The organism is Mycolicibacterium sp. Y3 (assembly GCF_051188035.1).
Lineage (GTDB): Bacteria > Actinomycetota > Actinomycetes > Mycobacteriales > Mycobacteriaceae > Mycobacterium > Mycobacterium fluoranthenivorans.
This window is the reverse complement of record NZ_JAVQLT010000001.1, coordinates 686053-743548: the sequence shown is the minus strand read 5'-3', so window position 1 is coordinate 743548 and position 57496 is coordinate 686053. Positions and strand designations below refer to the sequence as shown.

The window sequence follows — 57496 nt, the reverse complement described above, 5'->3', positions numbered from 1 at the left end:
GGCCGGGATGGAATCCAGCGCGAACAGCAGGTCGGTGGTGCCCAGCGCGACGATCACCAGGAACATCGGCGTCATGAGGCGCTTGCCGTTCACACCACCTTCCTGGACCCATAGCTTTAAGCCGTCCCACTTGTCGGTGAACTTCAGGTGCCGCTGCGCGAACCGGACCACGCCGTTGTCGGCATCGTCATCGTGTTCGGTATCGCGGACCAGTTTGATCGCGGTGTACACCAGGAACGCACCGAACAGGTAGAAAACCCAGGAGAACTGCTCGATGGCCACCGCGCCGAGCGCGATGAAGATGCCGCGGAAGATCAGCGCCAGGATGATGCCGACCAGCAGCGCCTGCTGCTGGTAGATCCTGGGCACCTTGAAGCTGGCCATGATGATCAAGAAGATGAACAGGTTGTCCACCGACAGGCTGTACTCGGTGAGCCAGCCCGCGAAGAACTCCACGCCGTACTGCTGACCGTGGAAGAACCAGGTCCACAGCCCGAACGCCACCGCCAGGCTGACGTAGATGGTCAGGTAGGTGGCGGTCTCGCGTTTGGACGGTTCGTGCGGGCGCCGCCCGATCACGATCACATCGAAGAGCAGGATCGCGATCGTCACGCTGAGCGTGATGCCCCACTCGAGTGCAGAAACATTCATGGAATACGAGCCTCCGGTCGTCGTTCAACGGCCGAGGTCTCTTCCGCCGCGCCGGATAGGCGCAGCCCGCGGCACCGGTAACCCGACGTTGGATCACGTGATGACGACACCGCAGCGGTAGGAGTACTCCCCTCGCCGTCGATTGTGTCAGACGGGTCGGGCCAGGTCTAATCCCCGGGCCTCGGCACGATCGACGAAGACCGAAATAGCCGACCCCAAGCCATATCTCGACCATGCCTGCGATCAGACGCGCGCGCCCTCTACTATGAGAGCTTCTGTCCGGCCAGTGCAGTGACGCACTCCGGTCAAGCCCACCCCCTCTGCCGCGGAGTGCCCTTGCGTCTTGATCGTTACCGCGTGCGCGTCGCCGGTCTGGCAGCGTTGCTCATCGTTGCCACCGGCTTGGGCGTGACGCAGAGCTCCCGCATCGTGGCCTGCCAGGACGGCTGCCGCACCCTGGCCGCAGGTCCCGACCTGGCCGCCGCCGAGGCGGCCCCATCGGCGCCGGTGCCCGCGACGGTCCGGGTGCTGCCGCAGCCCGGGGCCCAGGGTGTCCTGCCGGTCGGCCCGGTCCGGGTCACCGCGTTCACCGGGACCCTCACCGACGTGACGATGGTCAACGAGGACGGTACGACCGTGCCGGGTGTGCTGACCCCTGATCGCACAGTGTGGAAGCCGGCCGTCCAACTCGGCTACGGCCGGACGTACACCATGACCGTGCGGTCGCAGGGGCCCGGCGGGATGCCGGCCGCGGAGACCTCCAGCTTCACGACGGTGTCGCCGAGCTACCAGACCTCGGTCTACCTGAACACCACCGGATACGCGTCCCTGAAAGAGGGCGGCACGTACGGTGTCGGCACCGTCGTCGTGGCGCGGTTCGACGAACCGATCACCGACCGGGCCCGTGCGGAACGGCAGCTGGTGGTGACGACATCGCCACCGGTGAAGGGTTCGTGGAACTGGGTGGACGATCAGACCGCGCACTGGCGACCCGAGCATTACTACGCGCCGGGTACCACCGTCACGGTGGCCGCGAACATCTACGGTGTCCCGCTGGGCGGCGGGGTGTACGGGCAGGACGACGAGAAGGTGTCGTTCAAGATCGGCGACTCCCATGTGTCGATCGCCGATGACAACACCAAGCAGGTCAGCGTGTTCGACAACGGGAAACTGGTACGCACCATGCCGACCTCCATGGGCCGGGGCGGCACCGAGACCATCGGCGGGACGACGCTGAGCTTCTGGACGCCACCAGGGGTGTACACCGTGCTGGACAAGGCCAATCCGGTGATCATGGACTCCTCGTCCTACGGCCTGCCGGTCAACTCCCGCCTGGGCTACCGCGAAACCATCCCCTGGGCCACCCGCATCAGCGGTGACGGTATCTACCTGCACCAGCTCAATGCCACCGTCTGGGCGCAGGGCAACACCAACACCTCACACGGCTGCCTGAACCTCAACTCCGAGAACGCCGAATGGTTCTTCAACTTCTCGATGCCGGGCGACGTGGTCGAGGTCCGGCACACCGGCGGTCCGCCACAGCAGCTGCTCGCGCAGAACGGCGACTGGAGCGTGCCCTGGGATCAGTGGCGCAAGGGCAGCGCGCTGCCCTGAGGCGTCTCGCCTAGATGGCCCCGGCCCTGGGGGCCGACGTGCTCGTCGCGTAGGGGTCCGTCGTCGTCGTGGGCGTGGTGCCGGTCAACTCGGGGAAATCGGGAACCCAGCCGTCGTCGGTGGTCGTCGTGGTCGTCCCGGTGCTGGACTCCCCCGGATTGATGTCCGAGGTCGACGGTCTGGTGCTGCGGGTGGTCGTCGTGGTCGTCGTGGTGGTGTACGACGTCGACGGGGCGTCGGCGGTGGTGGGTGTGGGCCCGCGGGGCGGTTCCACCGAATCGTGCGCCGTCTGCAGCACCGCGAACACCAGGACGAGGATCACGACGACCGCGCCGGCCCCGGCCGCGTACACCGCCCACGATTCCTCGTACCACGGCGCCTGCGCCGGTTCCCCCGTCGCGGTGTCCTCGTCGTCTCCCACAGCCGGTGATCGTAGCCAGCGGCTGTGCCGGCCAGGTGTGTGACTAGCCCTTGACGATGTCCTGCCCCTGCGCGGTCACGGCGACCGTCGCCAACGGCTTGGTCGCCGGGCCTTTGAGCACCGCCCCGTCCAGGTCGAAGGTGCTGCCGTGGCACGGGCAGGTGATCTTCCCGTCGGCGACGGACGACACCGCGCACCTGGCATGGGTGCACACCGTCGAGAGCCCTTTGAAGACCCCGGCGGTGGGTTGGGTGAGCACCACGTCGTCGACGATGACACCCGACCCGACCGGCACCTGGGACGTCTTGGCCAGCGTGCCCGCAGCCTGCCCCGGCGCCGACGTACCCGCCGACGATTCCGTTGCGGGCGGGGCCGCCTTCTGGCTCGGAGATGTCCCGTCGCTTCGCTCGCCCCCGCCGCCTGAGCATGCCGCGATTGCGGTGGCCCCCAGACCTATTCCGGCACCGGCCAGCACCTGGCGGCGCCCGACGGCGTTGTCCTGAGTGGTCATGAGCAATCTCCTCGCATCAGTCGGCAAGTCCGTTGGTCTGGAGGAACCGAAGGGCTGCGGTCAACCAGATGTCGACGAGCGTAAAGAACACGGGGCGACCTATCACCGGAATCATCCCCGGCTACGGAAAACCACCCACCGCATGGCGCTGTACATGAAGACGGCCTCACCGCCACCGGCGATGAGGCGCGCCAGGTGGTACTCCAGCCCGAACGAGGCCAGCGCGGTGGGAAACGCGACGATGAAGGCCGCGTAGTTGATGGCGACGACCACCACATAGCTGGCCAGTTGCGGTCCGACCACCGCGTGCGAGCGGAAGTTCAGCGTCCGGTTCAGCACATAGCTCAGCGCGAAGGCCACCACATAGCCCAGGGTCAGTGCCACTGGCAGCGGCACACCAAAACCACTGTGCAGCAAGGTCAGAATCGCCAGATCCACCCCGAAGGTGAAGCTGTTGATCAGTGCGAAGCCGAGGAAGGTCGGCGCGACGACGCGGTCGAACCCGTACGGCAGGCGGGCGACGACGCGTTCACAGAATCGGTGAAACCGCTCGGCAAGTCGGGCCGGTGCCGACGCCGGCGCCGGTTCGGCGGTCACCGCCCCACCATGGCACCCGGATATGACCGACCCGTTATGCGCCGGCAAACATTCAGCGCTTGCCGGCGCGAGCGGCCAAAAGCTCTGTCCCGGTTTCTTGTTCGGCGAACTGCACGACCCGCCCCGCGACGGCGTAGTCACAGGCCAGCGCCGACCGGCCGATCAGCACGGGTCCACCACGCAGACCGAACCGGCCGTCCACACCGACGTAACTGCCGGGCGGGATCGGCTCGCTGATGCAGTACAGGGTGGTGGCCGCGCCGGCGTCCGTGTCGTTGGCCAGCGCTCCGGCGACCACCTTGACCCCGCGCTGCACGATCCCCATCAGCGGGCCGCCGGACAGCTGCGGCAGATTCGAGTCCACCCATCCGGGGTGGGTCAGCTGGGTGACGACGGGTGACCCCGCGGCCCGCAGCCGTCGATCCAGTTCCAGTCCCCACAGCATGACGGTGAGCTTGGACGCCGCATACGCGCCCATCACGGTCCACTTGTGGGTGCGCAGGTGCAGATCGTCGAGGTGCAGGGTCGCCGACTTGTGCGCTTCGGACCCCACATTGATGATCTGGTCACGCACACGGTCCAGCAGCAGGTTGGTGAGCGCGAACGGTCCGAGCAGATTGGTCGCGATCGTCGCTTCGAATCCGTCGACGGTGTCGCAGCGCTGCCGGGTGAGCGTGCCCGCGTTGTTGATCAGGATGTCGATCTCGTCGACACCGAGGGTGTCGAGCCGGCCGGGGAAGGCACGCACCGACGCCAGATCGGCCAGGTCGAGTTCGGCGACGACGGTGTCCCCACCCATCTCCGCTGCCCGCTGTGCACCCAGCGCGGTGTTGCGGACGGCCAGGATCACCCGCGCGCCGGCACGGGCCAACGCGGTCGCAGTCGCCAATCCCACCCCATTGGTCGCACCCGTCACGATGATGCGCTTTCCGCTCAGATCGCCGAGCCGTCCCGGTGTCCACTGCGATGTCATAGTGCGAGGCTAACCGCGGATTTTGCACTCGCAAGCACGGTGCCGACGGCCACCTGTGCTGGTACCGTTCGCTGAATGTCACGGTGTTCGTGCCCGACGCGGTCAGGTGCCTGATGCGCACTCCTGGGCGGTGGCGGCATCGCGGTGATCACTACCGGTGGCTGACCTCATTCCTGGCCGCCCGCGATCTGCAGACACTGACGTGTCGCGTGGTGGCGTGGAGCATCCTTGCGCTCGGCGCGATCGCCGTACCCGCCATCATCTCCACGCCGCGGCACTCCGTGGCGTACGGGCCGCTGGCGGTGACCGTCGTCATCCTGTCCATCGGCGCGATGGCCGCCATCTGGCTGCGCGCGGAATGGCCGACCTGGCGTCAGTCGGTGTTCTGCGTGACGCTCGGGACACTACTGATCGCCGCCGGGTGCCTGATGCTGCCGAATGCGGTGCTCGCCCTTGTGGGTTCGACCGCGTTCGTGGTGACGACCGCGTACACGGTGTTCTTCCATTCTCGCCGGCTCCTGCTGATCATCTGGACTCTCCAGGCGGCGACGCTCGCCACCCTCGCCTGGCGGTTGTTCGTCGAGGATCCCGTCATGGCGGTCTCGTCGGTCGCCTTGGTGCTGACCATCAACGTGTCCGTCGCCTCTGCCTGCGAACTGGCGCTCAAGATCGCCGGTTCCGAGACGAACACCGGGGGCATCGAGCCGCTGACCGGTCTGCTGAATCGGCAGACGTTCTACGACCAGGTGGCCACCCTCATCGGTTCGCGCAGCCGGCGCGACGACCGCTACTTGGTGCTCATCGTGGCCAACCTGGACAGCTTCTCGCTGCTGACCGCGATGTCCGGAAAAGCCGGCGGGAACCGCGCTCGCGTGGCGATCGGACAGCGCCTGCGTGAAACCGTCCGGGGTGACGCCGTCATCGGTCACCTCGGTGATTGTGAGTATCTGGTCGCCGATGTCTTCACCCACGCCGACCCCACCCCACTGGCCGACCGCATCCTGAGCACCATCAAATCGGCGCCCTTCCAGCTGACCGCGAGCCTCGGGGTGGTCAGCACACCGCTCCAGCCGCTGGCCCGGCAAACGTCGCACGACGTGCTCGACGAGCTGGTCACCATCGCGACCAACGCCATGTATGAAGCACGCAAGGCCGGGGGAAATCAGAGCTGCCTGCTCGAATCGCCGAAGCTGGCCACGGTGCGCGACGATCCGGATGAGGACCACCGGGACATCGGCCGCTCGGCCTAGAAGCCGATCAGCCACCCCAGCCGCGGGTGCCGTCCCAGCCACCGCAGAGGCCGTTGATGCACCCGCTGCCGAAGCCACCTTGCTGCGGGTTCCAACCACCACAGCCGTGCCAGCCGGGCCCGCTGCTGCAGCCTCCGCCACCGCCGTGGCCGTCCGGACCGCCGTAACCGTTAGGTTCTGCCACCACTGAGGTCGGTGACCCCACCTCGGGTGCAGCCGCGCTCAAGACCGCCGCCGGCGCGGCGAATGCCACGGCGGCGCATGCCACTGTCGCCAGACGTCTCATCGCACTCATGTCGCACGCTCCCTCGACTCAGCGAGCGTCGGTGGACAGCGGTTGATTGACGACGATCTGCACCGGCATGTGCGGTCCGTCTTGCAGCAGCATGACGGTGGGTGTCGCAATCGCCACCAGCGCGACCACGGACAGCAGGGCCGCCTCGGCGTAACGCTTTATAGTTAGCATGGCTAGATAGTCCCCCTAAGCAAGGCGCCTGACAAGGGATTTGTGAGTGAACACACGCCCCAGCCGGATTCCCAGCCACTCGTCACACCGGCGCACTGATTCATACCTGTGCCAACAGCAGGAGGCGCCTCGCTCATTCCGTCAGGGACGGCGAGACTTCACACCGTCAGTAGACGGGTGCGGAAAAGGTCGAGCACCTGGTCCAGCGCCGCTCTGGTGCGCTGGCCCGGTTCGTCGATGAGATGCTCGGTGAGTACCGAGTGCGGAGTCATCAGCGCGTCGGGGTTGGCGTCCGCGTCATCGAGTTCCACGGCGACGAAGGCCTCCCCGAGCTGTTCACGCAGGAAGTCGAACCGCTCAGCCGGCACCAGCCGATCCGAGGTGAACCGCAGGCCCAGCACCGTCAACCCGGCCGCACACCGCTGCTTCACCACGGCCAGATCCTGGGGTGAGATGTCGATGGAGTGCTTCTGTCGTGCCGTCAGTGCCACCGGCATCGACGGCTGCGACAGCACCGGGGCGAGCAGCACGTCATCGGTCGCCATCGCCAGCGCATAGCCGCCGGTGAAGCACATTCCGACGGCACCGACGCCGGGCCCGCCGCAGCGCTCGTGCTCGGCGCGGGCCAGTGCACGCAGCCAGCTGATGACCGGCGAGGTCCGGCCGGTCGCCAGGGTCACGAATTCCTTACTGATACACGCGGGCACCATCGTCCTGGCGAAACTGCTGAGCGCGGTGAAGGTGCTCCGGTTGGGATCGAAGCCGGGTTCGCCGAACAGGTGTGGAAGCACCGCCGTACACCCGATATCGGCGACCTTCCTGGCGAAATCGAGCACCTTCGGCGTGATCCCGGGGATCTCGGCGATCACGATGACGGCGGGCCCGCTGCCCTTGCGGAAGATCGACCGCGTGGTGCCGTCGTGGGTGAACTCGGTGTGCTCGAAATCGGCGAGATCATCGTTGGGCACCGCAGTGGTCCTCTCCCGTACCAGACACGAGCAACAGCGGCCACCATACCGTCGTCATACCGTCGTCTCGCCGGACGTACCCGTTCACACGTAGGGATCGATGATCTCCGCGCGCATCGGTTCGCTCGCCGAACCCACCGGGCGACTGAGCTTCTGCGCGTCGAGCACCATCAGTGCGACATGAAGGGAGGTGCGCGAGTCCCCGTCGTCGAGCTCCACGCCCAGCGTCTCGCTGATCGAGGCGAGGCGCTTGTAGAGCGCGGGCCGGCTCATGTGCAGCCGCTGGGCCACCGCCACCTTGTTGCCGGCCAGCCGCAGGTATTCGCGCAGGACCGCGATGTTCGACGGGTCATCGGACAGCAGTGCCCTGAGTTCGGTCTCGGCGAAGGCCTGCACCCGATGATCGCTGCGCAGCAGGGAGATCAATCCGCGCAGCCGGACATCGGCAGCCCGGTAGAACGGCCGCGGCTTCTCCTCCCCATCCCCCATGCCCAGGGCGACCTCGGCGATGTGGGCGGCTTCGGCCAAGCCCTGGATCGCGTCGATGACCCGCTCCACCGGTTCGCCGACCGCCAGCGCCGAGTCGGAAACCCCTTCGACACGCCGTATTTCGCGGCGCAGATCATTGCCCAGCGCGCCCAGCGCCGCGTCCGCGGAACGAGTGACGCCGAGCGACAGCACGAGTCCGATCTCACCGTCGCGCCGGACCGAGAACAGGCCGGTGTGTCCGGAGGCGTTGACGGTGTGCATGACGGTGTCCAGCAGGGAGACGTTGCGCCGTTGCCCGGCAACGGGATCGGCCTGGGCTCTGATGTTGTCGGGCCGCCGCACCCGGACGGTCGCCGGGACGTAGCGGGCCGCCGAACGCAACCCCAGCGCGTGCGCACGAGCCGCGGCTTCGCGCTCGTCGGTGACCCGGCTGCGCAGCACATCGTCGATCAGGCCCGTCTGGGCCTGATGCTGTAGCCCGGATCGGTCCCGCTCGATCATCCGGTGCAGGGCCAGCGCCACCCCGGCACGTTCCAGCACCATCTGGGTGCGGGCCGCATCGGCGGGCCGCCGGGGCACGATGAGCCGACCCCACTCTTCGGCGCGCGGCCCCACCGAGGTCAACGCCCAGCGCTCGGTTCCGGCATTGCGCCGGGATCGGCGCTCCCAGTCGTGCAGCAGGTCGGCGGCGTGCCCGCGTGCGGACACCGCCAGCACCCGGTGCGCCAGATCCTCGAGCACCACCGGTTCGTCGAGGATCGCCGCCGCGGCGTCGACGATGCCGCCGACCGAGGCGCGCTTCATGCTGAGGTCGGTGAAGGTCTCGTGCACGCGCCGGTCGAAGTCCACCCGGTCGAACTGATCGGTGACGATCATCCGGTGCACCGCCTCGGTCACCTCCACGAAGCGCACCTGGCGGTGCAGCGCCACCAGCGCCACATCGCACTCTTCGGCGATCGTGCCCGCCCCAGGCGGCAGGCTCGCCCCGCCGAGTTCGACGACCACCGCGAGCACCCCGGCCTCGGCCATACCCGCCAGGTAGCGGCGCGGGTCCGCGCGCAACGCGGCACCGGTGGTCAGCACCAGCTCACCGCCCTGCACCAGCGTGGACAGGTCGGCCATATCGCTGACGTGCACCCAGCGGACGGGCTCGTCGAACCGTCGGGAGCTCAGGACCTCGGGCTCGCCGTCTTGCAGCACCGGCAGTCCCAGGACATCGGCCACCGTGATGATCATTTACAAAGTGTATCGACGAAGCACAATCCGTAGACACTTCGTCACGCTCGAGGAGGACCACCCCGTCGCAGACTGGATGCAACCTCAACAGAAAGTGAGCACATCGCGATGCAAGCCACGGTTCAGCACTGGCTCAACGGCACGTTCTTCGAAGGCACCTCGGGTGCGACCGCGCCGGTGACGAACCCGGCGACCGGCCAGGTCACCGGCCACGTCGCGCTCGCCTCGGTGTCCGACGCCCAGGCCGTCATCGACGCCGCCGCCGCGGCGTTCCCGGCCTGGCGGGACGCCTCGCTGGCCAAGCGCACCCAGGTGCTCTTCAACTTCCGCGAACTGCTCAACGCCCGCAAGGGCGAACTCGCCGAGATCATCACCAGCGAGCACGGCAAGGTCGTCTCCGACGCCCTCGGTGAAGTGTCCCGCGGCCAGGAAGTCGTCGAATTCGCCTGCGGTATACCGCATCTGCTCAAGGGTGGCTTCACCGAGAACGCCTCGACCAAGGTCGACGTCTACTCGATCCGCCAGGCACTGGGACCCGTGGCCATCATCTCCCCGTTCAACTTCCCGGCCATGGTCCCGATGTGGTTCTTCCCCCTGGCCATCGCCACCGGTAACACCGTCGTGTTGAAGCCGTCGGAGAAAGACCCCTCGGCGTCCCTGTGGCTGGCCCAGCTGTGGGCCGAGGCCGGGCTGCCGGACGGCGTGTTCAACGTTCTGCAAGGCGACAAGACCGCCGTCGACGAACTGCTCACCAACCCCAAGATCAAATCGGTGTCCTTCGTGGGCTCCACCCCGATCGCCCAGTACGTCTACGCCACCGGCACCGCCGCCGGCAAACGCGTCCAGGCCCTCGGCGGAGCCAAGAACCACGCCGTCATCCTGCCCGATGCCGACCTCGACCTGGCCGCCGACGCCATGGTCAACGCCGGCTTCGGCTCCGCAGGTGAGCGCTGCATGGCCATCTCGGCTGCCGTCGCCGTCGGACCGATCGCCGACGACCTGGTCGCCAAGATCGCCGAACGCACCGTCGGCCTCAAGATCGGCGACGGCACCAAGGATTCCGATATGGGTCCGCTGGTCACCAAGGCCCACCGCGACAAGGTGGCCGCCTACATCGACGCTGGTGAAGCCGACGGCGCCAAGGTCGTCGTCGACGGCCGCACCGTCACCGCTGACGGCGCCGCGGACGGTTTCTGGCTGGGTCCCACCCTGCTCGACAACGTCACCCCCGACATGAGCGTCTACACCGACGAGATCTTCGGCCCCGTGCTGTCGGTGCTGCGCGTCGAGAGCTACGACCAGGCCCTCGAACTCATCAACAGCAACCCCTACGGCAACGGCACCGCCATCTTCACCAACGACGGCGGCGCCGCCCGGCGCTTCCAGAACGAGGTCGAGGTGGGCATGGTCGGCATCAACGTCCCCATCCCGGTGCCCATGGCCTACTACAGCTTCGGCGGCTGGAAGGCCTCGCTGTTCGGCGACAGCCACGCCCACGGCACCGAGGGCGTCAACTTCTTCACCCGCGCCAAGGCCATCACCAGCCGCTGGCTCGATCCGTCGCACGGGGGCATCAACCTCGGCTTCCCCACCAACTAATCGACCGGGCAAGTGAGAAAATCGAAACCATGACTGTCACCGAAGAGACCGCCGCGCTGCCCAATGGGCTCACCGTCGAGGACGCCCGCGCCGAAGCCGCCCGTGCTTACGAGCTGGACCGCAAGCATGTGTTCCACTCCTGGTCGGCCCAGGCCGAGATCGCCCCGATGACGATCACCGCGTCGCAGGGGTCCTACGTCTGGGACGGCGAGGGCAACCGGCTGCTGGACTTCTCCAGCCAGCTGGTGAACACCAACATCGGCCATCAGCATCCGAAAGTGGTTGCCGCCATTGCCGAACAGGCCGCCAAGCTCTGTACGGTCGCACCGCAGCACGCCAACGCGGCCCGCTCGGAGGCGGCCCGGCTGATCGCCGAGCGCACCCCCGGTGAGCTCGACAAGATCTTCTTCACCAACGGTGGAGCCGACGCCGTCGAGCATGCGGTGCGGATGGCCCGGTTGCACACCGGCCGCTACAAGGTGCTCTCCCGGTACCGCGCCTATCACGGCGGCACGGAGACGGCGATCAACCTCACCGGCGATCCGCGCCGCTGGCCCAATGACCACGGCAACGCCGGGGTGGTGCACTTCTTCGGCCCGTTCCTGTACCGCTCGCAGTTCCATGCCACCACCGAGGCCGAGGAGTCACAGCGGGCGCTGGCCTATCTGGAACAGCTGATCGCACTGGAGGGCCCGTCCACCATCGCCGCGATCATCCTGGAGTCGATCCCGGGTACCGCGGGCATCATGGTGCCCCCGCCGGGATACATCGCCGGGGTGCGCAAGCTCTGCGACCGCCACGGCATCGTGTTCATCGCCGACGAGGTGATGGCCGGCTTCGGGCGCAGCGGAAAGTGGTTCTCCATCAACCACTTCGACGTGGTGCCGGACTTGCTGACCTTCGCCAAGGGGGTCAACTCCGGTTACGTCCCGCTCGGTGGTGTGGCGATCAGCCCAGCCATCTACGAGACGTTCGCACATCGGCCCTACCCGGGTGGGTTGACCTACTCGGGTCATCCGCTGGCCACCGCGGCGGCCGTGGCGACCATCAACGCGATGGCCGACGAGGGCATGGTCGAGAACGCGGCCCGAATCGGCGCCGAGGTCATCGGCCCCGGCCTGGCCGAGCTCGCCGCCAAGCACCGCAGCGTCGGTGAGGTGCGGGGCGCCGGGGTGTTCTGGGCCGTCGAATTGGTCGCCGACCAGCAGACCCGCGAGCCGCTGGCGCCCTACGGGGGTTCCAGCCCGGCGATGAATGCCGTGATCGCGGCCTGCAAGGCCGGTGGCCTGCTGCCGTTCGCGAACTTCAACCGCATCCACGTCGTGCCGCCGTGCAACGTCTCCGAGGACGAGGTGCGCGAGGGTCTGGCGATCCTGGACAACGCTCTGGACGTGGCCGACGCCGCACTGTAGTCGGGTCAGCGAAACAGGTACGTCCCCAATTGCTCTCGAGTCTGTTCGGGGATCGGGGTCGGGCCGTCGTCGCCTAGCAGCACCAACACGGTGTCGCACAGGCCGACACAGTTCTCACCGACGAACAACGCGGTGGACGATACGAACGACGTCCTGCCGATACGCCCGATGCCGAGGCCGGTGTCGATGGTCACCGGCCAGTGCACCTCCGACAGGAAGTGCACCACGTTGGTGGCCGTCACCAGCCGGACAGTGCGCGCCTCGGGCTGATAGATGCCAGGAAAGATGCGCGCGTTGAACTCGGCTCGTGCGCTTTCGTGCAGCGCCTCGAGCGCCAGGTTGTTCAGGTGTCCGTTCGCGTCCATGTCTCCGTATCTCGCGATCGCCAGACCGGTCACGGGGTAGAGCGCCTTGGACAGGCGAGCGGGGTGAGGGCGTGCCACGTCGCCCACCAGGGCTGCGTTGTCGGTGTTCACCCAGGCATTAGAACACCACGCCGTAGGCTGGCAAGCGTGCCCGACCTTCACCCCGATATCGCTGTTCTGGCTCCGCTGCTCGGCACCTGGGTCGGCCCCGGGGCGGGTGAATACCCCACCATCGCGCCGTTCACGTATCTGGAGACCGTGACGTTCGGCCATATCGGCAAACCGTTCCTGTCCTACTCGCAGCGCACCAAGGCCGCCGATGACGGCCGGCCCCTGCACGTCGAATCCGGCTATGTCCGCGTACCCGAGCCGGGCCGGGTGGAGTTTCTGCTGGCGCATCCGACCGGCATCGTGGAGGTCCTGGAAGGCACGCTCGCCACGCACCCGCTGCGAATCGACGTCACCGCGACGACCATCGGCCGCTCCGCATCGGCCAAAGAGGTGACCGCGCTGGCCCGTTCGTTCCGGTGCCACGGTGACGAATTGACCTACACGGTGCAGATGGGTGCGGTGGGCCAACCACTGCAGCACCATCTGTCGGCAACTCTGCGGAGGCAGTCATGAGCACGACGATGAAACCCGAAGGCCGGATCCGGGTGTCCAGTGACCTGGAAGAGATCACCGATCGCGCGCCCGAGGACCACAGCGATATCGATTCCCAAGCGGTGGAACGCATCTGGGACAACGCCAGGTACTGGTATCAGGCCGGGATGCAGCCGGCCATCCAGGTGTGCGTGCGGCACCGGGGCAAGGTGGTGCTCAACCGCGCCATCGGCCACGCCTGGGGTAACGGCCCGGCCGATCCCGTTGACGCCGAACGAATTCCGGTCCGCACCGATACCCCGTTCTGCGTCTATTCGGCCGCCAAGGCGATCACCGTCACCGTCGCACACATGCTCGTCGAACGGGGCAGCTTCGCGCTGGAGGACCGGGTGTGCGACTACCTGCCCGGCTACACCAGCCATGGCAAGGACCGCACCACCATCCGGCACGTCCTCACCCACAGCGCCGGAATCCCGTTCGCCACCGGGCCGAAACCGGATCTGCGGCGGATGGACGACAGTGCGTATGCCCGCGAGATGCTGAGCCAGATGAAGCCCGTCTACCGGCCCGGCCTGGTGCACATCTACCACGGCTTGACGTGGGGTCCGCTGATGCGCGAGATCATCTCGGCGGCCACCGGACGCAGCATCCGCGACATCCTGCACGACGAGATCCTGGCGCCGCTGCGTTTCAGGTGGACCAATTACGGTGTGGCCGCCCACGATGTTGCGCTGGTGGCGCCGAGCCATGTGACCGGCAAGCCGCTTCCCGCACCGATCGCCAAGGCATTCAAGCTCGCGATCGGCGGAACGCCGCAGCAGATCATCCCGCTCTCGAACACTCCCGAGTTCCTCACCGGCGTCGTCCCGTCGTCGAACACCGTCTCCACCGCCGACGAACTGTCCCGGTTCGCCGAGATCCTGCGCCGCGGTGGCGAACTCGACGGGGTGCGCGTGCTGGCCCCGGAGACACTCCAGGGCGCGACCCGACAAGCGCGCCGCCTGCGCCCCGATCTCGCGGTCGGCGGGGCGCCGATGCGTTGGGGTACCGGCTACATGCTCGGGTCCAAGCGATTCGGCCCCTTCGGGCGGGACGCGGCGGGGGCGTTCGGGCACACCGGGCTGACCGATATCGCGGTATGGGCCGACCCGGACCGCGCCCTGTCGGTGGCCGTCGTGAGCAGTGGAAAACCCAGCGGTCACCCCGAAGCCAAACGCTATCCAGCACTGCTGGACAGCATCAACCGCGAGTTCCCGGTCAGGCCTTAGCGGCGGCCCGCACCAGCAGCCGCAGCAGCACCTGCCCGATCCCCGCCAGCGGGATCTTCACGAGCGGGAATGACGCCGTGGAGCCGATGGTGTAGTCGATCCGCGTGCCCGTACCCGACGGTGTAAGCCGCACCTCGCCGGTGTAGCCGGGGAACGGCGTGCCCGACAGCGCCTTGTAGCCGAACACGTGCGGTGCGTCGAAAGTGGTGACTTCCTCGACGATATCCGGCCCCGGCCCGGGGGTCTTGATCTGACGGACGGCGCCCACACCGTTGGCCTCCGGGGTGCCCGGCCGGCCCAGGCTGACCTTGATGCCCGGCGCCCAGGACTCCATTCCCACGTGATCGGTCAGGGTGGCCCACACCGTGTCGATGGGCGTGGCGACGGTTGCGCTTGAGGTGACCTGCATGGCCTCATCCTGCCCCAGCGTGCGCGACCCGCATAAGTGACGGCCGTCACGCCTGCCTATGGTGAGGTGATGAGCGCGAAAGCCGATGCGGACCGGGTCGCCGAACTGGCCCGCCGGGTCATCGCCGAACACGATCCGACTCAGGTCCCGATTCCGGAGTACCTCACCGCCTGCTACGACGCCGGCCTGTCCTGGGTGCACTTCCCGGAGGGCCTCGGCGGCCTCGGGGTGTCGCGCGGGTTGCAGGCCGTCGCCGACGGCATCCTGCAGGGCGCGGGCGGACCGATACCGCTGAGCCTGAATCCCATGGGCTACGGCATGGCCGCGCCCACCATCCGCGAGCATGCGCAGTCCGAGGAGCTGAAGCGGTCGTGGTTGCGGCCATTGGCGGCGACCGAGGACATCTGGTGTCAGCTGTTCTCCGAGCCCGGCGCCGGATCCGATCTGGCCGGCCTGGCCACCTCCGCCGTCCTCGACGGTGACGAATGGGTGGTCAACGGTCAGAAGGTGTGGACGTCGCTGGCGCACCGGGCCAGGTGGGGTCTGCTGCTGGCCCGGTCGAATCCCGATGTGGCCAAACACAAAGGGCTCACCTACTTCGTGCTGGACATGCACGGGCCGGGCGTCGAGACACGGCCGCTGCGCCAGCTGACGGGCCAGGCCGAGTTCAACGAGGTCTACCTCACCGACGCCCGGATCCCCGATGCCCACCGGCTCGGCGACGTGGGTAACGGCTGGAACGTGGCGATGACGACGCTGATGAACGAGCGCAGCGCCCTCGGTGGCAGCGGGAGCCGGCGCGGCGCGGGCACCATCGCCGACGCCGTTGCGTTGTGGGCGACGCGACCCGATCTGCGCACGCCGGTACTGCGGGACCGGCTGACCCAGCTGTGGTTGCGCTCCGAAGCGCAGCGGCTGACCGCGCAGCGCTCGCGGGCCACCGCGACCGTCGGCGGCCCCGGTCCGGAGGGGTCCATCGGCAAACTGGTGGGTGCCGAACTGAATCAGCACATCTATCAATGGTGCATGGATCTGCTTGGCGCCGAAGGGATCCTGTACCACGGCTACGGACTGCACGACAGCGACGATCCCGAGGATTGGCGCGGGCCCGTCCAGCAGCGGTTCCTGCGCAGTAAAGCCAACACCATCGAGGGCGGGACGTCCGAGGTGATGCGCAACATCCTGGCCGAGCAGATCCTCGGCCTGCCCGGTGATCTGCGGGCCGATGCCGGCATGCCCTGGAAGGAGATCCCCCGTGGCTGAGTTCGAGTTCAGTTCCGAACAGATCCAATTGCGTGCTGCCGTACGAAAATTCAGTGCCGACAACTTCGGCGAGCAGGCCGCCCGTACCCAGATGGAATCCGAACCGCGGTTCGACCGGAAGGCCTGGCAGCGCCTCGGGTCCGAGTTGGGGGTGCTCGGCCTTTCGGTGCCCGAATCCGACGGTGGAGCCGGCGGCACCCTTGTCGATCAGGCGATCGCGGTGGAGGAACTGGGCGCCACACTCGCGACCGGTCCGTTCTTCGGCACCGTGTACCTGGCCATCCCCGCACTGGTGGCCGCCGAACCCGGCGCGGCCCGCGACGAATTGCTCGGTGCGCTGGTGGAAGGTACCCGCACGGCGGCCTTCGCCGTCGGCGACCGCGCCGGCGCCTTCGATCCCGACGCTGTCACGGTCACCGGGACCGACACCCTGACCGGCCGCATCGACCGGGTGGTCGATGGCGACGCCGACGAACTGCTGGTCGCGGCAACGGGTTCGGAGGGTGTGGCGTTGTATGCCGTGGCCGCCGATGGCGTCCATCGCGAACCGCTGATCACGCTCGATCTCACCCGGCCGCAGGCGACCGTCACCCTCACCGATGCGCCGGCCCGGCTGATCGCGGGACCGGACACCGCACCGCGCGTCATCACGCACGCCCTGCAGGCCGGGTCGGCGCTGCTGGCCGCCGAGCAGGTCGGCGCCGCGCAGCATCTGCTCGACCTCTCGGTCGAGTACGCCAAATCCCGGCTGCAGTTCGGCCGGCCGATCGGCTCGTTCCAGGCGGTGAAGCACCGCCTCGCGGAAGGTCTCGTCGACCTCGAACATGCCCGCTCGGCCACCTATCACGCGGTGTGGGCGTTGACCGACGGATCCGATGACCCCGCGCTGGCAGTCAGCATCGCCCAGGCCCTGGCGTCGGCGACGCTCGCCCGCATCGCCACCGACACCATCCAGGTGCACGGCGGTATCGGGTTCACCTGGGAACACCAGGCGCACCTGTACTTCAAGCGGGCCGTCACCGACGCCGCGTTGCTCGGCAGTGCCGAAGCGCATCGGAACCGGGTGGCGGAGCTGGTTCTCGATACCGCGGTCGTGGACAAGGCACCCCGGGTCGCGACGGGCTGAGGGGGTTGCCTCGACGGTGAGTGGGGCTAATTTCTAGCCTCCCTAAGCGTCGAGGCCGGCCACCTCGGTGCCGGCCGGTTGTCATACCCCCTAACTAATGTAGAACACATGTTCGAAGCATTGTTGGAGCGATCCGCAGCGGGGGAAGCACTGGACCGGATGACGGCGGCCGTGCGCGCGGAGAACGCCGCGGGAGCGCGACGGCTGGAGGCGATCGCCGATCTCTATGAGATCCGCGCCCCAGGTGCGGACGTGGAGCGGCTGAACTGGGCGATCGACGGGTACGCCGGCCTCGCCGCCGAGGTGGCGGTCGGGTTGGGGATCTCCCGATCCCGGGCGGATGCCCAGCTCAGGGTGGCAATCGCGCTCCGCGACCGGTTACCGGCCGTGGCGACGGTCTATCTGTCCGGGGAGCTGGACTACCGGTTGGTCACCACGGTGATCAACCGCACCGACCTGGTCGACGATCCGGACCGGTTGGCCGTGATCGACAGCCAGATCGCCGCCAAGCTGCTCGAATGGATGCGACTGTCGGGGCCGGTGCAGGAGCAGCGCATCGACGAGGTCGTTGCCCGCAGCGATCCTGCAGGAGTCCGCACTCCGGGCCCGGTGCGGGATAAGCGGCGCGTCGATGTGGCGCCCGCGCCGGGCGGCATGTCCGATGTCTGGGCCCGCGTCGAGGCCGCCGCAGGTGCCGCGTTCGACACCCTGCTCGACACGATGGCCGACAGCGTCTGTGCCGATGACCCTCGCACCAAACACCAACGCCGCTCCGATGCGATCCTCGCGATCGGGCTGGGCACCGCGCTGGCGTGCGAATGCGGCAATGACGACTGCCCGGCCGCCGACCCCGGCCGCCCCGCCACCGCGGGCCGATTCGTGATCCACGTGATCGCTACCCCGGCCACCCTCACCGCCGATCCGCACGCCCCGGGATACCTGCCCGGGCATGGCGTACTCCCCGCCGATCAGGTCACGGCTCTGGTGCGCGCGGGCGCCGCGGTCAAGGACATCCCCGTCCCGGCACCCGAGGCCGAACCCGGCTACCGGCCCTCCACCGCGTTGGCGCAGTTCGTCCGGACCCGTGACCTGACCTGTCGGTTCCCCGGCTGCGCCGTGCGCGCCGAATACTGCGATGTCGACCACACCGTGCCGTGGCCGGGTGGTCCGACGCACCCGTCAAAGCTTAGATGCTAGTAAACTACCCTCATGGCATCGAGGAAAAGCGCTGGTCAGCGGGTCGGGGTATGTTCGGCGGCGATCTATGCCCGAATTTCTGCTGATGTAGAGGGCACCGGGTTGGGAGTGGCTCGTCAGTTGGAGGATTGCCGCAGGCTGGCCGCCGATCGGGGGTGGCCAGTCGGGGATGAGTACGTGGACAACGATGTGTCGGCGTTTTCGGGTAAACGTCGCCGCGAGTATGAACGCATGCTGGCTGATCTGGCCTCCGGCGCCCGGGATGCGGTGATCGTCTATAACTTGGACAGACTGCATCGGCGCCCCGCTGAATTGGAGGACTTCGTCACGCTTTGTGAACGGGCCGGGGTGTCGCAGGTAGCGACGGTGACCGCCGATATCGATCTGGGTAACGACGATGGGTTGTTCATGGCCCGGATCTTCGCGGCGTTCGCCGCCAAAGAGTCGGGGCGCAAATCAGCGCGTATCCGTCGCAAGATGTTGCAGAACGCCGAGCAGGGATTGCCGCACGGCTCGGTGCGCCCGTTCGGCTATGAGGGCGACAAGACTACCCTGCGCGATGCCGAAGCCAAGGTCGTTCGCGAGATGGTCGATCGGTACCTGGCCGGGGCATCGATTCGGTCGTTGACGATTTGGCTGGACGACACTGGTGTCGCCCCGGCGGTGGCGACATCCTGGCAGACCTCGGCAGTGCGTCAAATCTTGACTTCTGGGCGGATCGCCGGGTTGCGCGAACATCACGGCGAAGTGATCGGGCCTGCGGCATGGCCTGCGATCATCACCCCGGCCGAACGCGACCGAATTCTTGCCCGCATGGCCACCCGCTCACTGACCAAGACCCGCGCGCCGCGCACCTATCTGTTGTCTGGCATGTTGCGCTGTGGTCGGTGCGGCAATCGGCTATTTTCCCAAGCCCGCCAACGTAATCCGGATAACCGGGTCCGCCGCTATGTCTGTTTGAGCGGGCCAGACCATGGTGGGTGCGGGCGATTGACCGTCGTCGCCGAACCCGTCGAACACCTGCTCACCGAGGCGGTGCTGACCCGCCTTGACTCACCGCATCTTGCCGATGTGCTCGCGGGCAAAGCCACTTTGGATACTGACGTCGCGGCGTTATCAGCCCAACTCGACACCGACACCACACGATTGGATGAGTTGGCAGCCCTATACGCCGCCGGAACGGTGACCGCGAGGGAATGGATCGCCGCACGCGACCCTATCACCACCCGGATCAATCAGACCCGCCGCGATATCGCCGCCGCCACCGACAGCAATGCCGCCAGCGAACTGGCAGGGACGGGGCATCTGCTGCGCCACCAATGGGAAAACTTGGGTATCGACCGCCAGCAAGCCATCATCAAATCAGTGCTCGACCACTCCGTGATCGCGCCGGGTACACCGGGTTCACGCAGCCTCGACATCAATCGCGTCCAACCTCACTGGCGGGTCTAGGACTGATTCAGGCGGACCAACCTCTCCAAAGGACTGCGGACGTCGAAGAACTGGCTGAGCAGTCTGTGTTCCAACGCGCGGAGTTGCTCGAGGTCATCAAGCACTGACGGCAATGCAGATGATTGTCCGTCACCATGCCCGTTTCCCGCAACCAGAATGAGCAGGAACGACCAAATCACGGCACTGCCTGCGCCACGTGCCGACTCATTGCCCACCGGCGTCGGAGATTCGGGACAATCGCTGTGAGACTAGAAGCGAGACGCTCCTAAGTCACCCCGGCCTGGGACAACGACCGAGGGACTGGTCGCCGGTGGTCTGTCTCACTTCTTTTACCAAACGAGACACCGCGCTAAGACGCTTAGGGTTACTGATCCCAGAAGGGGCGTCGACCTTGAGCGATCCAGGTCTTCCAAGTGTCTTCCCAAGCTTGTGGATCGATGTTGGCCAGGTTGGTGACTGTGAGCTCGGTCAGGTTGGGGGCCGTCAAGACCGGACGGGTGTCGGAGAGCTGTTTGAGGTCGTCTATGACGAGTTCGGTGAGCTCGGTCAACTCTGACATGTTGGGCAAACTAGCGACTTCCTTGAGGTGGTACAGCCGAAGTGCACGCAGCGAGGTGAGGTGCGATATCGGACTGAGGTCGGCGAGTCCACTAACTTTGAAAAACGCCAACGTTTCCAGCGCGGTGTCGGCAACGGCACTGATATCGGTGATGCTGCCGAGGTTCATCGTGAACGAACGCAGGCTGCGGGGAAGGAAGTCCAAGCCTGGCAGTTTTCGGGCGGAGCCCAGGCTCAATGTAGTGAGATTCGGCAACGACTCGAGAGCGCTCAGGTCCCGAGTCTGCCCGTCTAGCATCAGGTATTCCAGCTTGTCCAACTCACCGACCACCTGCACAGACATCCGCGTGGGCGATTTGTAGATTCGGAGCTCGGTACATGCGTCGAGATGGCGCAGTCCATCTAGTGATTTCAGGTAGAACATGTCGCATGTGAACCGTTTCAGCTTCGGAAAGAACCGGAGAAATTCCAGATCCGTGATCTCGCGTTCCACTGACGGCTCCTCGCTCCAACTCGCAGGTCCCAGCTGCATGGCGAACAACTTCTTGTCCGGGTAATCCGCGATGAAGTCGGAGAGAGTTTGAAAGTCAGCATCAGTTAGAGGTTCCTCGAACGAAACTCCAGGTGACTCCGCTGGGAGCGGCGCCAGCATGTCGGGTGTCAACGGCGAAGCGACGCTGCGGAATGCGTTCGGGTTCTCGATTTGCACTGTGTGAGACTTTCAAGGTCGGTCGGGGACGGCATCGCGCGCCACGGGGGACAAAGTCATGTGGGGCCCTACCTCTAGCCCTGAGTTCGCACGGATTTCTTCTTACACGTACTTACTTCGGGCGCGGGTGGTTGACCTTGCTCTTTTTCTTCTTAGGCTTCTTCTTCTGCCCGCTCTTCTTGCCGCTTGCGTTGTCTCCGGCGTGTGATGTGGTGCCGTCGCCGTTTGACTGCCTAGCCTGATCGATCGCGTTGTCACGGTGTTGGTCGGCGCGTGACCGAGCTTGTTGTTGCGCTTGCTCGTTCCGCTCGGCAGCTTGAGGTCGGATGTTCGGCGAGCGGATCACACCATCAGCTGGCTCACCACCATTCTCCCGAATGAATCTTTGGATGTTCCGCGTTGATCTTCTCCCGGCTTCCTCCTGGGCAGCTGCCCATTCTTCGGGCGTCTTCGCACTTTTTCCGGCCGGGCCGTTACAGCCGATGCAGAGGATTTTGGTGTCTTCGCCATTCTTGCCGCCGGTACCGCCGGCAGACTTTGGAGTCTGATCGTGATCGAACTGGGCACGGTTGGGCGGGATCTTGTCCCCCGTCTCCAATGTGCCCTCCTGGCGATACACCCGCTGCCCACACGCCGGGTTCTCACAGTAAAGATTCCTGTCGGGGTTGCGCGCCACTCGATCCTCGGTGACAAGATCTTTCACTTTCGGTGAAATCGTTCCGCCCGTGGGCTTGGGCGCGACACCTGGAACCGGGAGATCAGGCCCCGGTGGCGCGTTCGGTGCTTTGGGGGTGTCGACGCCGGGCAGGGGTGGTTTGGCTGCGGCCGGTGCCCCAGCGATGTCGTTGGCCAGTTGCGTGGGCGGGGTGGGGGCCTCGGTGGCGGTGTCGATGACCTTTCTGGCGGTGTTGGCGAGGTCATCGGCGTGGGTGGCCAGTTCTTCGGTGGCCTTTTCGGCGACCTCTTTGACCGCGGCCTTCGCCGCGCCTTGTGGGGTGACCATCGACGCCACCCCCAGTACCGTGGACCAGGTACCCAGGGCTTGGTTGTCGGGCATCGCCGCGGCGGCGATGTCGACCCCTGCTGAGGCGAGGTTGACCGCGGAGCTGGCGATCATCGCCGCCCCAGCCGGCCCGCCGACCCCGGTCAGTGCGAGAGCGACCCCGCCGACCAGGACCGCGGATTGCAAGGGGTTGTTCTTCACGAACGTCCCGACCGCGGTGGCACCGGCCACCGTGGCCGAGGCGGCGGTAGTGACCGCATCCCCTACTGCGCTGGCAGCGCTGCTGATGGTGGAGGTGATCGAATCGAACAATCCGGTCGGCAGCGGTGCCCCACCCACACCACCCACATGCAGCGGCGGGTCCACATAGACCGGCCATGCGGTGTCGGGGCGGGGATCGATCACCTCGGCCAGGGCATACAACTGCGGCGCGACCTTCTTGACCACATACGATGCAGGCACCAAACGACCTGTGGCGTCACGGGTTTCCGCCGGGGCGAACATGCCGACGGTCTCGGCGGTCGGGGTGGCCCGGTTGATGGTCAAGTAGCCGTTGGTGTGGGCCAGCATCACCGTATCGGCGGGGGTGCGCACGAAGGTGGTGACCATCCGCACCCCAGCAGCGGTGTTGATGCGGGCCACCGTGCGGGTCCCGGTGGCGGTGTTCTCGGCCAGCATGTCGAACCCGGCACCGGTATCGGGGTAGACCACCTGCCCACCGGAGGTGTGCTGGGCAGCACCCAAACCACCCGGGAGCACCACCTGCACCGGCCCTGCCGCAGTGTTCGAGGTCAACCCGGCAACAGGGTCGGTCGGCAAGCCCGCCGCACGCTGCCCCGGGCTCAGCGCAGGCTCGGCCGCAACGGCCACCGTCGTGGATCCACTGAATGCGGCCAACGCGGCATCGGCGAATCCTTGAGCCAGCGACACCGACCCCGCACCGGCACCGGGCCGGTCACGGTCAGAAAGCCAGTGCACCCCGCCCACGGTGAGCGCCACCGTGACGATCAACGCGAAGCTGACCTGCCACCACCGAGCGACACTCCACCACGACCGGTCACCCGGCAGAAAATCCCCCACGACCCCAACCCCCTACATCGACAACCACCGCCCGCCAGCTACGACGGGCATCTGCAAGGTGTAGTCGGGAACCAACCCCAAAACCGAACGCCAGCCAGGCGGTGATCTAGCCCACAGCAACACATCCCTGCCGATTGGCGGTGCGATCGTCAGCGGATGCCAACCCAGAAAGCAGAGCCATAAGCAGCGGGAACACAAGACGCATTTACCTGACTCAGCCGTCATCACCGCACGTCAAGCAACATTTCATGCACTAGCCCGACGAACCTCGACCCACCGCCCCGGCCCCTCGATCGAGCAACAACCACAACGGCCACCAAACGACACAAGAAATGAGCCGTCCAACTTCTTTACAAACGAGACACGGGAAACGAACACGGGATGCCTCTGAGGATTGAGGATCTTGCGGTCCAGAGTGGACCGCAGCCGCAGCCGTTCCGCCTCTGTGGTCACGTCGGCGGTATGAGTACGTTGATGTCGGTGGGTCCGGAGATCGGGTACTCATCTGGTTGACCTGTCTTGGCGGTCTGGACAAGCTTTTGAGTGAAGATCTGAAGGTGGACGACACCTGGGCCGAGGTTCAGTTGTTGTTCCTCAGGAGGCGCGCCCAGATCTGAGCCGACAGCGAGTATTCCGGTGGTAAGTTCCAGCTCCCCATCGAAGACTTGTTCGCCAAGACCCGTAGAGTTCGTTCCCCGGTAGACCCGAATGCGAACGAGCCGCTCGGCATCATCGGATTCATCCGGGCTCAAGGTGTACACATCGATCGCATGCGCCGTGGCCCAACACCAGGTATCGGTCTTAGCCCCCTCAGGGACGCCTGCCTGATCGAGGGTCTCAAGATCCTCGATGCTCACATAACTGCCCCATGGGAACACCTCGACGTCGAGCAGCATCTCGTTGTCAGTCATCGATCTAACCTCCACCTGACGGGATATTGCGCTCGGGTTGATGTTTGGGCGAGTGTATGGCCAGGAGCCGAGTCGCTGTGCGCCTCATTTCATGATGGCTTTTTGTGGTTTACCCGCCTAGACCGCAGCCCCCAAGCTCTCGCCGCCAAACGTGCCACCGCCGCCCAACCACGACCTCACCGACACTGACCGGCACGGACGCCGCCAACCAACACCGCAGGCATTGCCGTTGTCTGTTCGGCGATCGCTATCGAGAAACCCATCGGCCCCGTGCAGAAAACCTCACGTGCCCCACGGGGGTTGAGGTTAGGCGTCATCGTCATCGTCGGCGCTGACGAACAAGGTGATCCAGTCGTCCACCACGTCCCAGAGCGTCATCTTTCCCCATGACAGATCGCTCAACAATCCAGCTCCAGCGGTCCATACGGCGTTGTCTTGCTGGTCCTTATTGATGAAAATAAACCCGCCGGCACCGTCCGTGTAGAACATGATCAGGTTGCGCGCTAGAGGCGGATTTGCCGGTGGGTTTGCAATGTATTTGAGCACGCTATCCCCGATCAAGGACTGCCAGTCAATGAGGCGGCGTGATCGGTACAGTCCTGCTGGTTCGCCCTCGATGTGATCGAGAAGACCATCATGGATTTTGGTGTAGAAGGTCTGGACCGAGTCCGGTAGCTCGGCAACCAGGGCAGGAGGCGTCGTGGTGGGCGGGTAGCCGAACAGGTAGATCGGGTCCTCATCGGGCACGGTGAAGACGTACATGACGGCGATCCCGTGATAGCTCTCCGATACGATCCGCGAGAGCGAGCTGTGGCCATAGTCCGTTAGGGACTGCCCGAAGCGAGGAAGAAGGCCTGGAAGCGCTGGGTCCCATTGCGCGAGAATCAGTTCCGTCGATTGGGCGGCGTCCAGTTCGGCAAGTTGCGACCACCACTCAGGAACCGTCTGCGCCTCCTCATCACTGAGAGGATTGTCTGCGGTCACCGGCTCGATGCCGATCCGCAGGTATTCGGCGGCATCGGCCGTGAGATCAGCTCTGTCCATGGTTGCCCCTTCGGCGTGCGGGTTAGTGACCGCGCTCAAGCCAGTGTCGAAGACGACGCGTCGCCGTGCGCTGATTACTTGTAGCAGCGTGCGAAGAACGCGACGCCGCCTCAACTTGTGATCAGATCAGACCGCGCAGGCGGGCTGCGTTCTCCAGGTCGGTGCGGAACTGGTCCAGCGCAGAGACGGTGTAGAGGCCGTCGATGTCGTTGGTGGTCCAGAGGTCATGGATGCGGCGGAGGTCGGCCTTGCGTGACTTCCAGCCAATGCCATCCACAACGGCCATGACGAACTGCGTTGGTTTGCGTACAGCGGCCATTTTTGCGATCTCTTCGTAGGCCGCGGTCAGCTTGCTTCCAGTCGAGTCAAATCCTTTGGCAGCCACCATGATGACAGCGTGGGCGGAGTCGGGGATGACCAAGTCCGCAGGGCCGGTCTGGTCGCCGCGGCCCACAAAACGTGTTCTTGTCGCGTACGGTAGCTTAAGTTCATTCGCGATGTCTTCGATCATGTCCTCGATCGAGCGGCCAGCAGCGGTGGCCCTGGTGGCCGTCACCCGGGTTCCCGCGCGGGCAATCAGAACATCGGCCAAGCCGTAGTTGCGACCGGCTTGCTTATTGAGCATCTCGATGACGTCAAATCTGTCCGTGAGGAACGCGATCAACTCATCAGGCTTGTCGCGGGCCAACGTGATCGCGCCGCTGGTGCCCAACCCGTCCTTGAGCGCCATAAGCAGCTTCTCCTGCGACAGTCCCACCACCAGGCCCAGCACTTGCGCCCACCGCGGATGCTCGTTCGCCCACTGTGCCAGGGACTGGCCAGTGACGGGGGTGATGGCCTGAAGGCTCTCGACCGCGGCACGAATGCCCTGCGTCTGCGGTGTCGGCGTAGTCGGGTCGACGTGCGGGGTCATGGCACCTAGCGCATCGAGGTACTGCTCGAAGGAAACTGGTGTGCTCACTCGTCTCGCCCGATGAACAGGTATTCGCTCACATCGCGGCGGGTTGCCGCGGCGTGAGTGCCGAAGCTGTACTTGTGGTCGATGGCGATGGTTTCCACGTGAGGTTTGACCTTGCCGAGCAAATCGAGGATCCGTGTGGCGTCGGGAATCGCGTTCGACGAGTACGACAGAACGATCGCGCCGGCGTCGCTGAAATGCTCGAACGTCCGGCTCAGCGCGTCCTCGATAGTCCTCTTATAGGCAAACGGCGTGAAACGCTTCTCCAACTTCTTGGTCTTGGTGTTCTCCATGATGGTGACCCCGCGCCAGTACACGCTGAGCCCCTCAAGAAAGTGGTACCGCTTGATGTAGTCGTTGTCATCGCGCGGCGGCGCGTACGGCGGGTCTAGATACACCAAGTCTGGTGCTGTCTCCGGGATATCAAAGACGTCCCCGCAGCGTGCACTGCTGCGCAGACCATTGCTGAACACGATGCGGTTGTAGTCAGCCACGCGCTCACGAAAGTGCTCACGCAAAGAGATACGCAAATCGCGGCGGCCATCGGCATAGAGCGTCGAATCAGTAAAGGTGAACACCCCGCGGGGCTGCTTACGTGCGGCCGACAACACCAGAGCAGAGATCGCCAGATCGCGCCGGTAGCCGCTCAGCCGATCGATGTGTGACCACGCCGAATCCAAGAATTGACGATCCTCCGCTGTGAAGTACAAGCCTTCGAATCGCCGTTGGATGAAGTCGCGATCATCAGCCGCAGGCCCACAGATCTCATCGACCAGCTCAGTTTCCAGGTGCACCGAAGAATTGGCCACCGACGCTCGGGCGATCACCGTAGGGAAGGTCAAGAAGTCGTTGGACGTGACCTGGTAACCCTGCGCCTTGAGCAAGTACGACACCACTCCCGAGCCGGAGAACGCGTCGACAGCAGTCGTACCGCCAAGCTCGGCGAAGACGCGCTCCAAATGGGGCAAGAGACGGTACTTCGACCCCATGTAACGAATCCGAGGAAACGCCTGCGCACGTGCGACAACTGATGCAGACGTCATATCACTCACCACACCCGTAAGACTCCCATACCTACCTCGAAGACCCTGGAAGGAGTTGTGGGTGAGCCGCGCAAACCGCGTTAAGACTGCCCAACCCAATATCGCTAGTGACGTTGTTCATCTGCGCGTAGGCCCCTCAGCGGCAGATCCAGGATCGCATTGGGCCGCCATGCGCCAACGCCAATCAGATTGTCGACGCCCACGCAGCGATCACCAGTGCATCGTTCAGCGGCGGCGTGGGCGCGTGATCGTCGGTGCGTGGTGCGGTCCGTTCGTGTATCCATGTACGCACTCGCTGTGCCAAGGCGGCCTCGGGCCATGCTAGGCAATCGCTGTCAACTCCGGTTGCGACACGGGCTCGCCGTCGTGGCGGGCTGGTGATCGTTGTCGACGCCTGTTGGGGGCACGCTGTTGGGTCCTGGCGGGCGGCCAGTTTCCCAGGTGCACGGCGACCGCTGCCAGGGTGGCGGGGTCGGTGATCGTGACCGCGACGTTCTGGCGTTGACAGGACTGGGTGAGCCAGTCAGTGAATTCGTCGCGACTGTAGGGTCTGGCACCGCGGTAGGTCGATACGGACGGGTTAGCCATCAGGGCCCAGCGAGTGGCTGAGTGTGAGGTGTTGTCCGTCGCGGGCGCTGTGTCGGCGCTGGATGCGGGCCAGTGCGGCGCTGGTGACCAGGGTGCGATCCCCGAGTGTACTCAGCCCGCCACGATCGAATGCCCACGACAGGTCGCTACCGGCGTGCGCACCGGGATCGGCGGTGATGGAGTCCGTGGCCCAATCATGCTGGGGCGCTGTCTGGTTGGCGTGGGGGTGGCGGGCAGTCCAGTGAGCGCGGTGAGCGCGTAGGGCTCCCATGGTGGTGGAGTAGCGGCGGGATTTGGTGGTGATGTGTCCGCGGTAGCCCAGGGTGTGCAGCCACCGCCCGATCCCGCCCATGGTGGTGTCGTCGTGGTCGGCCAGGCCTGAGATGGTGGTAAGGATGGCGTGCACATGCGCGGTCACGTCGAGGTCGGTGATGGCCGCAACGGAGAGCCGCCGGGCGCTGATCCCGAAATCGGACAGCGATTTGGTCACGTATTTGGCGAGGTATCGCGCGATGCTGCGCGCCGACAGTGGCCGCCCGGCGACCGCCGCCCTTTCAGGTGCGTCGCGGCGCGCTCGTGATGCGGTGATCGGCTGGGCGTCGATCTGGGTTCCGAACCCGATCATCGGCGACACGGCGTTGTCGGCAGGGCTGTGGTCAGCGATGGTGGCGGGCACGCGCACCGTGCGGGCCACCGTGTGCATCAGGGCGGCCAGCTCCACGGCGGTCATCGGTGACTGCCAGCAAGGGGGACCGTCGTCGGTGTCGGTGTCGGTGTCGGTGTCGGTGTCGGTGGTGGGATCGAGGCGGATCAGGGCGTGGATGTGAGGGATGGCGCGGGCTTGCAGTTCCACCACTTTGACGAAACTGATCCGCACACTGTCGGGGTTGGCACCAGCCGCGCGCAGGTGTGTACGCACACGGCGACGCAGCGCAATGGTGAAACGCCGCCACAGCTCAGGCAGTTGCCAGGTGAACAGCACGTGCCCGCGGTAGTCATAGCAGTCCCCGCACAACGGTTGGCCCACCAAGTGGTCGCCATCGTCGTGGATGGTACTGCACCACAAGGGTTTCCCGTGCCGACACCGCTTGTACCCGTTGAGACCTTGGTGGTCGCGGCACCGGTCCCGGCGGGCGCCGTCACGGCTGCCTGTGGCCCGGTGTACCGGTCCGTAACTTGGCGCGGTCAAGGTGAGAAACACTTGCGGATGATCAGCCACCGCAGCCGGGACACCGTGATGCCCACCCGCGGCTCCGGCATGCACGAGCTGCCAGATGTCGCGGGCATACAGGTCCGAGCACGACGGACACACCTGAGCGCGCCGGTTGTTACACCGCGTCCACACCAGCCCTTGCCGGCCTAACGTGTCGGTCCCGACCAGCTGGATGGGTTGGGCACAGAATCCGACCGATTCGGCACGCCGCCACCACGATTCAAAGCCACGACCGCGGGCGCGGCGCACCATCTGTTCCACTACCGCGCCCCAGTCGGCATCGGCAGGTGCCCCTGGCAGTGCCACCGCACCCGTTCCGGTCGCCACGGTGCCGGTCAGGTTGGCAGCACCCGTCATCATGTGTCCGGCGGTCATGACCGGTTGCCATCGGTGTGCGCGCTGGCGCCGCCCGTGCCCGCAGTCGGGCCGGGGCCCTGGGTGCCCGCCGCCCGGGAAGCCGGGAAAGTGGCGGCCATGCGGGTGATGTCGTCATCGGTGACGTGGTAGGCCCGCACCCGGGTGGGTTGGGCGGTGCCGTCGACCATCACATAGCCGACTCCGGGGGTCGTGTCGGCGATCTGGTCGCATACGGCCCCGGCGTCGCGTGCCCCTTGTCCCAGGACCATCGCGGTTTGCGATGCTTCAGTGAGGCGTAGCCCGATGCGGACGGTGAACAGCTGCCGCACCGGCAAGGTGTCTTTGGACGGGTCCTGCACCGCCGCTACCACCGAAATCCCGACCGCGCGGCCCTGGGACAGCAGCAGCCCCAATAGCTGTTCAATTTCGGTGCGGATCTTGCGGTCGGTCACATACGCGGTTAGCGCGGCGATTTCATCGATGACCACCACATACAGCGGGGCGGCCGGGGTGGCGATGTGCAGGCGAGTGTGCCCGCGCAGCCGATTGGCCCGGGTCTGCAACAGCGCCACCAGGGCGCGCAGCAGCGCCACGGTGTGCTCGGCGTTGTCGTGGGTGAACGCCGAGAACATGGGTGCGCCCGCGCCCAGCTCCATCCCGCCTTTGGGGTCGATCACACACAGCCTGACCCGGCCGGTGGCCACCTCGGGCCCCAGCGCGGCGATGAGCGACCACAACACCGATCCTTTGCCCGCCCCGGTGGCCCCCGCGACGAGCACGTGATGGCCCCACACCGGAAGCCGCCACGGCGCCCCGGTTTCGGTGACCCCGACCGGCAGACCCGCCAGGTCCACTGCCTCCCCGGGGTGCGCCGTCGGCAGGCCTACCGGCTCGGCGAGGCCATCGGTGCGGATCACGCTGACGCGTAGGCGTCCCGGTGCCAGTGTGGTGAAGGTGACCCGTTGTGCCCGCCACGTGGTGGCCAGCGCCTCGGACTGCTTGTTCCAGTTGGTCATCGACTGGCCGGTCACCACGGACACCTCCAGCACATCAATGTGGGCACCGATGCTGATCGCATACAGAACGGGCACGATTTCGCGCCCGCCATGGGTGGCGGTCAACCCGTGTAACGCACAGACTTTCGACCAGGAGCGCTCATAGCGTGACCAGCGCAGAAAGTAATGGGATGGCGGGTCAATCACCCAGGCCTGTAAGGAATCCTCATCAAGGAACCCCCACAACGTAAATACCGCTACGAACCCGGCCGCGGTGAACAGTGCCGCGTGCGGGCCTCGCCAGCACCCCATCGCCAGGCTGAGAGCGGCTGGGGTCCCGATCAGCGGGAACCGTATCGCCCACCACAGCAGGTGGCCCACCCCGGTCAGCAGCGCCCCGATCAGGTCGCCGAACCAATCATCCTGCACCACAGGGGTACTATCGCGATTGTTGTTGCTTGATGCACTGGGCATGTTGGTGGTGTCCTTCCAGAAGATGACGGGCATGCTGGCGACCACCGATCCCCTGCCGCCGGGCGTCGACAAGCACCGCCTCAGCGCGCGGCGACAGGGGATCGTTGGTCGCGGTCAGGAACGATCAACCGGCCCAGCAGGTTTCGTCGCTGAAGTGCTACCCCCAGTCGCCGACGCGGCGGTGATCGCGTCCGCGCGGTAGGCGACCCCCGAGCGGTCGTTTTGGCTCCACGGCACTGCCACAAGGTTGGTCAGCGTGACATGCTGGCCCACAACGATGTTCGGATCTCCCGGCACCGTCACCATCAGCACCTCACCGCCGGAGTCATCCAGCGCCAGCAACTGCACGGCGAACTGCGGCAAGCCGGTGGCCTTGTCGATCCGCGGCTGGCCGGTATCGAAGTTCGTTCGCGGCTCTGCAGCGCGCGTTCCGACGAACTGCACGCCCTGGGTGTCGATTTTGAGTTTCATGTCGGTGTTGTCCCTTTGTGTCGGATCACGCCCGGTCGGACGCTCACGACCCACTTCATCGGGGCATTGCGGACATCGCTATGGACATCGACAGACATTTCGGACACAACCAGGGACATTTTTCGGACGTTGCGAGCGGCGCTGGCCAACCCATGGGTAGTTAGCTGTTGCTACGGCCCCGCCGTGAGGTATGAGAAAATCTGTCCCGCGCCCTGACGAGGGGGCGAACTGATACGCACGAGGGGGAACGGGGTGCTGGACACGGGTGACGCCGAGCGCACCGCTGTTCCCAACGCCGCCCTCGAAAAGGCCATGGACGCCAAGCGGATGTCACCGCGCAAGTTAGCGACCCACGCCGACGTGGAGGAGAAGACGGTTCGACGGTGGTTAGCCAACGTTGATATCAAAGTGCGCGAGGACAACGCGCAACGAGCTGCGTCCGCTCTGGGCTGCACACCGCGGGATTTGTGGCCGGCTCAATTTGCGAATCAGCAGCCTACGCAAGCCACGACCAGCCCCGCCCCGTCCCGCGCCACCTTGTTCAGCAGCCGCACCCAGATACCGGTGACGGTGTGGCAAAACCATTTCCTCGGCGCTCAGGAATCGATCGACATCCTGGTCCTCGCGGCGACCTTCCTGTTCGACACCCTTGATGGCTTCACCGACGCTCTCGTTGAGGCGACCGCGCGGGGCGCGGTCGTCCGATTCCTCGTAGGTGACCCCGATGCCGATAGCCTCGCGCTTCGCGGGCACGAGGAACAAATCGGCGATGCCGTCACCGCACGGTCACGCACCAGCGTCGAGCTGCTACGGCCCTACGCTGGCACACCAGGTTTACAGATACGCACCCACCAGACAACGCTTTACACGTCCATCTTCCGGGTCGACGCCAACATGATCGTCAACTTCCACGTCTACGGCTCCCCAGGACGAGACAACCCCGTACTGCTGCTGTCCCGCAATGAAGACCCCCGGCTCTGGGCCACCTTCGACCGGGCATTCACCCGCGTCTGGGACAGCGCCCGGCCCATGGATAGCTCACCACAGCCCGCACAGTAGGAAGGCCATCGCCATGTCACGCACGGACTACTACAACGATCCCAACGCCCCGCACCCCAATAGCGTCGTCCCGTCCGCTTCCGCGATCGTCACCGACGAGCACGGCCGCATCCTGCTGGTCAAAAGACGCGACAACACCCTCTGGGCGCTCCCCGGTGGCGGACACGACATCGGGGAGACGATCGAACACACCGCCGTCCGAGAAGTGAAAGAAGAAACCGGCCTCGATGTGGAGATCACCGGACTGGTCGGCGTCTACACCAACCCACACCACGTCGTAGCATTCACCAATGGCGAAGTTCGCCAACAGTTTTCACTGTGCTTCACCACGCGGCTTCTCGGTGGGCGCCTGGCCATCGATCACGAAAGCACCGACATCGCATGGACAGATCCCGCCGACCTCGACACCCTCGACATGCACCCTTCTATGCGGCTACGTATCGATCACTACCTCAACGCGCCACCCACGCCCTACCTCGGATAAAGGCGGCTACGACCACGACCGCACCCGCCCCACCGCCGCCAGCAACTCACCGCGCACCTCATCCACGGCACGGTGCACCGGATCAGCAGGCCCATACCGCCTCAAAACCTCATCCAAACGATCCTCTGCGCTGACCACCGACCCGTCCGGCCCCGTCGTCAGATCACAGAACGTCAACGCATCGAGCACGTCACCGGCGGGCTCACCGAATTCGGCCAGCCCGCTGATCCCGCGCTGGCCCGCTTCGGCAGCCGCACCGCTGTGAAATGCCACCAACGACGCCACCACGTCGGGGAATCCCTGCGATCGGACGAACCGGGCCCCGTCAAGGGGATGGAATCCCGTCACCCGCACCGAAGGGGCGTAACCAATATCGTGAAGCCACGCAGCGGCCACCAAGGCATCGCCAGTCGCCGTATCGAAATGCCCCCGCACACTTTCGGCGGCCCCAGCCACACCCTCAACATGGCCCCACCGGCGCAGCAACCCGCCAAGGTGCACCTGCGCCAACCGGCGCGCACGATCGATCAAGGCTCCGCTCACGCCAGCCAGCGTAGCGGCGACACCCCCGTAGAGCACACCTCTGCAGTACAGAGCGATAGGCCGCTACCAGACGATCAGCTTCGGGTAAGCCAACCAGACCTGCGCCAACGTGAGAGCACCGAACGGCGTCACCGCAAACGGCATCACATCGGCGGCCGCGCCCGCGATGCCAGCGTCAAATTGCGGCGAGGTGACAAACAACCACGAACTCCGGGCCTGCGCGGCAGCTGCCAGAACGAACGTTGTCCCGTCCGCGCACGTACCGGTCAAGTGACGACGATCCCTGAGCCCCCCACCTTCAGTACAGACCCATCCCCACATCTGCCACAAGACTGCCAAACGATCAACGATGTAGCCGGGATCCCATTTGTCCTCGGTATGGAACTCATACAGCAGGCTAAAACGCACCCCGCCACAAAACAGCGTCGGTTCCTCACCGTCCACCCAACCCGCCCACTCGGTACCCACTTGAACCCGCGGAAGATGCAAAAGCAGCCGATTGTGATCAGGAAGATCGCGCAAAGAATCAGCCATCTGCTTGACCAAACGCCCGCCCACAGATCCGCCCACAACCGTTCCCTCCTGACCACCACTCGACACTTTCAACCACCACCCTCACCTCGTGTTCATTAAGGCCAGCACCTACCGCTTCACAGACCGAGCCCTTACAACAACCCGCCGACCTTGCCCTGCCGGCTCCCCCAAAAAATGCCGATGACAGCCCCACAACCCATATCCATCAACAGACCCGAACATCCCGAGCAAGCGCGGACGGCTACCGTCCGCTGGCGCTCCCGTCCGCCGCCCCCGCAACACCGGACCACCAAACAAGCCCTGTGAGAACTTTCTTTACTGGTATCCAGGAGCTGTATGTCCGCCCCCACCATACACACATAACTGAATGACATGTCACTATCGCACCATTGGTGGCCTCACTCGACATGATCACGCCCCGTTCCGCACCAGGACACCACCAGCACGAAAAAGCACGAATCAACAAGCGAAAACACCATATTCGCTGATATTCGCCCCGACCCCAAGAGCCGTGCCCGACCGGGATAACAGAGTGTTGCGCACCACCTGCGCAACACTCTGCGTCACCTGTGACGCTCAGTCACGACCTTTGCTCGCGGCTAAGCGTCGCGCCGGTGCGGGGTGTGGTGGCGCGTTTGGCGGCGACGGCTTGCGGGCTGCGATCAAGACGGGTAGCCGCGTCCTGAATCTCTATTGATTCGTCAAGGGCGATGGCCACCTCATCGTCGGTCCAGGGCCGGTTTCGGGGCGCCTGAGCAGGATCATGGCGATCCCGATGCTTGCGACGGATCGCATCCACCGCCGATGCCGTGCGCCCCAACACCAACGCCGCTTCCATGGCGGTCATGGACAGATCGCAGGCAATCTCGACATCCTCCTCGGTGACGGGTTCTCCCGCCCGAATCGCTTTGGGTGCGGTGATTTCGGCGACCGTGATGCTGCGGGCCCGCCGGATTCCGTTGCGCCGATCCGGCTGCCCAGCATGATGTACTGCAGTGCGGGCCGCTTTACGCACCTTGGCCTCCAGCGGCCGTTGTGCCGCCCAGGCCCGCTCATGCGCACGCTGAGCGTCGACACACGGCTGGCAACGACAACCATAAGTACGCCACGCATACGCCGTGCCGTGCTTCCCCTCAGGGACCGGCAGACGACGCAAACGCTCCTTGGCGCGCATCGCGCGGATCGTGCCCTCAGTACGCCCCAACTGCTGGGCGGCCTGCTTCGGGGGCACCGACACATCCAAAGCAACAGCCCGCTCAGCAGCAGAAAACGCTCTACGCCCCACAACACCAAAACCCTAATACCGATACCTGCGCGCCACCCACCACCATTGGGACGGCGATGCCACTTGGATCGACTCCGAGGACGCTCCAGGTGCGATGACCTGACGAGTTCCCACAGAAAGAGTCATCACCTTGGCGGAAACCTTCAGATCACCGCCCAAACTTATGGGGGGTATTTTTACAACTTGTAACAAACCTGAAGTGCCTGTGCCGTTTTCATCATCTGCTGAAAACCTTCCACGACGGATGGACCGACACCCAGTACCCCGACGGCACCGTGGCCTGGCGCACCCCCACCGGCCAGGTGCACACCACCACCCCCGAAGGCGCGCACTGGTTCCCGGCCCTGGCCACGCCCACCGGAACACCCGATATCCACACCGCCGCGCCGCCGAACTCGCTACGCGGACTGAAAATGCCCCGGCGCAGACAGACTCGCACCGCCGAACACACCCAACGTGTCACCCACGAACGCGGGACCAACCTCGAGCGCCTCAACCAACGACAGGCCGAACGACGCCTGTTGGCGTGGCAGCTCGAAGACCACCTCTACGAACAAGCCGCACTCGATGACACACCGATCCCGTTCTGAGAGCGGCTCAGGCTATCGCGCCGGCGTCCTTGAGCTCCTCGATGCGGTCCCACTCCAGCCCGATTTCCATCAACACCAGTTCGGTGTGCTCGGAGGCCTGCGGGGCACGGGTGGTCTGCACCGGTTCATGATTGAACTGCACCGGCCCACGCACCACCTTGAACGGTTTCCCGTCCGCACCTTCGACCTCGACGATCATGTCGTTGGCGATCGCCTGCTCGTCGGTGCCCAGATCCACCAGGCTCTGGAACGGCGCCCACTGGCCTTTCATCGTCTTGAGATGCCGGCGCCAGTACTCGAACGGCTTGTTGCGGATTGCTTCAGCGATGAGTTCCACACCGGCTTCGGCATTCTCGATCAAAGGCAGCACGTCGGAGAATCGCGGATCATCGGCGAGTTCGGGCAGGCCCAGGTGTGCGAAGGTGTCGCGGATATAGCCGGTGGGGCTGACGATGCACAGATTGATGGTGCCGCCGTCAGAGGTCTGGTAGTTGGCCATGAATGGATTGACCGATGCGGTGGCGCCCGGCATCAGCGAGCGCATCGTCTCCCCGGTCTCCATGCCCTGGGTGACGCTGGCGCCCGCGGCCCACCACGCGGTACTCAACAGCGAGACGTCGATCTCCAGGGCCTCCCCGGTGCGTTCCCGGTGAAACAGTGCCGCCGAGATCCCGCCGGCGATGTTCATCCCGCCGATCGAGTCGCCGAAGGCCGGAATACCTTGGGGCAGAGCACCTCCGAGCCCCTCCGGAGTCAGTGCGTGTCCGACACCGCTACGGGTCCAGAAGGCAGTGCCGTCGAATCCACCGATCAGCCGCTCGGGGCCTTTGTCGCCGTAGGCGCTCCCGCGGGCATAGATGATGTTCGGATTCGCCGAGCGAATGTGTTCGACGTCGAACTTGTTCTTCTGCCTGGCCTGCGGCAGGTAGTTGGTCAGGAATACGTCGGCGGTCTTGGCGATCTCGTAGAGCACCTCCTGGCCGCCGGGCGTGGAGACGTCGATGCCGACGCTGCGTTTACCGCGGTTGGGATGTTCGATCAGCGGGTGCCGGTCGGGGTCCAGCGCGAAGCCGCCCATGTTGACGAAACCACGCTGAGTGTCGCCCCGAACTGGATGTTCGACCTTGATGACGTCGGCACCCCAGTCCGCGAGGATCGCCCCCGCCGCGGGGACGAACGTGAACTGCGCGACCTCCAGGACGCGTACGCCCTCCATGACCTTGCTCATCCGGGACCCTTTCCGCCGATCCACTGGCGACCGTACCGTATTCACGACGGTATGAGTGTGGTCAGGCTGTGCCGGCCAGTGCATCCTTGAGATGTGCGGCCGATACCGCCTTCAGATGCGTGACATCGGAGGCGACGGAGGCGAAGGTGAACCCTTCGGCCAGGCGCCGCGCGGCGGTGGCGCCGTCGGACGTGTGGATGCCTGCGGCGACACCTACTGCGGCCGCGGCCTCGCGCACCTTCGTCAGCGCGGCCTCGAATTCGCCCGCCACCGCGGGATCATTAGAGTGCGCACCGCCGACCGCCAGCCGCAGATCCGACGGTCCGACGTACACGCCGTCCAGTCCGGGCACCGCGGCTATCTCGGCCACGTTGGCCAGGCCCTGCGGGGTTTCGATCATTGCCAGCACCACGGTGTCGCGGTTGGCCTCGGCGGGCAGCGGGCCGATCCGCAGCTGCGAGCGCATCGGCCCGTAGGAGCGGATCCCGTGGGGCGGGTATGTCGCCGCGGCGACCGCGGCGGCGGCATCGGCGGCGGTGTCGATCAACGGCACGATCACCCCGGCCGCCCCGGCGTCCAACGCCCGCCCGATCGGGGTCGGGTTGTTCGCCTCGACACGCACCAACCCGACCGGTCCGCCTGCGGCGTCGATGGCGGTCAGCCCGGCGAGCATGCCGGAGTATCCGATCAGCCCGTGCTGAAGGTCAAGCGCCAGGTAATCCCAGCCGACATGCGCCACCCATTCGTGGACGACCGGACAGTCCAGCACCGACCAGTAGCCGAGGATACGTTCGCGGTTACGGAGCCGAGCGGCGAATTCATGTGCGCTCATGATGACCTATCGGTTGTAATTGGGCATTGGGCCGCGAAGCGCAGCGCCGACGTCATCACAGGCTTCGATGATCTCGGCGTCCAACGGCCCCTTGTCCAGCGCCGCGATATTCGCGCGCAGGTGGCTGACTTTGGAGCCACCGAGCAGGATCGGTCCGGTAGCAGGTTTGGACAGCAGCCAGCGCAGCGCCAGTTCGGTCAGGAGCACGCCGGCCTTCTCGGCGATGGTGCCCAACGCCTCGATTGCGTCGAATATCGCGGTGTTCCAGTATCTTTGCTTGTACATCTGCGCCAATCGCGAGTCGCCGAACCGGCCGCCGGCCGGTTCGGCGCCGAAGCTGTGCCGACCGGTCAGCAGTCCCCCGCCGAGTGGGTTGTACACCATGGTTACCAGCCCGGTGACGGCGGCGAATTCGGCGTACTCGTCCTCGATCCGGCGGGCCAGCAGATTGTAGAGCTGCTGAGCGACGATCGGGCGGGGCGCGCCGACCTCATCGGCGACGCGGTTGACCTCGCCGATCTGCCAGGCGGCGTAGTTGGACACCCCGAGCGCGCCGATCTTGCCTTCGGCTACCAGATCTGCGACGGTGGAAAGGGTTTCGGTCAGCGAGGTCGCACGGTCGGGCTGGTGCAGGTAGAACAGCTCGACGCGGTCGGTGCCCAGCCGTGCCAGGCTGCCGTCCACGCTGGCGCGCAGCCCGGCCGTCGACAGCGGGGCATGCTCCCCCGCGTCGGGGTGCGACATCCCGGCTTTGGTGGCCAACGTGACCCGGTCGCGGCGGCCCTTGAGCAGACCGGCCAGGATCCGTTCGGTCTCACCTCCGGCGTACCCGTTGGCGGTGTCGATATGGGTGATCCCGGCGTCCAGCGCCGCGTCGAGTAAACGCCGTGCACCCGCGGTGTCGACGGTGTCTCCGAAGGTCATGGTGCCCAAGATGAGTGGGGCCAGTTGAAGGTCGGACACTAAGCGGCTCCTTGTTCCTGTTTGGTGCGCAACACACTGCGCGGCTTTACGCCCACCATGGTGGTGGGATCCAGTGCGGCGGCCCGCAGGGCGCGGGTGTACGGCTGTTGCGGATGGGCGAGCACATCGGCCGTGGCGCCCTGTTCGACGATGCTGCCACTGCGCATCACGATGATGGTGTCGCTTATCTCGCGCACCACACCGAGGTTGTGGGTGATGAACACATAGGTCAGCCCGGTGTCGCGTTTGATCTCCCGTAGCAGTTCGAGCACCTGCGCCTGCACCGACACGTCCAGGGCGCTGGTGGCCTCATCGCAGACCAGCAGGTCCGGGCCACTGGCCAGTGCGCGAGCGATGCCGATGCGCTGGCGCTGACCGCCGGAGAACTCGGCGGGCCTGCGGCGCAGGGCTGTTGACGGTAGTCCCACCCGGTCGATCAACTCGGTAGCCTTGGCCTCCCGGGCGGCCCGGCTGCGCACCCCCTTCAGACGCAACGGCTCTCCGACGATGTCGACGGCGCTGAGGTGCGGGTCCAGCGAACCGTATGGATCCTGGAAGACCATCTGGATACGCGACCGCAACGGCCGCATTCCGCGCTCGGACAGCGTGGCGATATCGGTGCCGTCGAACACGATCCGCCCCGACGTCGGGGCCACTAGCCGCACGATCGCCTTGGCGAGAGTGGATTTGCCGCAGCCCGATTCGCCGACGACAGCCAGGGTGGAGCCCTTCTCGACGCTGAAGCTGACGGTGTCCAGGGCACGGAACACCCCGTCGCCCACCGAATATTCGACCACCAGGTCTTTGACTTCCAGTAGGTTCATGCCGACACTCCGATCTTGACGGGCCCGTCCAGCCGCGGAACCGCGGCGAGCAGACGCTGGGTGTACTCGGTCTGGGGTGCGCGCAGCAGTTCTTCGGCTGAGCCGCTTTCGACGAACCGCCCGTTGCACATCACGAAGACGCGATCCGACATCAGCCGGGCCACCCCGAGATCATGGGTGATCAGTAGCATGCCGACGCCCGTGCGTTCCTGCAGTTCCAGCAGTAGGTCCAGGATGCTGGCCTGCACGGTGACATCCAGCGCACTGGTCGGCTCGTCGGCGACGATCAACTCGGGGCCAGCGGCCAGCGCGGCGGCGATCAGGACGCGCTGCAGCTGTCCTCCGGAGAGCTGGTGCGGATACTTGATCAGCTGTTCGGTCGGTCGCGGAATATGCACCTGCTCAAGCAGTTCCACCGCTCGGTCGCGTTGGCGGGCTCGGCCGGTGACGCCGCTGAGCCGGATAGCGTCGCGCAGCTGGGTGCCGACGGTGTGCACGGGACTCAGCGCGGTCATCGGGTCCTGCGGTATCAGTGCGATGTGACGACCGCGTACCGCTTGTAAAGCCTTGACGTTGTTGAGGATCGGGCGGTCCTGGAAAGTCACCGACCCGGACAGCACCGCCAGGTCGGTCGGCAGCAGGCCCAGAAGTCCCATCGCCGTCGTCGACTTGCCGGAGCCGGATTCCCCGATGATGGTGACGGTTTCGCCGGCCTCGATGCAGAACGACACTCCGTCCACGGCGCGGATCACACCGCCGGCGGTGATCAGTTCGATCTGCAGGTCATCGACGCAAAGGAGTTTGGGCATCTCAGTTCGCCTTCTTTCGCAGCGAGAACCGTTTCAGTACAGCGATTCCGGGCAGTCCGACGCTGTCGCGCAGCCCGTCGCCGAGCAGGTTGACCCCGACCACCAACAGGGCGATGACCAAGCCGGGCAGAGTGACCAGCCACCACGATGTGGTGACGTAATCCTGGCCGTCGGAGATGATGCGACCCCAGGTGGCGAACGGGCGCTGCGGTCCGGCGCCGAGGTAGCTCAGCGCACTTTCCAGCAGCACCGCCTGGGCCAGCAGCAACAGAACCACCAGGGAGACCTGCTTGACGATATTGGGGATGATGTGGCGCAACAGGATGGCGGTGCGACCCAGACCGAGAACGTGTGCGGCGGCGATATACGGCTTCTCCCGCTCGACCAGTGTCAATGATCTCGTGAGACGCGCGATTTCGGGCCACTGGGCGATCGCGATGACGAATGTGATGACGGGGATGGAGGGCCCGAACAGGGCCACGACCAGGAGCAGCATCATCAACAGTGGCAGCGACAGCTGCGCCTCCAGCAGCCGGCTCACCACGGTGTCCACCCAGCCGCCGCGGTAGCCTGCCAGCGCGCCGAGGGACAGCCCGATCAGGCCCGAGACCACCACGGCGAGAATGCCGATGACCAGCGACACCTGGCCGCCGTAGAGCACGCGTGCCAGCAGGTCGCGGCCCAGTTGATCGGTGCCGAACAGGTGGCCGTCGGTCAGCGGCGCCAGCCGGCGGGCGGCCAGGTCGGTGGCATCCGGCGAAGGGACCGGCAGGATCCGGGCGAACGCGACCGGCACGATGACGAGCAGCGCGGCGATGCTGCCAACCCAGATCTTGACCTTGCTGTCGCGGGCTCGCCGGGTCGCTCCGGCGCGGGCGATATCGCCGGCGGTGACCGCGGAGGGCCGCTGGACTGCCGGGGCTTCGAAGACGGTCGTGGCTGTTTCGGTGCTCATCTGGCGCTTCCCTTCCCGAGCCGCACCCGCGGATCCAGCACCGGATAGCAGAGGTCGACGGCCAGCTGGACCAGCACCGCCAGTACGGCGGTCACCAGCACGGTGGCCTGAATCAGCGGATAGTCACGGGTTTCCAGTGCACGCACCACCAGGGAGCCGACGCCCGGCCAGGCGAACACCACCTCGACGACGACGACTCCGTTGAGCATGGACGCGAACCGGGTGCCCAGCGCGGTCAGCACCGGGATGGCCGAGTTGCGCATCGAATACCGCCAGATGAGTTCGCGTTCGGACACGCCGCGGGCCCGGCCCACCGTGATGTAGGGGGCGGTGAATGCGCCCACCATCTCCCGGCGCACCATCCGCGAGATCAGCGCGACCTGCAGCACGGCGATGGTGACAGTCGGCAGCACCAGGCTGGACCAGGTGGTGAAGCCGGCCGCCGGGAACACCGGCATGAGCACCGCGAACACGGTGATGAGCATCAGGCCGGTCCAGAAGTCCGGCATCGACTGGCCGGTGATCGTGACGGCGTTGGCGGCCAGTTCGCGGCGGGTGTCGGCGTGGCGTGCCATCCACACCCCCAGGGGCACGGCCACCAGGGTGGTGAGCAGGATCGCCGCCACCGACAGCGTGATGGTGTAGGGCAGGCGTCCGAGCACCACGTCGAAGGCGGGCGCCTGGAAGGAGTACGAGGTGCCCAGATCCAGGTGCAGCAGCCCCTGCAGGTAGCGCAGGTACTGGATGAACACCGACTCGTCCAGGCCGAGGTCGGCTCGGATACGGGCCAGATCCTCGGTGGTTGCCAGCGGGCCGGCGATGGCGTCCGCCGGGTCCCCGGCGCCAGCCGGATGAGGACGAACACCGTGGTGAGGGTGAGGAAGACGGTGAGCAAGCTCTGCCCGAGCCGCCGGACGATGTATCTCGGCATGGCGGCGGTGAACCAGCGGCGCGCGGGCGTTCGGGCGCCTGCGGCCGGGGGCGGCGCCGCCGGAGCGTCGAGCTGTTAGGTCATCGTGACGTCCTTCGTTGAACGACAGGCTTTGTTACTCAGCTCACAATGTCACGAGTGCGTGATTTGCGCAAGCGTCGGGGTTGCATTGCGCGTTTCGCGCAATAAGGCGTACAGTTCAGCTGTATCAGCCGTCACAGCAGCACTTCGCCCGGAGGGTCGATGATGACCAAACCCTTGCTCGACCGGCAGTTTTCCCGCCGAAACCTGCTGCGCTCCAGCGCGCTGCTCGGCGCCGGCTTGGCCTTCGGCTCCGCCGCGGCCGGGTGCGCCACCCCGACCGGCCGCCCTGGCCCCACCACCATCAGCCTCGCGATGAACCGGTCCATGACCACACTGGACAACAAGCTGCTGCAGTACGACGCGGCGGTGACGGTGCAGCGGGCCGTCCGCCAGGCCCTCACCGAGATCGACCGGCATCTGCGCCCGCAGCTGGTGCTCGCCGAGGAGTTTCGACTCACCTCGCCGACCGAATGGTTCGTCCGGCTGCGCCGCGGGATTCGGTATTCCGACGGCTCCCCGGTGCAGGTGGAGGACGTCGCCACCGCGCTGAACATGTACAGCCAGGTGCACGGCGGATTCGTCGGCGGATTCTTCCCGGAGTGGCCGACCGTCCGCAAGATCGACGCCACCGCGTTCACCCTCAACACGCAGCGTCCAGTCCCGGTGCTCGACTACCTGATGTCGAACATCCTGATCACCCCGGCCGCGGCCAACCGTCCCGAGGATCTGCAGGGCGGTGTCGGCACCGGCCCGTTCATCGTCACCACCGCCGACCGCGGCCTGGGCAATTACAGCCTGGAACGCAACACCAACTACTGGGGTCCGCGCCCGTCCTTGGAATCCGTACACGTGCGGTTCATGCCCGAGGAGTCCAGCCGCGTGGTCGCGCTGCGCAGCGGCGAGGTCGACGTGATCGATTCCATCACCCCCGACTCCACCGACCAGCTCGCCGGATTGAACGGTGTCGCTATCGACTACGCCGACGGCGTGCGCCTCAACCAGCTGTTCTACAACTTCCGCAAAGCTCCTGGCGCCCCGACAGCCGACCCCCGGGTCCGCCGTGCCCTCACCTACGCCATCGACGGCAAATCGTTGACCGACAACGTACTCCAGGGATCAGCCACCGCTTCCAAGGGTGTCATCCCGCTCAGCCTGGACGGCGCGATCGAGACCGGGGCATACGTCTACGATCCCGATCGTGCCCGCCACGAACTCGACGCACTGGGCCTGCGTGAACTAAAACTCAAGATCATCTGGGAGAGCGGAGAATTCGCCGCCGACACCGACATCATGGAGTCGGTGGTACAGATGCTCTCGGCGGTCGGGGTGAACGCCACCCTGCAGCAGTTCGAACCCGGCGGCGATATCGCGCAGTGGCGTCAGGGCAAAGCCGGTGACTGGGATGTGCTGGGCAACGGCTTCCCCAGCCCCACCGGGCTGGCCCTGACCATCATGCAGGGCATGTACGCGGGCACCGCGGAGAAGGAGAAGACCCGCGACACGTACCACGGCTACCTCTTCCCGGACATCACCGCGCAGATCACGCGTGCATCGGAGGAGCCCGACGCCAAGAAGCGCGCCGAACTGCTGGCCACCGCACAGCACGCGATCTGGGACACCTGCCCGATGCTGTGGTCGTTCGTGCCGAAGGCGGTGCTGGGCCGTCGCGCCCGGATCGAAGGGATCAGCCTGCGCCCCACCAATTCCTATGATCTGTCCACCGTCTCTCTGAAGGGCGCATGACCGTGCTCACCGACGGGGTTGTGCGCAGCCACACCGAGGCCGGACGACGAGACGCGTTACTGCCCGCACCCCAGGTCCAGAACCACGCCGCCAACCTCGCGGTGTTGCCCGACGGATCGCTGGCCTGTGTGTGGTTCGCCGGGACCCAGGAGGGTGTGCCGGATATCAGCGTCTGGTTCTCCCGGATGGACGAGGGGGTGTGGTCGACACCGGTGCAACTCTCCGACGACTCGACCCGCTCGGAGCAGAATCCGATTCTGCACGTGCAAGATTCGGGCGAGCTGTGGCTGCTGTGGACATCCCAGCATGCCGGCAATCAGGACACCGCACGGGTACTGCGCCGCATCTCCCACGACGGCGGGCGCACCTGGGGCGACGCCCATGTGCTGCTGCCGGAGACCGCCGAGGGCGGGGTGTTCGTCCGGCAGCCGCTGGTGCGGCTGCCTGGCGGGCGGTTGCTGCTGCCGATCTTCCACTGCGTACGCATCGCGGGACAGCGCTGGGTCGGTGACCGCGACTACAGCAGCGTGATGATCTCCGACGACGCCGGGAGCAGCTGGCGTGAGGTGGTGGTGCCCGAGAGCACCGGTTGTGTGCACATGAACATCGGCCGCCTGTCCGACGGCACCCTGATCGCGCTGTACCGCAGCCGCTGGGCCGACGCGGTTTACCGCAGCGTCTCCACCGATGACGGGGACAGCTGGAGCGCGCCGGTTCCCACCGAACTGCCCAACAACAATTCCTCGATCCAGTTCGTGGTGCTCGACAATGATCGACTTGCACTGGTGTTCAACGAATCCAGTGCATCCGACGCCACCGCGCGGCGTACGTCGCTCTATGACGAGATCGATGACGATGGACTGGCCGACGGTCCTGCCGTGCAGTCCGTCAAGCCCGATGACGGGGACGACCGCGCAGCATTCTGGGGGGCTCCACGCGCCCCGATGACGCTGGCGATCTCCGACGACGGCGGACTGACCTGGCCGGTCCGACGCAATATCGAAGTGGGCGACGGGTACTGCCTGTCCAACAACTCGCGCGACGGCCTGAACCGCGAGTACTCCTACCCGAGCATCACCTCCACCGGGGACACCCTGCACACGGCGTTCACCCGGTTCCGGCAGGCCATCGAATACGTGGAGGTCACCCCGGAATGGATCCGGACATGACACCGACCGCGGTGGTGACCGGCGCCAGCTCCGGTATCGGAGCCGCAACGGTGCGCCGCCTGCTCGACGATCGCTGGCGCGTCATCGGTTTGAGCCGGCGCACCCCGGATGTCCAGGACGCCGAGTTCACCCCCGTCACCATCGATCTTGGTGACTTCGATGCGCTACGCGCCTGGGCCGGGCAGGCCGGCTCAGTGAATGCCGTCGTGCACGCCGCAGGATTACAGCACTCCGCCCCACTGGGAGCGCTCGATCCCGAGCACGGCCTGCAGATGTGGCGGATCCACGTCGGCGCCGCCGAGGTGCTGGTGAACGCGCTGGCCCCGAAACTGTCCGACGGTGCCCGGGTGGTTCTGGTCGGCAGCCGCACCATGACCGGCAACGCCGGCAAAAGCCAGTATGTGGCAACGAAATCCGCACTCACCGGGATGGCGCGATCCTGGGCCGCCGAGCTCGCCGCCCGCGCCATCACCGTCAACATAGTGGCCCCCGGACCGACCGACACCCCGATGCTGACCGACCCGGCCCGTGCCCACACCCCACCGAAACTGCCTCCGCTCGGCCGGTTCATCGACCCGGCCGAAGTGGCCGGACTGATCGCATTCCTGTTGGGCCCCAACGGCGGCAGCATCACCGGCCAGTCCATCGTGCAATGTGCGGGAGCCTCACTGTGAGCGCCCCGATCGTCGTGCTCGCCGATGACCTGTCCGGGGCCGCCGAAACCGCCGCTGTGTTCCTGGACCGGCAGACCTCCGTCGCCCTGCAGTTGGCACCCGGACAACCGGCCGGTCCCGGAGTCACCGTGATCGACCTGAACACCCGCACGATGAGCGCACCGGACACCCGGCGGGCACACCGCGACGCGCTGGCTACGGTCGCCCCGGATGCGATGGTGTTCAAGAAGATCGATTCACTGCTGCGTGGACACATCGGCACCGAGGTGGCGGTGCTGGCCGAACGCGGACCGGTGACCGTCGCCGCGGCGCTGCCGGCGCTGGGCCGCACCGTGATCGGCGGTGTCCTGCACATCGACGGGGTACCGCTGCATCGAACCGTCGCCTGGGCGGCCGAAACCAGCACCCCGCCGAGCACGGTCACCGAACTGTTCGGCGCCGGTATCGTGGTCTGTGACGCCGCCACCGATGCCGATCTGGACGCCGTTCTGCGCAACGCCGCCCCCGGCACCCAGTTCGTCGGCACCGCGGCACTGGCCGCCGCCGTCGCGCGCACCCTTGCACCGGGCACTCCGCAGCCTCCGCCGTACCGGGATCCTTCTGGTCTGCTCGCCGTCATCGGCACCGCCGAACCCAAAGCAGCAGAACAGGTCCGCCGGCTGATCGAGCACGGCTTCGGACACCTTCCCATCGCCGCCGCTGCCCTGGTGAACGGTAGCGCCGATCCAGGCCGGCTGGTGCTGGCCCTGGACAGCGGCCCAGTGGTGCTCACCATCGACGGCGAGGTCCGGCCCGGGCAGGCCCGGGACCTGTCAGCAGCCCTCGGGAAACTCGTTGCCCAGGGCCAGTTTCAGCATCAGCCCGATCTGATCCTCACCGGCGGCGAGACCGCCCGTGCGGTCATCGACGCCATCGGCCTCACCGAGCTGCGGCCCGTTCACCAGGTACACCACGGTGCCGTGGTGTCGGTCGCCTCCGACGGGCGCAACGTCGCCACCCGTCCGGGCAGCTTCGGCGATCACGACAGCCTTGTCGCCATCGCCGACCACCTGACCCCGCACGTCCATCCCCAACCGAAGGACAAGTCATGACAGGACATCCCATCGTCGCCGTCACCATGGGCGACGGCGCGGGCATCGGACCGGAAGTCATCGTGCCCGCCCTGCTCGACAAGGCCACCCAGGGGTTCTGCAACCCCGTTGTGATCGGCGATGCCAACCGGCTCCGCCAGGCCGCCGGCATACTCGGAGTCGACGCAGAGATCGTCACCGTCACATCTGTTTTCGATGCACAACAGATTCCCGGCCGGATCAACGTCATCGACCTGGAACTGCTGCCCACGGATCTGCCATGGGGCCAGCTGTCTTCCGTTGCCGGGCACGCGGCCTACGAATACATCCGGGTGGCAAGCGAACTCGCGGTGCGCGGGGAGGTGCAGGCCATCTGCACGGCACCACTGAACAAGGAGGCCCTGCATTCGGCCGGGCACATCTTCCCCGGGCACACCGAACTGCTGGCGCATCTCACCGGCACCGAGGAGGTGTCGATGATGCTGTCCACCCCCAAACTCAAGGTCATCCACGTCACCACTCATATCGGACTGCTCGACGCGGTGCGGCGGATCGAGCCGGGTCTGGTGGAACGCACCGTGCGCCGCGGGCATGAGGCACTGGTCCGGTCCGGAAATGCCAGCCCGAAGATCGGGGTGTGCGGGATCAATCCGCACGCCGGGGAGAACGGGCTGTTCGGCTACGGCGAGGAGGAGCAGAAGATCGTACCTGCCGTCGAGAAGCTGGCCGCCGACGGTATCGATGTGCACGGACCGCTGCCCGCCGATACGGCGTTCTTCCTGGCTGGTCGCGGTGACTACGACCTGATCGTGGCGATGTATCACGACCAGGGGCACGGCCCGGTCAAGGTGCTCGGTATCGAGGCCGGAGTGAACATCACCGTCGGCTTGCCGGTGATCCGCACCTCGGTGGATCACGGCACGGCGTTCGATATTGCGGGCAAGGGCATCGCCGAGGCCGGTAGTATGGTCGAAGCACTTCGCCAGGCTGCTGAATTGGCAAGCAGCACAACGACTGTCTAAGGATCGAGTGTGCCGGTACGGGGTTCGCAGGCCCGCCGGGCCGAGATCGTCCGGCTCGCGCGGTCCAGTGGTCTGGCCAGTGTCGAGGAACTGTCTACCCAGTTCGGCGTCACCGCCTCCACCATCCGGCGTGATCTGAGCCAGCTCACCGAGCAGGGGCTGATCGCCCGCACCTACGGCGGGGCGATCGCCCTGGACCGCCAACCCGAATCCTCGTTCCGGCAGCGGGCACTGGAGGGTTACGACGCCAAACGCAGTATCGCCAAGTGGGCGGCGGCCCAGGTGCGGTCCGGTGAGACCATCCTGCTCGATGCCGGGACCACGGTCGGCGCGATGGGTGAATTCCTCTGCGAGGTTCCCGGGCTCACTGTGGTTACTGCGGGGCTCAGCGCACTGGAGGAACTGGCCGACGCCGTCGACGTGCGCGTCGAGTGCATCGGCGGCACCCTGCGGCACCTCAGCCAGGGATTCGTGGGGCCACTGGCCGAGGCCACCCTGAGCCGGCTGACGTTCGACCGCGCCTTCCTCGGTGCCGACTCCGTGCACGCCGAACTCGGCATCTGCGAAGCAGAGTTGGAGCAGACCCGACTCAAGGAGCTGATGATCGAGCGCTCCGGGACGGTGTACGTCCTGGCGCACGCGGCCAAACTCGGGCAACGGCAGTTCCACGCGTGGGCGCCGATCCCGCCGGGGACGACCCTGGTCACCGACGAATCGGCAACCGAGGCCCAGCTCGCCCCGTTCCGGGCGGCCGGGGTCCTCACCCAACGTGTGCCATGACTGGGCCATGCCGATCGGTTCGGCCAGCAGTGAGCGGGGATCGAACGCGGGAGCGGTCATATCTGTTCGCAACCGCGCATCGCAGGCGCCGCACTCCCTCTCGCTACCGTTTCCGCACCCCGCGGTAGATGCCACGACGGACGATCCACGGTTGCAGCACCCGGTCTATCGACCACGCGGGGAAGCGGAACGCCTGCCCGGCCGGGGTGAACACCTCCAGGCCGTCGCGCTGCACCCCGAGGACCGAACCCCAGCGGGTCGACGGGGCGCGGTAGTCCCGCGGCCGGCCACCGGCGAGATAGGCCTTGACGTTGCGGGCCACCAGAGCGTCGGCTCGGCTGCGCGCCGACGCCCGTAGTGGATCGGTGGCCGCCACGTCCCCGACCGCGAACACCCCCGGACGCCCGGGTACCTGCAATTGCGGTGTCACGCGGACGAATCCTTGCTCGTCGAGCACATCGGCCGGTAGCCACGCCGTGTTGGGGCGGACCTTGCCGATCGCCCAGAGCACCGCGTCCGCAGTGACCGGGGACTGCCCCGTCGACCAGTGCACCGGGTCACCGGTGATGGCGTCGCATCCGAATCCCACGGGGACCACCGCGCGATGGCCTGGGTGCAACGCCACCCCGGCCGCCCGCAACCGCTTCTCGATCCGGTTCCATACCCGCCAATGATGCTGGGGCAGCGCACGTTCACCGGGGTAGTACAGCGCGACACCGGACGCCGGCAACGCCACCGCGAGATTCGCCGCCGCACTCACCGCTGCGGCACCGCCACCGATGACCGCGATCGACTCCGCACCGGCCAGCCGGCCGTGCACCGAATACAGCTCGCGCCCAACATCTTCGGCGGTCTGCCAGACCGGCCGGCGCCAGAATCCATTGGTCACGCCGGTCGCGATGACCAGTGCGTCATAGGGCTCCACCGTGGCGTCACCGGCGCGATCGACATGCACGGTGCGTGCCGTCAGATCCATACCCGTGAGCACCCCGTGCACCGTACGCACCCGGTCCAGTCCGCGGAACCGGCCGAACTCGATCCAGTAATCGCGGGCCCAGTCGTCGGGCCGCGCCACCCGCACGCCCAGTTCCTGACCACTGACCAAACCCGGTTTCACCGAGATGCCCACGACGTCGAAACGCCGGGCCAGCCGGATGGCGGTGAGCACCCCGGTGTCGCCGAGCCCGGCGATCACGACACGTTGGCGGTCCATCACCGCACGCTAACGGCTCGCGACCGGCAATCCGACCATTGACGCCGCGCCGCCACCGTCGTACCGTCACAGCACGGGTCTACTACAGGGGGTAGGAGATGTTCCGTATCAGTAATTGGAGCTTCGCCCAGTGGGGTCTGCTCGTCATCTCGGTGTTCCACCTCACGCAGGCGATTATCGGATTCATCGCCGAACCCAGCTTCGCCACCGGCCCGGGAGCGCCGACCGTGCAGATCCTCGGCATGGACTACAACGGGTGGCACGCGCTCGCCGGTCTCGCCCTATTCGGGCCCGGTCTGGTGTTCTGCCTGCGCAAGTCCTGGTCGGTGTTGTATCTGCTGGTCGGCGCGGTGGCCGGCGGACTCCCCGGCGTCTGGGCCCTGTTCTCCCATCAGGTCGCCTACGTGTTCACCTTTCCCCACAACATCACCGATGCGGTCGTGCACTTCATCACGGCGGCGGTGATGGCCGGGGTGGCCGTCATCCAGATCCGGCTCGACGGCGGGCTGCGAAGGTCGCTGGCCGATCTGCGCCGTTAGCGAGCTAGCCGATCGCGTCGATGGCCTTGTAGATCCGTTGTTCGCTCACCGGCCGGGGTGTGCCCAGCTGCTGCGCCCACAGGCTCACCCGCAGCTCCTCGATCTGCCAGGCGATGTCCCGGATATCGGCGGCTTGGGCGCGGGTGGGCGAAAGAGCTTGGACCAGAGTGTCGTACGCGTCCTCGACGGCGTGCACGCGGGCCATCCGCTCGGCGTCCGCGCCCGGGCCGTGTGGCAACCGCTGCAACCGGCGTTCGACGGCGGTGACGTATCGCGTCAGATCGGCCAGCCGGCCGGCGCCGGCATTCGTCACGAATCCCTTGGGCAGCAGTCTGTCCAGTTGTGACCGGATGTCAGCGACCGCTGCCGCCTGGGCCGGACCGGGTTTGTCCGGTAAGGCCACCCGGACCTCATGGAACGCCGTCAGCACCTTCGCCGCCCTGGTGACGATGCCCCGGGTCATGGCGGCCAGCTCCGCGGCCACCCTTGCCTGCAACGCGGTGAAATCGGCAACGGTCCATACCGTCGTGCGGGCCAGCGCATCCACCGCCGCATCGGTGCAGTCGTCCAGCAGGTCCGCCAGCGTGCCGTCCGGGTTCGCGCCCAGCGCCAATCGGGTTCGCGTGTCCAGGCCCCGCTCGATGGCCTTCACCGGCGAGGGCACGCTGCACCGCAACAACCGCCGGATACCGGGACCCATCGCGGCCTGTTGCTCGGCAGCCGAAGCGAACACCCGCACATCCACCGACTTTCCGCGGTCGACGAAGGCCGGGTAGCCGCGCACGGTGTGCCCGCCGGTGACGCGCTCCACGGTGCGGGGCAGTTCATCGAGATCGGCGGGCCACGCGGTCAGACCGGTGCGCTCCAGGCCACCCGCGACGGCCTCGGTCACCGCCCGCTGAATCGGTGCGGCCAGGCCTTCCTGAAGTGCGCCAAGGTCTTTGCCGCGCGCCACCTCCTTGCCGTCGTTGTCCTCGACGGCGAACGTGACCCGCAGATGCGCAGGCACCTTGGTCAGGTCGAAGGCGTCGATGGGCACCAGGATTCCGCTGATCCTGCGCAGTTCGCGTTGCAGCGCGTCGAGTACCGAACCCGATCCGGGATCCAGTGTGGGCAGCACCGCGCGGGCGGTGTCGGGGGCGGGCACGAAGTTGCGGCGCAGGTCCTTGGGCAGTGACTTGATCAGCGTGGTGATCAGTTCCTCCCGTAATGCCGGTACCTGCCAGGCGAATCCGTCACCGCCGAGCCGGGCCAGCACCTGCACCGGCACATGGACCGTGACGCCGTCGTCGGCCGCACCCGGTTCGAAGCGGTAGGTCAGGGGCAGCGCCAGATCGTCGGTGCGCCAAGCGTCGGGATGGTCGGCGGAGTCGTCCACCCGCAGCAGTTCCTCGCGGGTGAAGGTGAGCAGATCCGGGGTCAGGTGTCGCTGCTTCTTCCACCACCCATCGAAATGCCGCGCCGATACCGCCGTGGCCGGCACTCTGGCGTCGTACAGGGCGTAGATCTCGTCATCGGTGACCATCAGGTCACGGCGCCGCGACCGTTCCTCCAGCTCCGCCAGCTCGGCGCGCAGCGCGGCATTGTCGCGGAAGAAGTGGTGCCGGGTCTGCCAATCGCCTTCGACCAGCGCGTGCCGGATGAACAACTCGCGGGCGACGACGGGGTCGACGGTGCCGTAGCCGACCCGCCGTCGCGGCACCAACGGCAATCCGTAGAGGGTGACCCGTTCATAGGCCATCACCGCGCCGCGCACGGCGTCCCAGTGCGGTTCACTGTAGGTGCGCGCGACCAGATGTGCGCCAACGCGTTCCAGCGTCTCGGGATCGATACGGGCCGCTGTCCGGCCGAACAGCCTGCTGGTCTCCACCAGATCCGCGACGACGATCCAGCGGGGCGGCTTGCGGGTCAGCACCGAGCCCGGTGCCAGGACGAACTTCGAATTCCGCGCACCCTGGTAATCGCGGGAGTCCCGGCCCTTGGTTTCCTCACGCAGCCCGATATGCGAGAGCAGTCCCGCCGCCAGCGCGGCATGCACGCCGGCGGGATCGGCGGCTTGGTCGGATTCTCCGATACCGATATCGCGGGCGATACTGCGCAGCTGACCGGCCAGGTCCTGCCATTCCCTGATGCGCAGGTAGTGCAGGAACTCCTCGCGGCACATCCGGCGGAAAGCGCTGCCGGAGCGTTCCTTTCGCTGCTCACGCAGATAATTCCACAGATTGAGGTACGACACGAAGTCGGAGTGCTCGTCGGCGAACCGGGCATGCTTCTGCCGGGCCGCCTCCTCCCGGTCGACGGGTCGTTCACGCGGGTCCGGGATGGACAGCGCGGCGGCCAGCACCAGCACCTCGCGCACACAGCCCTCTGCGTCGGCCGCCAGGATCATCCGGCCGATCCGCGGATCCAGCGGCAGCCGCGCCAGCCGCCGCCCGGTGTCGGTCAGCGCGCCCGCGCTGTCGAAGGCGCCGAGTTCCTGCAGCAGCCCGACCCCGTCGCGGATGCTGCGTGCGTCGGGCGGGTCCAGAAAAGGGAACTCTTCGATGTCACCGAGGTCCAGCGCCGACATCTGCAGGATGACCGCGGCGAGGTTGGTCCGCAGGATCTCCGGGTCGGTGTAGCGGGGCCGGCCGTCGAAATCCGCTTCTGAGTACAGCCGGATGCAGATACCCGGCGCGGTGCGGCCCGACCGGCCGGCGCGCTGGTCCGCCGACGCCTGCGAGATCGGTTCGATGGGCAGTCGCTGAACCTTGGTGCGCCGGCTGTAACGGGAGATCCGGGCGGTACCGGGATCGACGACGTACCGGATCCCCGGAACCGTCAACGACGTCTCGGCGACGTTGGTGGCCAGCACAATCCGGCGACCGCTGCGGCTCGGGGTGAACACCTTCTGCTGATCGGCGGTGGGCAACCGGGCATACAGCGGGAGCACCTCGGTATGCGGTCCGACCGCACCGCGCAATGCTTCTGCGGTGTCCCGGATCTCGCGCTCCCCGGACAGGAACACCAGCACGTCACCCGCCGGTTCGGCGGCCAGTTCGTTGACCGCGTCGACGATGGCCTCGGTCGGATCGCGCAGTTCGGTACGCACGATCTCGTGATCGGGATCGTCGGGATCGTCGGAGGCGTCGGCCGCGACCGGCACCTCCAAGGGGCGGTACCGGATCTCGACCGGATACGTGCGTCCCGACACCTCGACGATCGGGGCCGGCGCCCCGACGGTGCCGAAATGCTCGGCGAATCGGCCCGGATCGATCGTCGCCGAGGTGACGATGACCTTCAAATCCGGTCGGCGGGGCAGTAATTCGCGTAGGTAGCCGAGCAGGAAGTCGATGTTGAGGCTACGTTCGTGGGCCTCGTCGATGATGATCGTGTCGTACCGCAGCAGGCGCCGGTCTCGTTGGATCTCGGCGAGCAGAATGCCGTCGGTCATCAGCTTGACCAGCGTCGAATCGTCGGCCTGATCGGTGAAGCGCACGGTGTAGCCGACGGCGCCACCGAGCGGGACACGTAGCTCGTCGGCGATGCGTTGGGCGACGGTGCGGGCGGCCAACCGCCGCGGCTGGGTGTGCCCGATGGTGCCGCGGATACCGCGGCCGAGTTCCAGACAGATCTTGGGCAGCTGGGTCGTCTTGCCCGACCCGGTCGCCCCGGCCACCACGACCACCTGATGCGCGGCGATCGCCCTGGCCAGCTCTTCGCGGTGCTCGCTTACCGGCAGGTCGGGGTAGGTGATCTCGGGGACCGCGGCCCGTCTGGTGGCGATGAGTCCTTCGGCGGCGGCGAACTGCGCCACCAACTTCCCGTCCGGAGCGCCGCGCAGATTCTTCAGTCGCCGGCCCAACCTGGCGGCGTCCCGGAACGTCAGGTCATCGAGGCGCGCGCGCAGCTCGGTGGCGGACGGATCTTGCACCAGGACAAGCATAGGGTGCAGGCTCGAGGGATCGACCCGACGGGAGCGCCTCATGAGCGATCAGCTGTTCGATTACTTCGGCGAGATGCTGCGGGCCTGCCTGGACACCGATCTGAGTTCGTCACCTCAGATCGGTGCCGACGAGTTCGCCAGGTTCCTCACCGACGATGTGCGTCTGCACGTCCTCCAGGGCCGGCTGGCCGCCACCGAATGGGGCCGGGCCGAGGGACGGGGACCGGTACACGTGGCCGCCACCCACATCGTGATCACCGAGCACGGCCTGCTGTACGCGGCCGTGGTCACCCTGCCCGAACCGCGCCATTACCTGGCGGCGCCGCGCGCCCTCCTCAATTGGGTGGCCGATCATGTCGCCGCCAGCCCGCCGCCGTCGGGTTCGGCCGCCGCGGTGGACTGCCGCCTCGACCACGACCTCGCGTCGATCTGGCAGTTCGAGAGCACATTGCGCCACCGACTGGATACCGATCCGGTGCTGCAGGTGCAGCTGGCACCGGCGTTCGCGGCCTGAGGCCTGCCGGTCCGCTAGCGCGGCGACCAGTAGGCCAGCATCTCGGCGAACGTCTCGAACGCCGGTGTGGACACCCCGTAGGCGACCTCGAAGTGCACGCTCAGCGGGAAGCCGAGATCGGCGACGCCGTCGATGACCCGCTTGTACAGATCGAGCATCAGGGTCCGCTTCTCGGCGGGCTCCAGGCCGGCCAGCTTGGTCACGAACTCCTGTTCGGCGGCCACCGCGGGATTGCCGGGATCCTGGATGAGCCAGGTGATCAGCCCGACCTTGGACTCCATCTTGGGCACGAACCCGAACGACAGCAGGATCTCGGGCCGGTGATCGGTCTGCTCGGCGAACTCGGTCAGGAAGCCCACGATCGCGTCGGAGTACAGCAACTGCGTCATGCCGTAGGTGGCGCCCTGGCCGCATTTGAAGGTGAATCGGCCCTGTTCACCGTCGCGGGTGGGAATCAGGATGGCGCCGCGGTTGGGCACCAGATCGGCGTAGATCGACAGCGCGTCGGTGGGCGCGACACCCTCCCCTTCGCCGTCCTTCATGGTGCGCGGCACGCCGACGAAGGCGATCCCGTCGAATCCCGCGCCGCTGAGCTCGGTGAGACGCTGCCCCAGTGCGTCGGGGCCCAGGAAGGACGTCACCTGGGTGCACAACCCGCGCACACCGGGCAGTTCCGGCCGGATCAGCGACCAGTACTCGAGGACGTCCATCTTCGGTTTCATCTCGACGGGACGGTCGTCGTCCTCGTCGATCATGCCGGGGATCATGATGTGGCCGAACCGGCCCGCCAACCCCGTCGCGGCGGCCAGCTCGAGCACCTTGTGGGCCTCGTCGACGGCGTACTGCGGGCCGCGTTCCACGTTCGGCGGCACGAGTTCCAGTGCGATGGTGTTCAGAGGTGTGGTCGCTGGCACCCTCATACCCTACGGATCGAGTCGGGGGCCATGGTAAACCTCCCCCATGGCTGAACGGGTGACCTTTCCCAGTGCGACCGGGCCCATGCTGGCCGGGGTGATCGACCTGCCCGACGGCCCGGCGCGGGGCTGGGGCGTGTTCTCGCACGGTTTCACCCTCGGCAAGGACTCACCCGCAGCAGCGCGGATCTGCAAGCAACTGGCGTCCGACGGGATCGGGATGTTGCGCTTCGACGCGCTGGGGCTGGGCGGCTCCGAGGGCGACTGGGGCGACGGATCCTTCACCGTCAAGGTCAACGATGTCATCGCGGCGTGCAGGTTCATGGCCGACCGCGGGACACCGGCGGACATCCTGGCCGGGCACTCCTGGGGCGGTGCGGCGGTCCTGGCCGCGGCCCGCCAGTGCCCCGGGGTGCGCGCCGTGGTGACCGTCGGCGCCCCCATCGATCCTTCGCACGTCGAGCACCAGTACGACGCCTGTCTGGAGCAGGTGTTCGCCGAGGGCAGCGGGCAGTGGATGGTCGGCGGCAAGACCCTGACCCTGAAGCGGGCCTTCGTCGAGGATGTCCGGGTGGCCAAACTGCACGACAAGATCAGAGGCCTGAAGCTGCCGCTGCTGATCCTGCATTCCCCGACCGACAACACGGTGGGAATCAAGAACGCCAGCGATATCTTCCGCACCGCCCGGCACCCCCGCAGCTTCGTGTCCCTGGAGGGTTCCGAGCACCTGCTCACCGGCCCGGGTCAGGCGCACCGCGCCGGCCGCATCATCGGCGCGTGGGCCGATGCGTATCTGGGTGACCGTTAGCGCCTACCATCAGCGCACCACTCGGTGACTTTCGTCCCTATGGTCTGGCTTCCCCGAAGTCATAGCGTCATTTGCACGTATCAAGCCGCGGCGGGCGGCACGGGGACAACAGGGCGGAAGTGCCACCATGACGACTCCCACACCGACGTACCGTGTACGGCTGCGACTGAAACCCGAAGGACCGCACAGCGGTTACGTCGACGGGGCCTGGTGGCCGCACAGCGCCGATCTGACGATCGAGATCCCCGAGCTGCTCGCGGCGCTCGAGACGCGGATCGGACCCGTCGATCGGGTGCTGTACAAGCTCAGCGAATGGGCGCAAGCACCCGCCAAACTGCCTGTCGGGACGCGCAGGATCCGACTCGACGGGTACCGGATCCAGCCGCCGCACACGGTCGAGGTACTCGGGTTCAACCGCAACAGGGTCGTCTTGCTGGTGGTCCCGCCGGACGCGAGCCCCGCGCACGCCGAGACCACGATGACCGCCGCGGCAGCGCCGGACGACGATTCGACGGTCGTTCAGCTGCTCGGCGACGGGGGCGGCGTGGCGCCGGTCCAGACGACGACGATCGATGCCTGATCTCACGCTCGGCGTGATCGCCCGCACCGGCAAGGAGAACGAACACCGGTTGCCGCTACACCCGGCGCAGCTGGGCCGCATCGACGCCGACCTACGCGGCCGGATCTATCTGGAGGACGGCTACGGCGCAGATTTCGGCGTCTCCGATGC

The 57496-nt window shown here is 66.4% G+C and carries 58 protein-coding genes (2 of these 58 running past the window's edge); 24 read left to right on the top strand and 34 right to left on the bottom strand.

All coding sequences use genetic code 11. The features are described from left to right. On the bottom strand, nt 1–651 hold the 5' portion of the coding sequence (locus QN239_RS03630; protein ID WP_499008218.1) for a TerC family protein. Its footprint begins 369 nt before the window's first position; the window shows 651 of its 1020 coding nt (coding positions 1–651); it begins with the start codon at nt 649–651; its stop codon lies beyond the left edge, outside the window. 357 nt (nt 652–1008) lie between these two features. Between QN239_RS03630 and QN239_RS03625 the strand changes: the two genes are divergently transcribed. After that, the gene (locus tag QN239_RS03625) at nt 1009–2265 is read left to right on the top strand and encodes a L,D-transpeptidase (RefSeq protein WP_499008217.1); all 1257 of its coding nucleotides are present in this window, start codon (nt 1009–1011) and stop codon (nt 2263–2265) included. 10 nt (nt 2266–2275) lie between these two features. Here the strand turns inward: QN239_RS03625 and QN239_RS03620 are convergent, their stop codons facing one another. From QN239_RS03620 to QN239_RS03600, 5 genes are read right to left on the bottom strand one after another with little or no spacing between them, the layout of a single operon-like run. Then, nucleotides 2276–2686 (bottom strand): hypothetical protein, encoded by a 411-nt coding sequence (locus QN239_RS03620; protein WP_499008216.1) that lies wholly within the window; start codon nt 2684–2686, stop codon nt 2276–2278. A gap of 43 nt (nt 2687–2729) precedes the next feature. Continuing rightward, nucleotides 2730–3197: a Rieske (2Fe-2S) protein gene (locus QN239_RS03615; RefSeq protein ID WP_499008215.1), complete on the bottom strand. Its 468-nt coding sequence runs from the start codon at nt 3195–3197 to the stop codon at nt 2730–2732. 16 nt (nt 3198–3213) lie between these two features. Further along, nucleotides 3214–3312, bottom strand: a complete 99-nt coding sequence (locus QN239_RS03610) for a DUF6529 family protein (RefSeq protein WP_499008214.1) — start codon at nt 3310–3312, stop codon at nt 3214–3216. Then, entirely contained in the window at nt 3309–3794 is a 486-nt protein-coding gene (locus tag QN239_RS03605; protein ID WP_499008213.1) for a GtrA family protein, read from the bottom strand. Before QN239_RS03605 ends, QN239_RS03610 begins: the two co-directional genes overlap by 4 nt. Nucleotides 3795–3846: 52 nt before the next feature. Further along, nucleotides 3847–4767, bottom strand: a complete 921-nt coding sequence (locus QN239_RS03600) for an SDR family NAD(P)-dependent oxidoreductase (protein ID WP_499008212.1) — start codon at nt 4765–4767, stop codon at nt 3847–3849. 113 nt (nt 4768–4880) lie between these two features. Between QN239_RS03600 and QN239_RS03595 the strand changes: the two genes are divergently transcribed. Continuing rightward, nucleotides 4881–6017 carry a GGDEF domain-containing protein gene (locus QN239_RS03595; protein ID WP_499008211.1) on the top strand — a complete coding sequence of 379 codons (1137 nt, stop codon included), beginning with the start codon at nt 4881–4883 and terminating at the stop codon, nt 6015–6017. Nucleotides 6018–6024: 7 nt separating this feature from the next. Here QN239_RS03595 and QN239_RS03590 read toward each other — a convergent pair whose 3' ends face one another. From QN239_RS03590 to QN239_RS03575, 4 genes are all read right to left on the bottom strand, one after another. Further along, nucleotides 6025–6312, bottom strand: coding sequence for a hypothetical protein (locus tag QN239_RS03590; RefSeq protein WP_187097670.1), 288 nt, complete (start codon nt 6310–6312; stop codon nt 6025–6027). 18 nt (nt 6313–6330) lie between these two features. Then, nucleotides 6331–6483, bottom strand: a complete 153-nt coding sequence (locus tag QN239_RS03585) for a hypothetical protein (RefSeq protein WP_170847304.1) — start codon at nt 6481–6483, stop codon at nt 6331–6333. Between the two features lie 158 nt (nt 6484–6641). Then, nucleotides 6642–7451 (bottom strand): dienelactone hydrolase family protein, encoded by an 810-nt coding sequence (locus QN239_RS03580; protein WP_090359204.1) that lies wholly within the window; start codon nt 7449–7451, stop codon nt 6642–6644. 84 nt (nt 7452–7535) lie between these two features. Beyond that, entirely contained in the window at nt 7536–9176 is a 1641-nt protein-coding gene (locus QN239_RS03575; protein WP_499008210.1) for a PucR family transcriptional regulator, read from the bottom strand. A gap of 108 nt (nt 9177–9284) precedes the next feature. On the opposite strand from QN239_RS03575, the gene QN239_RS03570 reads away from it, so the two are divergent. Next, nucleotides 9285–10775, top strand: coding sequence for a CoA-acylating methylmalonate-semialdehyde dehydrogenase (locus tag QN239_RS03570; protein ID WP_499008209.1), 1491 nt, complete (start codon nt 9285–9287; stop codon nt 10773–10775). A gap of 29 nt (nt 10776–10804) precedes the next feature. Next, on the top strand, nt 10805–12187 hold the full coding sequence (locus QN239_RS03565; protein WP_499008208.1) for an aspartate aminotransferase family protein: 1383 nt from the start codon (nt 10805–10807) through the stop codon (nt 12185–12187). A 5-nt stretch (nt 12188–12192) separates the two neighbouring features. Here the strand turns inward: QN239_RS03565 and QN239_RS03560 are convergent, their stop codons facing one another. After that, the gene (locus tag QN239_RS03560) at nt 12193–12663 is read right to left on the bottom strand and encodes an acyl-CoA thioesterase (protein WP_499008207.1); all 471 of its coding nucleotides are present in this window, start codon (nt 12661–12663) and stop codon (nt 12193–12195) included. Between the two features lie 36 nt (nt 12664–12699). Between QN239_RS03560 and QN239_RS03555 the strand changes: the two genes are divergently transcribed. Next, on the top strand, nt 12700–13176 hold the full coding sequence (locus QN239_RS03555) for a peroxynitrite isomerase (RefSeq protein WP_499008206.1): 477 nt from the start codon (nt 12700–12702) through the stop codon (nt 13174–13176). An 8-nt stretch (nt 13177–13184) separates the two neighbouring features. Beyond that, a complete protein-coding gene (gene lipE, locus QN239_RS03550) occupies nt 13185–14423 on the top strand; it encodes a lipase LipE (protein ID WP_499016552.1) in 1239 nt (412 codons plus the stop codon). Here the strand turns inward: lipE and QN239_RS03545 are convergent. Then, nucleotides 14413–14832 carry an SRPBCC family protein gene (locus QN239_RS03545; protein WP_167155145.1) on the bottom strand — a complete coding sequence of 140 codons (420 nt, stop codon included), beginning with the start codon at nt 14830–14832 and terminating at the stop codon, nt 14413–14415. The two genes, lipE and QN239_RS03545, sit on opposite strands and share 11 nt — an antisense overlap. A 69-nt stretch (nt 14833–14901) precedes the next feature. Between QN239_RS03545 and QN239_RS03540 the strand changes: the two genes are divergently transcribed. From QN239_RS03540 to QN239_RS03525, 4 genes are all read left to right on the top strand, one after another. Further along, on the top strand, nt 14902–16095 hold the full coding sequence (locus tag QN239_RS03540; RefSeq protein WP_499008205.1) for an acyl-CoA dehydrogenase family protein: 1194 nt from the start codon (nt 14902–14904) through the stop codon (nt 16093–16095). Then, on the top strand, nt 16088–17221 hold the full coding sequence (locus tag QN239_RS03535) for an acyl-CoA dehydrogenase family protein (RefSeq protein ID WP_499008204.1): 1134 nt from the start codon (nt 16088–16090) through the stop codon (nt 17219–17221). Before QN239_RS03540 ends, QN239_RS03535 begins: the two co-directional genes overlap by 8 nt. A 108-nt stretch (nt 17222–17329) precedes the next feature. Beyond that, complete coding sequence (locus QN239_RS03530; RefSeq protein WP_499008203.1) at nt 17330–18418, top strand: HNH endonuclease signature motif containing protein; 1089 nt, start codon at nt 17330–17332, stop codon at nt 18416–18418. Nucleotides 18419–18430: 12 nt separating this feature from the next. After that, on the top strand, nt 18431–19870 hold the full coding sequence (locus tag QN239_RS03525; protein WP_499008202.1) for a recombinase family protein: 1440 nt from the start codon (nt 18431–18433) through the stop codon (nt 19868–19870). A 364-nt stretch (nt 19871–20234) separates the two neighbouring features. On the opposite strand, the gene QN239_RS03520 is transcribed toward QN239_RS03525, so the two are convergent. The 9 genes from QN239_RS03520 to QN239_RS03480 form a co-directional block, all read right to left on the bottom strand. Next, the gene (locus QN239_RS03520; protein ID WP_499008201.1) at nt 20235–21137 is read right to left on the bottom strand and encodes a leucine-rich repeat domain-containing protein; all 903 of its coding nucleotides are present in this window, start codon (nt 21135–21137) and stop codon (nt 20235–20237) included. A gap of 112 nt (nt 21138–21249) precedes the next feature. Then, entirely contained in the window at nt 21250–23220 is a 1971-nt protein-coding gene (locus QN239_RS03515; protein WP_499008200.1) for an HNH endonuclease, read from the bottom strand. A gap of 449 nt (nt 23221–23669) precedes the next feature. Then, nucleotides 23670–24131, bottom strand: a complete 462-nt coding sequence (locus QN239_RS03510) for a hypothetical protein (RefSeq protein WP_499008199.1) — start codon at nt 24129–24131, stop codon at nt 23670–23672. A 306-nt stretch (nt 24132–24437) separates the two neighbouring features. After that, complete coding sequence (locus QN239_RS03505) at nt 24438–25175, bottom strand: hypothetical protein (protein ID WP_499008198.1); 738 nt, start codon at nt 25173–25175, stop codon at nt 24438–24440. A gap of 121 nt (nt 25176–25296) precedes the next feature. Then, nucleotides 25297–26136 (bottom strand): DpnII family type II restriction endonuclease, encoded by an 840-nt coding sequence (locus tag QN239_RS03500; RefSeq protein ID WP_499008197.1) that lies wholly within the window; start codon nt 26134–26136, stop codon nt 25297–25299. Beyond that, a complete protein-coding gene (locus tag QN239_RS03495) occupies nt 26133–27176 on the bottom strand; it encodes a DNA adenine methylase (protein WP_499008196.1) in 1044 nt (347 codons plus the stop codon). Before QN239_RS03495 ends, QN239_RS03500 begins: the two co-directional genes overlap by 4 nt. A gap of 580 nt (nt 27177–27756) precedes the next feature. Continuing rightward, nucleotides 27757–29334 carry a replication initiator gene (locus tag QN239_RS03490; RefSeq protein WP_499016550.1) on the bottom strand — a complete coding sequence of 526 codons (1578 nt, stop codon included), beginning with the start codon at nt 29332–29334 and terminating at the stop codon, nt 27757–27759. A gap of 14 nt (nt 29335–29348) precedes the next feature. Next, entirely contained in the window at nt 29349–30803 is a 1455-nt protein-coding gene (locus QN239_RS03485; RefSeq protein ID WP_499016548.1) for an FtsK/SpoIIIE domain-containing protein, read from the bottom strand. Between the two features lie 114 nt (nt 30804–30917). Then, nucleotides 30918–31274, bottom strand: coding sequence for a hypothetical protein (locus tag QN239_RS03480; RefSeq protein ID WP_499008195.1), 357 nt, complete (start codon nt 31272–31274; stop codon nt 30918–30920). Between the two features lie 255 nt (nt 31275–31529). On the opposite strand from QN239_RS03480, the gene QN239_RS03475 reads away from it, so the two are divergent. Both QN239_RS03475 and QN239_RS03470 read left to right on the top strand, forming a co-directional pair. Then, a complete protein-coding gene (locus QN239_RS03475) occupies nt 31530–32333 on the top strand; it encodes a helix-turn-helix domain-containing protein (RefSeq protein WP_499016547.1) in 804 nt (267 codons plus the stop codon). 13 nt (nt 32334–32346) lie between these two features. Next, the gene (locus QN239_RS03470) at nt 32347–32817 is read left to right on the top strand and encodes an NUDIX hydrolase (protein WP_499008194.1); all 471 of its coding nucleotides are present in this window, start codon (nt 32347–32349) and stop codon (nt 32815–32817) included. A gap of 6 nt (nt 32818–32823) precedes the next feature. Here QN239_RS03470 and QN239_RS03465 read toward each other — a convergent pair whose 3' ends face one another. From QN239_RS03465 to QN239_RS03455, 3 genes are all read right to left on the bottom strand, one after another. Then, nucleotides 32824–33360, bottom strand: coding sequence for an HD domain-containing protein (locus tag QN239_RS03465; protein WP_499008193.1), 537 nt, complete (start codon nt 33358–33360; stop codon nt 32824–32826). Nucleotides 33361–33423: 63 nt separating this feature from the next. Further along, nucleotides 33424–33894 (bottom strand): DNA gyrase subunit B, encoded by a 471-nt coding sequence (locus tag QN239_RS03460; protein WP_499008192.1) that lies wholly within the window; start codon nt 33892–33894, stop codon nt 33424–33426. Nucleotides 33895–34474: 580 nt separating this feature from the next. Then, the gene (locus QN239_RS03455; protein WP_499008191.1) at nt 34475–35125 is read right to left on the bottom strand and encodes a hypothetical protein; all 651 of its coding nucleotides are present in this window, start codon (nt 35123–35125) and stop codon (nt 34475–34477) included. A gap of 329 nt (nt 35126–35454) precedes the next feature. Between QN239_RS03455 and QN239_RS03450 the strand changes: the two genes are divergently transcribed. Next, entirely contained in the window at nt 35455–35769 is a 315-nt protein-coding gene (locus QN239_RS03450; RefSeq protein WP_499008190.1) for a hypothetical protein, read from the top strand. Between the two features lie 7 nt (nt 35770–35776). On the opposite strand, the gene QN239_RS03445 is transcribed toward QN239_RS03450, so the two are convergent. The 7 genes from QN239_RS03445 to QN239_RS03415 all read right to left on the bottom strand — a co-directional run bounded on the left by QN239_RS03445 (nt 35777) and on the right by QN239_RS03415 (nt 42162). Continuing rightward, entirely contained in the window at nt 35777–36997 is a 1221-nt protein-coding gene (locus QN239_RS03445; protein WP_499008189.1) for a CaiB/BaiF CoA transferase family protein, read from the bottom strand. Nucleotides 36998–37058: 61 nt separating this feature from the next. Next, entirely contained in the window at nt 37059–37829 is a 771-nt protein-coding gene (locus tag QN239_RS03440) for an HpcH/HpaI aldolase family protein (protein WP_499008188.1), read from the bottom strand. A gap of 6 nt (nt 37830–37835) precedes the next feature. Beyond that, nucleotides 37836–38792 carry an aldo/keto reductase gene (locus QN239_RS03435; protein WP_499008187.1) on the bottom strand — a complete coding sequence of 319 codons (957 nt, stop codon included), beginning with the start codon at nt 38790–38792 and terminating at the stop codon, nt 37836–37838. Beyond that, complete coding sequence (locus QN239_RS03430; protein ID WP_499008186.1) at nt 38792–39616, bottom strand: ATP-binding cassette domain-containing protein; 825 nt, start codon at nt 39614–39616, stop codon at nt 38792–38794. The genes QN239_RS03435 and QN239_RS03430 overlap by 1 nt, the downstream gene beginning before the upstream one ends. Continuing rightward, nucleotides 39613–40425, bottom strand: coding sequence for an ABC transporter ATP-binding protein (locus QN239_RS03425; RefSeq protein WP_499008185.1), 813 nt, complete (start codon nt 40423–40425; stop codon nt 39613–39615). Before QN239_RS03425 ends, QN239_RS03430 begins: the two co-directional genes overlap by 4 nt. Nucleotide 40426: 1 nt before the next feature. Then, on the bottom strand, nt 40427–41380 hold the full coding sequence (locus QN239_RS03420; RefSeq protein ID WP_499008184.1) for an ABC transporter permease: 954 nt from the start codon (nt 41378–41380) through the stop codon (nt 40427–40429). Next, complete coding sequence (locus QN239_RS03415; protein ID WP_499016544.1) at nt 41377–42162, bottom strand: ABC transporter permease; 786 nt, start codon at nt 42160–42162, stop codon at nt 41377–41379. The genes QN239_RS03420 and QN239_RS03415 overlap by 4 nt, the downstream gene beginning before the upstream one ends. A 392-nt stretch (nt 42163–42554) precedes the next feature. Between QN239_RS03415 and QN239_RS03410 the strand changes: the two genes are divergently transcribed. The 6 genes from QN239_RS03410 to QN239_RS03385 are packed head-to-tail and all read left to right on the top strand — an operon-like array spanning nt 42555 to nt 48853. Then, nucleotides 42555–44138 (top strand): ABC transporter substrate-binding protein, encoded by a 1584-nt coding sequence (locus tag QN239_RS03410; protein WP_499008183.1) that lies wholly within the window; start codon nt 42555–42557, stop codon nt 44136–44138. After that, entirely contained in the window at nt 44135–45307 is a 1173-nt protein-coding gene (locus QN239_RS03405; RefSeq protein WP_499008182.1) for a sialidase family protein, read from the top strand. The genes QN239_RS03410 and QN239_RS03405 overlap by 4 nt, the downstream gene beginning before the upstream one ends. Next, nucleotides 45304–45981 (top strand): SDR family NAD(P)-dependent oxidoreductase, encoded by a 678-nt coding sequence (locus QN239_RS03400; protein ID WP_499008181.1) that lies wholly within the window; start codon nt 45304–45306, stop codon nt 45979–45981. Before QN239_RS03405 ends, QN239_RS03400 begins: the two co-directional genes overlap by 4 nt. Then, nucleotides 45978–47072, top strand: a complete 1095-nt coding sequence (locus tag QN239_RS03395; protein WP_499008180.1) for a four-carbon acid sugar kinase family protein — start codon at nt 45978–45980, stop codon at nt 47070–47072. The genes QN239_RS03400 and QN239_RS03395 overlap by 4 nt, the downstream gene beginning before the upstream one ends. Beyond that, entirely contained in the window at nt 47069–48073 is a 1005-nt protein-coding gene (gene pdxA / locus QN239_RS03390; protein WP_499008179.1) for a 4-hydroxythreonine-4-phosphate dehydrogenase PdxA, read from the top strand. Before QN239_RS03395 ends, pdxA begins: the two co-directional genes overlap by 4 nt. Before the next feature lie 9 nt (nt 48074–48082). Further along, the gene (locus QN239_RS03385) at nt 48083–48853 is read left to right on the top strand and encodes a DeoR/GlpR family DNA-binding transcription regulator (protein WP_499008178.1); all 771 of its coding nucleotides are present in this window, start codon (nt 48083–48085) and stop codon (nt 48851–48853) included. Nucleotides 48854–48956: 103 nt separating this feature from the next. Here QN239_RS03385 and QN239_RS03380 read toward each other — a convergent pair whose 3' ends face one another. Then, complete coding sequence (locus QN239_RS03380; RefSeq protein ID WP_499008177.1) at nt 48957–50066, bottom strand: FAD-dependent oxidoreductase; 1110 nt, start codon at nt 50064–50066, stop codon at nt 48957–48959. A 98-nt stretch (nt 50067–50164) separates the two neighbouring features. Here QN239_RS03380 and QN239_RS03375 point away from each other — a divergent pair, with 98 nt between their 5' ends. Next, nucleotides 50165–50605 (top strand): DUF4383 domain-containing protein, encoded by a 441-nt coding sequence (locus QN239_RS03375; protein ID WP_499008176.1) that lies wholly within the window; start codon nt 50165–50167, stop codon nt 50603–50605. 4 nt (nt 50606–50609) lie between these two features. On the opposite strand, the gene hrpA is transcribed toward QN239_RS03375, so the two are convergent. Next, entirely contained in the window at nt 50610–54518 is a 3909-nt protein-coding gene (gene hrpA, locus QN239_RS03370) for an ATP-dependent RNA helicase HrpA (protein ID WP_499008175.1), read from the bottom strand. Nucleotides 54519–54570: 52 nt separating this feature from the next. On the opposite strand from hrpA, the gene QN239_RS03365 reads away from it, so the two are divergent. Beyond that, nucleotides 54571–55044 (top strand): hypothetical protein, encoded by a 474-nt coding sequence (locus QN239_RS03365; RefSeq protein WP_499008174.1) that lies wholly within the window; start codon nt 54571–54573, stop codon nt 55042–55044. 14 nt (nt 55045–55058) lie between these two features. Here the strand turns inward: QN239_RS03365 and QN239_RS03360 are convergent, their stop codons facing one another. After that, a complete protein-coding gene (locus tag QN239_RS03360) occupies nt 55059–55958 on the bottom strand; it encodes a mycobacterial-type methylenetetrahydrofolate reductase (protein ID WP_499008173.1) in 900 nt (299 codons plus the stop codon). Nucleotides 55959–56004: 46 nt separating this feature from the next. Here QN239_RS03360 and QN239_RS03355 point away from each other — a divergent pair, with 46 nt between their 5' ends. The 3 genes from QN239_RS03355 to QN239_RS03345 form a co-directional block, all read left to right on the top strand. Beyond that, nucleotides 56005–56766 (top strand): alpha/beta hydrolase family protein, encoded by a 762-nt coding sequence (locus QN239_RS03355; protein ID WP_090359245.1) that lies wholly within the window; start codon nt 56005–56007, stop codon nt 56764–56766. A gap of 127 nt (nt 56767–56893) precedes the next feature. Then, nucleotides 56894–57346 carry a DUF5994 family protein gene (locus QN239_RS03350; protein ID WP_499008172.1) on the top strand — a complete coding sequence of 151 codons (453 nt, stop codon included), beginning with the start codon at nt 56894–56896 and terminating at the stop codon, nt 57344–57346. Continuing rightward, nucleotides 57339–57496, top strand: partial view of a N(5)-(carboxyethyl)ornithine synthase gene (locus QN239_RS03345; protein WP_499008171.1) — the beginning only. 973 nt of this gene lie beyond the right edge of the window; only the first 158 of its 1131 coding nucleotides appear in the window; its start codon is at nt 57339–57341; the stop codon falls past the right edge of the window. Before QN239_RS03350 ends, QN239_RS03345 begins: the two co-directional genes overlap by 8 nt.

Bases quoted from the DNA above. Each gene is read 5' to 3' on its own strand.
- QN239_RS03615 (WP_499008215.1), bottom strand. From the start codon at position 3,197: ATGACCACTCAGGACAACGCCGTCGGGCGCCGCCAGGTGCTGGCCGGT.
- QN239_RS03610 (WP_499008214.1), bottom strand. From the start codon at position 3,312: ATGATTCCGGTGATAGGTCGCCCCGTGTTCTTTACGCTCGTCGACATC.
- QN239_RS03600 (WP_499008212.1), bottom strand. From the start codon at position 4,767: ATGACATCGCAGTGGACACCGGGACGGCTCGGCGATCTGAGCGGAAAG.
- QN239_RS03595 (WP_499008211.1), top strand. From the start codon at position 4,881: ATGCGCACTCCTGGGCGGTGGCGGCATCGCGGTGATCACTACCGGTGG.
- QN239_RS03590 (WP_187097670.1), bottom strand. From the start codon at position 6,312: ATGAGTGCGATGAGACGTCTGGCGACAGTGGCATGCGCCGCCGTGGCA.
- QN239_RS03585 (WP_170847304.1), bottom strand. From the start codon at position 6,483: ATGCTAACTATAAAGCGTTACGCCGAGGCGGCCCTGCTGTCCGTGGTC.
- QN239_RS03575 (WP_499008210.1), bottom strand. From the start codon at position 9,176: ATGATCATCACGGTGGCCGATGTCCTGGGACTGCCGGTGCTGCAAGAC.
- QN239_RS03570 (WP_499008209.1), top strand. From the start codon at position 9,285: ATGCAAGCCACGGTTCAGCACTGGCTCAACGGCACGTTCTTCGAAGGC.
- QN239_RS03565 (WP_499008208.1), top strand. From the start codon at position 10,805: ATGACTGTCACCGAAGAGACCGCCGCGCTGCCCAATGGGCTCACCGTC.
- lipE (WP_499016552.1), top strand. From the start codon at position 13,185: ATGAAACCCGAAGGCCGGATCCGGGTGTCCAGTGACCTGGAAGAGATC.
- QN239_RS03545 (WP_167155145.1), bottom strand. From the start codon at position 14,832: ATGCAGGTCACCTCAAGCGCAACCGTCGCCACGCCCATCGACACGGTG.
- QN239_RS03540 (WP_499008205.1), top strand. From the start codon at position 14,902: ATGAGCGCGAAAGCCGATGCGGACCGGGTCGCCGAACTGGCCCGCCGG.
- QN239_RS03530 (WP_499008203.1), top strand. From the start codon at position 17,330: ATGTTCGAAGCATTGTTGGAGCGATCCGCAGCGGGGGAAGCACTGGAC.
- QN239_RS03525 (WP_499008202.1), top strand. From the start codon at position 18,431: ATGGCATCGAGGAAAAGCGCTGGTCAGCGGGTCGGGGTATGTTCGGCG.
- QN239_RS03510 (WP_499008199.1), bottom strand. From the start codon at position 24,131: ATGACTGACAACGAGATGCTGCTCGACGTCGAGGTGTTCCCATGGGGC.
- QN239_RS03505 (WP_499008198.1), bottom strand. From the start codon at position 25,175: ATGGACAGAGCTGATCTCACGGCCGATGCCGCCGAATACCTGCGGATC.
- QN239_RS03495 (WP_499008196.1), bottom strand. From the start codon at position 27,176: ATGACGTCTGCATCAGTTGTCGCACGTGCGCAGGCGTTTCCTCGGATT.
- QN239_RS03490 (WP_499016550.1), bottom strand. From the start codon at position 29,334: ATGACGGGTGCTGCCAACCTGACCGGCACCGTGGCGACCGGAACGGGT.
- QN239_RS03485 (WP_499016548.1), bottom strand. From the start codon at position 30,803: ATGCCCAGTGCATCAAGCAACAACAATCGCGATAGTACCCCTGTGGTG.
- QN239_RS03480 (WP_499008195.1), bottom strand. From the start codon at position 31,274: ATGAAACTCAAAATCGACACCCAGGGCGTGCAGTTCGTCGGAACGCGC.
- QN239_RS03470 (WP_499008194.1), top strand. From the start codon at position 32,347: ATGTCACGCACGGACTACTACAACGATCCCAACGCCCCGCACCCCAAT.
- QN239_RS03460 (WP_499008192.1), bottom strand. From the start codon at position 33,894: ATGGCTGATTCTTTGCGCGATCTTCCTGATCACAATCGGCTGCTTTTG.
- QN239_RS03445 (WP_499008189.1), bottom strand. From the start codon at position 36,997: ATGAGCAAGGTCATGGAGGGCGTACGCGTCCTGGAGGTCGCGCAGTTC.
- QN239_RS03440 (WP_499008188.1), bottom strand. From the start codon at position 37,829: ATGAGCGCACATGAATTCGCCGCTCGGCTCCGTAACCGCGAACGTATC.
- QN239_RS03430 (WP_499008186.1), bottom strand. From the start codon at position 39,616: ATGAACCTACTGGAAGTCAAAGACCTGGTGGTCGAATATTCGGTGGGC.
- QN239_RS03425 (WP_499008185.1), bottom strand. From the start codon at position 40,425: ATGCCCAAACTCCTTTGCGTCGATGACCTGCAGATCGAACTGATCACC.
- QN239_RS03420 (WP_499008184.1), bottom strand. From the start codon at position 41,380: ATGAGCACCGAAACAGCCACGACCGTCTTCGAAGCCCCGGCAGTCCAG.
- QN239_RS03410 (WP_499008183.1), top strand. From the start codon at position 42,555: ATGATGACCAAACCCTTGCTCGACCGGCAGTTTTCCCGCCGAAACCTG.
- QN239_RS03405 (WP_499008182.1), top strand. From the start codon at position 44,135: ATGACCGTGCTCACCGACGGGGTTGTGCGCAGCCACACCGAGGCCGGA.
- QN239_RS03400 (WP_499008181.1), top strand. From the start codon at position 45,304: ATGACACCGACCGCGGTGGTGACCGGCGCCAGCTCCGGTATCGGAGCC.
- pdxA (WP_499008179.1), top strand. From the start codon at position 47,069: ATGACAGGACATCCCATCGTCGCCGTCACCATGGGCGACGGCGCGGGC.
- QN239_RS03380 (WP_499008177.1), bottom strand. From the start codon at position 50,066: ATGGACCGCCAACGTGTCGTGATCGCCGGGCTCGGCGACACCGGGGTG.
- QN239_RS03375 (WP_499008176.1), top strand. From the start codon at position 50,165: ATGTTCCGTATCAGTAATTGGAGCTTCGCCCAGTGGGGTCTGCTCGTC.
- QN239_RS03365 (WP_499008174.1), top strand. From the start codon at position 54,571: ATGAGCGATCAGCTGTTCGATTACTTCGGCGAGATGCTGCGGGCCTGC.
- QN239_RS03355 (WP_090359245.1), top strand. From the start codon at position 56,005: ATGGCTGAACGGGTGACCTTTCCCAGTGCGACCGGGCCCATGCTGGCC.
- QN239_RS03350 (WP_499008172.1), top strand. From the start codon at position 56,894: ATGACGACTCCCACACCGACGTACCGTGTACGGCTGCGACTGAAACCC.